At 39.6% G+C, this 57,671-nt stretch carries 47 protein-coding genes, 4 tRNA genes and 1 pseudogene (2 of these 52 running past the window's edge); 35 read left to right on the forward strand and 17 right to left on the reverse strand.

Going from position 1 to position 57,671, the window contains the following annotated elements; translation table 11 throughout:
• Positions 1-3,111 carry the 3' portion of an efflux RND transporter permease subunit gene (locus tag MKL62_RS02685; RefSeq protein WP_002062176.1) on the forward strand. It extends 48 nt beyond the left edge of the window, so the window shows 3,111 of its 3,159 coding nt (coding positions 49-3,159); the start codon falls outside the window, past its left edge; the stop codon is at positions 3,109-3,111.
• Between the two features lie 132 nt (positions 3,112-3,243).
• Positions 3,244-4,200: a cation diffusion facilitator family transporter gene (locus MKL62_RS02690; RefSeq protein WP_000508762.1), complete on the forward strand. Its 957-nt coding sequence runs from the start codon at positions 3,244-3,246 to the stop codon at positions 4,198-4,200.
• Positions 4,201-4,218: 18 nt separating this feature from the next.
• On the opposite strand, the gene MKL62_RS02695 is transcribed toward MKL62_RS02690, so the two are convergent.
• Positions 4,219-4,557 carry a hypothetical protein gene (locus MKL62_RS02695; protein ID WP_001200011.1) on the reverse strand — a complete coding sequence of 113 codons (339 nt, stop codon included), beginning with the start codon at positions 4,555-4,557 and terminating at the stop codon, positions 4,219-4,221.
• Positions 4,558-4,830: 273 nt separating this feature from the next.
• On the opposite strand from MKL62_RS02695, the gene MKL62_RS02700 reads away from it, so the two are divergent.
• Entirely contained in the window at positions 4,831-5,778 is a 948-nt protein-coding gene (locus tag MKL62_RS02700; protein ID WP_000529525.1) for a hypothetical protein, read from the forward strand.
• Between the two features lie 92 nt (positions 5,779-5,870).
• On the opposite strand, the gene MKL62_RS02705 is transcribed toward MKL62_RS02700, so the two are convergent.
• The 8 genes from MKL62_RS02705 to MKL62_RS02740 form a co-directional block, all read right to left on the reverse strand.
• Positions 5,871-5,946 (reverse strand) — tRNA-Glu (locus tag MKL62_RS02705).
• A gap of 28 nt (positions 5,947-5,974) precedes the next feature.
• Positions 5,975-6,050: transfer RNA gene (locus MKL62_RS02710), tRNA-Glu, on the reverse strand.
• A gap of 134 nt (positions 6,051-6,184) precedes the next feature.
• Positions 6,185-7,069, reverse strand: coding sequence for a lipase family protein (locus MKL62_RS02715; protein WP_001986587.1), 885 nt, complete (start codon positions 7,067-7,069; stop codon positions 6,185-6,187).
• 118 nt (positions 7,070-7,187) lie between these two features.
• Positions 7,188-8,606 (reverse strand): amino acid permease, encoded by a 1,419-nt coding sequence (locus MKL62_RS02720; RefSeq protein WP_001183126.1) that lies wholly within the window; start codon positions 8,604-8,606, stop codon positions 7,188-7,190.
• A 131-nt stretch (positions 8,607-8,737) separates the two neighbouring features.
• Positions 8,738-8,813: transfer RNA gene (locus tag MKL62_RS02725), tRNA-Glu, on the reverse strand.
• Positions 8,814-8,838: 25 nt separating this feature from the next.
• A tRNA-Ala gene (locus MKL62_RS02730) sits at positions 8,839-8,914 on the reverse strand.
• A gap of 57 nt (positions 8,915-8,971) precedes the next feature.
• A complete protein-coding gene (gene gltX / locus MKL62_RS02735) occupies positions 8,972-10,480 on the reverse strand; it encodes a glutamate--tRNA ligase (protein WP_000868420.1) in 1,509 nt (502 codons plus the stop codon).
• Between the two features lie 116 nt (positions 10,481-10,596).
• A complete protein-coding gene (locus tag MKL62_RS02740) occupies positions 10,597-10,896 on the reverse strand; it encodes a hypothetical protein (protein WP_000690905.1) in 300 nt (99 codons plus the stop codon).
• Between the two features lie 396 nt (positions 10,897-11,292).
• On the opposite strand from MKL62_RS02740, the gene MKL62_RS02745 reads away from it, so the two are divergent.
• The 9 genes from MKL62_RS02745 to MKL62_RS02785 all read left to right on the forward strand — a co-directional run bounded on the left by MKL62_RS02745 (position 11,293) and on the right by MKL62_RS02785 (position 20,867).
• Positions 11,293-12,294 carry a sulfate ABC transporter substrate-binding protein gene (locus MKL62_RS02745; protein ID WP_004833657.1) on the forward strand — a complete coding sequence of 334 codons (1,002 nt, stop codon included), beginning with the start codon at positions 11,293-11,295 and terminating at the stop codon, positions 12,292-12,294.
• Between the two features lie 222 nt (positions 12,295-12,516).
• The gene (rsmH, locus tag MKL62_RS02750) at positions 12,517-13,440 is read left to right on the forward strand and encodes a 16S rRNA (cytosine(1402)-N(4))-methyltransferase RsmH (protein ID WP_000018346.1); all 924 of its coding nucleotides are present in this window, start codon (positions 12,517-12,519) and stop codon (positions 13,438-13,440) included.
• Complete coding sequence (ftsL, locus tag MKL62_RS02755; protein ID WP_000842465.1) at positions 13,440-13,772, forward strand: cell division protein FtsL; 333 nt, start codon at positions 13,440-13,442, stop codon at positions 13,770-13,772. The genes rsmH and ftsL overlap by 1 nt, the downstream gene beginning before the upstream one ends.
• 11 nt (positions 13,773-13,783) lie before the next feature.
• Complete coding sequence (gene ftsI, locus MKL62_RS02760) at positions 13,784-15,616, forward strand: penicillin-binding protein PBP3 (RefSeq protein ID WP_000227936.1); 1,833 nt, start codon at positions 13,784-13,786, stop codon at positions 15,614-15,616.
• Positions 15,617-15,619: 3 nt separating this feature from the next.
• The gene (locus MKL62_RS02765; protein ID WP_000218540.1) at positions 15,620-17,119 is read left to right on the forward strand and encodes a UDP-N-acetylmuramoyl-L-alanyl-D-glutamate--2,6-diaminopimelate ligase; all 1,500 of its coding nucleotides are present in this window, start codon (positions 15,620-15,622) and stop codon (positions 17,117-17,119) included.
• 8 nt (positions 17,120-17,127) lie between these two features.
• Positions 17,128-18,528 (forward strand): UDP-N-acetylmuramoyl-tripeptide--D-alanyl-D-alanine ligase, encoded by a 1,401-nt coding sequence (locus MKL62_RS02770; RefSeq protein ID WP_000557504.1) that lies wholly within the window; start codon positions 17,128-17,130, stop codon positions 18,526-18,528.
• Positions 18,529-19,647: a phospho-N-acetylmuramoyl-pentapeptide-transferase gene (gene mraY, locus MKL62_RS02775; protein ID WP_002062162.1), complete on the forward strand. Its 1,119-nt coding sequence runs from the start codon at positions 18,529-18,531 to the stop codon at positions 19,645-19,647.
• A gap of 60 nt (positions 19,648-19,707) precedes the next feature.
• Positions 19,708-20,040: a DUF7709 family protein gene (locus MKL62_RS02780; RefSeq protein ID WP_000169599.1), complete on the forward strand. Its 333-nt coding sequence runs from the start codon at positions 19,708-19,710 to the stop codon at positions 20,038-20,040.
• 2 nt (positions 20,041-20,042) lie between these two features.
• The gene (locus tag MKL62_RS02785) at positions 20,043-20,867 is read left to right on the forward strand and encodes a putative RNA methyltransferase (RefSeq protein ID WP_002125608.1); all 825 of its coding nucleotides are present in this window, start codon (positions 20,043-20,045) and stop codon (positions 20,865-20,867) included.
• A 17-nt stretch (positions 20,868-20,884) separates the two neighbouring features.
• Here the strand turns inward: MKL62_RS02785 and ponA are convergent, their stop codons facing one another.
• Positions 20,885-23,440: a penicillin-binding protein PBP1a gene (gene ponA / locus MKL62_RS02790; protein WP_000736677.1), complete on the reverse strand. Its 2,556-nt coding sequence runs from the start codon at positions 23,438-23,440 to the stop codon at positions 20,885-20,887.
• Between the two features lie 163 nt (positions 23,441-23,603).
• On the opposite strand from ponA, the gene MKL62_RS02795 reads away from it, so the two are divergent.
• From MKL62_RS02795 to MKL62_RS02875, 17 genes are all read left to right on the forward strand, one after another.
• The gene (locus MKL62_RS02795; RefSeq protein WP_002014066.1) at positions 23,604-24,662 is read left to right on the forward strand and encodes a pilus assembly protein PilM; all 1,059 of its coding nucleotides are present in this window, start codon (positions 23,604-23,606) and stop codon (positions 24,660-24,662) included.
• Positions 24,662-25,303, forward strand: coding sequence for a PilN domain-containing protein (locus tag MKL62_RS02800; RefSeq protein WP_000201224.1), 642 nt, complete (start codon positions 24,662-24,664; stop codon positions 25,301-25,303). Before MKL62_RS02795 ends, MKL62_RS02800 begins: the two co-directional genes overlap by 1 nt.
• Positions 25,300-26,040 carry a type IV pilus inner membrane component PilO gene (locus tag MKL62_RS02805; protein WP_000081156.1) on the forward strand — a complete coding sequence of 247 codons (741 nt, stop codon included), beginning with the start codon at positions 25,300-25,302 and terminating at the stop codon, positions 26,038-26,040. The genes MKL62_RS02800 and MKL62_RS02805 overlap by 4 nt, the downstream gene beginning before the upstream one ends.
• Positions 26,041-26,050: 10 nt before the next feature.
• Positions 26,051-26,578, forward strand: a complete 528-nt coding sequence (locus MKL62_RS02810; protein ID WP_000695065.1) for a pilus assembly protein PilP — start codon at positions 26,051-26,053, stop codon at positions 26,576-26,578.
• 62 nt (positions 26,579-26,640) lie between these two features.
• The gene (gene pilQ, locus MKL62_RS02815; protein ID WP_002062175.1) at positions 26,641-28,806 is read left to right on the forward strand and encodes a type IV pilus secretin PilQ; all 2,166 of its coding nucleotides are present in this window, start codon (positions 26,641-26,643) and stop codon (positions 28,804-28,806) included.
• An 11-nt stretch (positions 28,807-28,817) separates the two neighbouring features.
• The gene (aroK, locus tag MKL62_RS02820; RefSeq protein WP_000643712.1) at positions 28,818-29,387 is read left to right on the forward strand and encodes a shikimate kinase AroK; all 570 of its coding nucleotides are present in this window, start codon (positions 28,818-28,820) and stop codon (positions 29,385-29,387) included.
• A 28-nt stretch (positions 29,388-29,415) separates the two neighbouring features.
• Entirely contained in the window at positions 29,416-30,498 is a 1,083-nt protein-coding gene (aroB, locus tag MKL62_RS02825) for a 3-dehydroquinate synthase (RefSeq protein ID WP_001193997.1), read from the forward strand.
• Between the two features lie 15 nt (positions 30,499-30,513).
• On the forward strand, positions 30,514-31,389 hold the full coding sequence (locus MKL62_RS02830; RefSeq protein WP_000218801.1) for a hypothetical protein: 876 nt from the start codon (positions 30,514-30,516) through the stop codon (positions 31,387-31,389).
• A 460-nt stretch (positions 31,390-31,849) separates the two neighbouring features.
• Entirely contained in the window at positions 31,850-36,325 is a 4,476-nt protein-coding gene (gene gltB / locus MKL62_RS02835; RefSeq protein WP_001139944.1) for a glutamate synthase large subunit, read from the forward strand.
• A gap of 70 nt (positions 36,326-36,395) precedes the next feature.
• A complete protein-coding gene (locus tag MKL62_RS02840; protein ID WP_000840834.1) occupies positions 36,396-37,817 on the forward strand; it encodes an FAD-dependent oxidoreductase in 1,422 nt (473 codons plus the stop codon).
• Positions 37,818-37,992: 175 nt separating this feature from the next.
• Positions 37,993-38,880 carry a metal-dependent hydrolase gene (locus tag MKL62_RS02845; protein ID WP_030423574.1) on the forward strand — a complete coding sequence of 296 codons (888 nt, stop codon included), beginning with the start codon at positions 37,993-37,995 and terminating at the stop codon, positions 38,878-38,880.
• A gap of 130 nt (positions 38,881-39,010) precedes the next feature.
• Positions 39,011-39,601: a LemA family protein gene (locus tag MKL62_RS02850; RefSeq protein ID WP_000846931.1), complete on the forward strand. Its 591-nt coding sequence runs from the start codon at positions 39,011-39,013 to the stop codon at positions 39,599-39,601.
• A gap of 21 nt (positions 39,602-39,622) precedes the next feature.
• The gene (locus MKL62_RS02855) at positions 39,623-40,705 is read left to right on the forward strand and encodes a TPM domain-containing protein (RefSeq protein ID WP_002062201.1); all 1,083 of its coding nucleotides are present in this window, start codon (positions 39,623-39,625) and stop codon (positions 40,703-40,705) included.
• A complete protein-coding gene (locus MKL62_RS02860) occupies positions 40,699-41,259 on the forward strand; it encodes a TPM domain-containing protein (RefSeq protein ID WP_000258951.1) in 561 nt (186 codons plus the stop codon). Before MKL62_RS02855 ends, MKL62_RS02860 begins: the two co-directional genes overlap by 7 nt.
• 344 nt (positions 41,260-41,603) lie before the next feature.
• The gene (locus MKL62_RS02865) at positions 41,604-42,065 is read left to right on the forward strand and encodes a pilin (protein WP_002062166.1); all 462 of its coding nucleotides are present in this window, start codon (positions 41,604-41,606) and stop codon (positions 42,063-42,065) included.
• Between the two features lie 56 nt (positions 42,066-42,121).
• A complete protein-coding gene (locus tag MKL62_RS02870) occupies positions 42,122-43,432 on the forward strand; it encodes an O-antigen ligase family protein (protein WP_002062173.1) in 1,311 nt (436 codons plus the stop codon).
• Positions 43,433-43,538: 106 nt separating this feature from the next.
• Complete coding sequence (locus MKL62_RS02875; protein WP_002062192.1) at positions 43,539-45,167, forward strand: PglL family O-oligosaccharyltransferase; 1,629 nt, start codon at positions 43,539-43,541, stop codon at positions 45,165-45,167.
• A gap of 40 nt (positions 45,168-45,207) precedes the next feature.
• Here the strand turns inward: MKL62_RS02875 and bfr are convergent, their stop codons facing one another.
• From bfr to gmk, 7 genes and pseudogenes are all read right to left on the reverse strand, one after another.
• Positions 45,208-45,672 (reverse strand): heteropolymeric bacterioferritin subunit Bfr, encoded by a 465-nt coding sequence (gene bfr / locus MKL62_RS02880; protein WP_000678123.1) that lies wholly within the window; start codon positions 45,670-45,672, stop codon positions 45,208-45,210.
• Positions 45,673-45,916: 244 nt separating this feature from the next.
• A complete protein-coding gene (locus tag MKL62_RS02885; RefSeq protein ID WP_000289091.1) occupies positions 45,917-46,111 on the reverse strand; it encodes a bacterioferritin-associated ferredoxin in 195 nt (64 codons plus the stop codon).
• A gap of 209 nt (positions 46,112-46,320) precedes the next feature.
• Positions 46,321-46,704: a RidA family protein gene (locus tag MKL62_RS02890; protein WP_000090000.1), complete on the reverse strand. Its 384-nt coding sequence runs from the start codon at positions 46,702-46,704 to the stop codon at positions 46,321-46,323.
• A 120-nt stretch (positions 46,705-46,824) separates the two neighbouring features.
• Complete coding sequence (locus tag MKL62_RS02895; RefSeq protein ID WP_001117590.1) at positions 46,825-48,930, reverse strand: RelA/SpoT family protein; 2,106 nt, start codon at positions 48,928-48,930, stop codon at positions 46,825-46,827.
• A gap of 39 nt (positions 48,931-48,969) precedes the next feature.
• A pseudogene (locus MKL62_RS02900) lies at positions 48,970-49,100 on the reverse strand (hypothetical protein).
• A 38-nt stretch (positions 49,101-49,138) separates the two neighbouring features.
• Positions 49,139-49,417 (reverse strand): DNA-directed RNA polymerase subunit omega, encoded by a 279-nt coding sequence (gene rpoZ / locus MKL62_RS02905; RefSeq protein ID WP_000135049.1) that lies wholly within the window; start codon positions 49,415-49,417, stop codon positions 49,139-49,141.
• 72 nt (positions 49,418-49,489) lie between these two features.
• A complete protein-coding gene (gene gmk / locus MKL62_RS02910; RefSeq protein WP_000015937.1) occupies positions 49,490-50,119 on the reverse strand; it encodes a guanylate kinase in 630 nt (209 codons plus the stop codon).
• A gap of 122 nt (positions 50,120-50,241) precedes the next feature.
• On the opposite strand from gmk, the gene ispH reads away from it, so the two are divergent.
• The 6 genes from ispH to MKL62_RS02940 all read left to right on the forward strand — a co-directional run.
• Positions 50,242-51,192, forward strand: a complete 951-nt coding sequence (gene ispH, locus MKL62_RS02915; protein WP_000407064.1) for a 4-hydroxy-3-methylbut-2-enyl diphosphate reductase — start codon at positions 50,242-50,244, stop codon at positions 51,190-51,192.
• 169 nt (positions 51,193-51,361) lie between these two features.
• Complete coding sequence (locus MKL62_RS02920; RefSeq protein ID WP_001214065.1) at positions 51,362-51,835, forward strand: pilus assembly FimT family protein; 474 nt, start codon at positions 51,362-51,364, stop codon at positions 51,833-51,835.
• Positions 51,829-52,389, forward strand: coding sequence for a type IV pilus modification protein PilV (gene pilV / locus MKL62_RS02925; protein ID WP_002194578.1), 561 nt, complete (start codon positions 51,829-51,831; stop codon positions 52,387-52,389). Before MKL62_RS02920 ends, pilV begins: the two co-directional genes overlap by 7 nt.
• Positions 52,390-53,391, forward strand: coding sequence for a PilW family protein (locus MKL62_RS02930; protein ID WP_000079197.1), 1,002 nt, complete (start codon positions 52,390-52,392; stop codon positions 53,389-53,391).
• The gene (locus MKL62_RS02935; RefSeq protein ID WP_000149376.1) at positions 53,388-54,206 is read left to right on the forward strand and encodes a PilX N-terminal domain-containing pilus assembly protein; all 819 of its coding nucleotides are present in this window, start codon (positions 53,388-53,390) and stop codon (positions 54,204-54,206) included. Before MKL62_RS02930 ends, MKL62_RS02935 begins: the two co-directional genes overlap by 4 nt.
• A gap of 11 nt (positions 54,207-54,217) precedes the next feature.
• On the forward strand, positions 54,218-57,671 hold the 5' portion of the coding sequence (locus tag MKL62_RS02940) for a PilC/PilY family type IV pilus protein (RefSeq protein WP_025469982.1). It continues 392 nt past the right edge of the window; 3,454 of the gene's 3,846 nt are visible here — the first part of the coding sequence; its start codon is at positions 54,218-54,220; the stop codon falls past the right edge of the window.

A 57,671-nucleotide genomic window follows, 5' to 3' on the forward strand; every position in this document is an offset into this window, starting at 1 on the left:
CGGATCATTCAGTTTTCAATTAATAACGCCATTTGGGTCATGATGTTTGTCATTGCTTGGATTGGTGTCGGAATTTATAGCTACCAAAAACTTTCAATTGATGCCGTGCCAGATATCACCAACGTACAGGTACAAATCAATAGTCAGGCTAATGGTTTTACAGCACCAGAAGTTGAGCAAAGGATTACTTATCCGATTGAAAATGCCATGTCCGGCATTCCAAATCTGGAGCAGACTCGTTCAATTTCCAGATATGGTCTTTCTCAGGTCACCATTATCTTTAAAGATGGTACTGACATTTACTGGGCAAGGCAGCTGATTAACCAGCGGTTACAAGAAGCTAAGAGTGCTTTACCCGATAGCATTGATCCACAAATGTCTCCAATTTCAACTGGACTCGGTGAGATTTATCAATGGGTGGTAAAAGCCGAGCCAAATGCCAAAAAAGCAGATGGTTCAGCCTATAGCGCGATGGACCTGCGTGAAATTCAGGACTGGATTATTCGGCCCCAGTTACAACGCGTACAAGGGGTAGCCGAGGTTAATAGCATTGGTGGATATAACAAAACCTATGTGGTTTCACCAGATCTGACACGGTTACAGCAGTTGCAGATTCCACTCACCGATTTACAAGATGCGCTTCAAAATAACAATGAAAACCGCGGTGCTGGATTTATTGAAGAGAATGGTCAGCAACTGACAGTTCGTGTTCCGGGTATGCTGACGTCTATACAAGACATTCAGAACGTTACGGTCGCCACGAAAAACGGTTTACCTATACGGGTTGCTGATGTGGCATCAGTATCGATTGGTCATGACTTGCGTACGGGTGGGGCTACCTATAATGGACAGGAAACTGTTTTAGGTATCGCCATGATGATGATGGGTGAAAACAGTAAAACCATTGCCAAAGCGATTGATCAGAAAGTTCAGGAAATTCAGAGATCACTCCCTCAGGGTATTGTGATTGAAACAGTCTATGATCGTAGCAACCTCGTAGATAAAGCAATTAAAACAGTAGCCAAAAATTTGATTGAAGGGGCGATTTTAGTCATCGTTATTCTTTTCATTTTTTTAGGAAACTTTCGTGCTGCTTTAATCACTGCTTGTATTATTCCATTGGCAATGCTTTTTACCTTAACAGGTATGGCAGAACAAAAAATCAGTGCCAACCTCATGAGTCTAGGAGCTTTGGACTTCGGGATCATTGTCGATGGGGCGGTTGTTATTGTTGAAAACTGTATTCGGCGTTTGGCTGAAGCACAGCATTTAAAAGGTCGCTTATTAACGCGTTCAGAACGCTTTACAGAGGTCTTTCTCGCCGCTAAACAGGCACGCCGACCATTAATATTTGGTCAGATCATCATTATGGTCGTGTACCTACCAATTTTTGCTTTAGCAGGCGTTGAAGCAAAAATGTTCCACCCTATGGCAATGACCGTTGTCCTAGCGTTATTGGGAGCAATTATTTTATCTGTGACCTTTGTTCCAGCAGCAGTAGCTTTGTTTGTTACGGGTGAAGTGAAGGAAAAAGAAAGCCGTTGGATGATGACCTTGAAAAAAGGTTATGCAGGCTTACTCGATAAAGCATATGCCTTCCGATATGTTGTTGTTACAGCAGCAGTCAGCATCTTAATTTTGACAAGTGCGATTGCAACAAGAGTGGGTAGTGAGTTCGCACCTCAGTTAAGTGAAGGTGATTTTGCGTTGCAACTCATGCGTGCTCCAAGCACAGGCATAGAAGAGTCGCTTAAAATTCAGGAGAACGTCGAAAAGCAGTTACTGAAAGCTTTCCCTGAAATTAAAGCCATTTTTGCAAGAACAGGAACAGCCGAGGTTGCTACAGATGTCATGCCTCCTAATATTTCCGATGGTATTGTTTTATTAAAACCACACGATCAATGGCCAAACCCTAAAGAAACGATAGATGAACTGCGTGCCAGAATGCTGCAGTTCGTGAACCAGATTCCTGGTAATAACAGTGAATTTTCACAACCGATTGAACTACGTTTTAATGAGCTTATTTCAGGTGTACGTAGTGATATTGGGGTGAAAATTTTTGGGGACGATATGCAGGTTCTCAATCAGGAAGCGGAAAAAATAGCTCAACAGCTACGTAGCATTCCGGGTGCCAGTGAAGTCAAAGTTGAACAGACTGACGGTTTGCCATTACTGAATGTAGATGTTGATCATGCATTGGCTGCCCAATACGGTCTATCAGTCAAATCTATTCAAGATATTGTGGCTGCCAGTATTGGAGGGCAGAGTGTAGGGCAAATTTTACAAGGTGATAGACGTTTCGATTTTGTGATTCGTTTGCAGGAAAACATGCGTACGCCTCAGCAGTTAGCTCAGTTACCGATTCGCTTACCAAATGGTGGTCTGATTCAGTTACAAGACGTCGCTAAGGTTGAGAATATTCTAGGCTTAGCTCAAGTAAGTCGTGAAAATGGTAAGCGCCGTGTCATTGTGACAGCAAATGTGCGTGATCGTGATCTTGGGTCTTTTGTACAAGAGATGCAAAGCAAACTGGCACAGCAAAAGCTACCTAGCGGCTACTGGTTAGGTTATGGAGGACAGTTTGAGAATCTTGCTTCTGCTACAGCAAGAATGCAAATCGTCGTGCCGATGGCGCTCATCATGATCTTTGTGTTGCTCATGGCCGTATTCAGTAATTTTAAAGACAGCTTACTGGTATTTAGTGGAGTTCCTTTCGCTTTATCTGGTGGATTAGTGGCTTTATGGCTGAGAGATATACCACTTTCGATGTCTGCTGGGGTCGGTTTTATCGCTTTATCGGGTGTTGCAGTATTAAATGGTTTGGTCATGCTCACGTTTATTAAAGAGCTGAGAACAACTTTAGATGTTCATGCGGCAACCTGGAAAGGAGCGGTATTACGATTACGTCCAGTATTAATGACAGCATTTGTTGCTTCACTTGGTTTTATTCCGATGGCTTTGGCTACGGGAACTGGTGCAGAAGTTCAGCGGCCTTTGGCAACAGTGGTTATTGGTGGCATTATTTCATCTACGATATTAACTTTGGTTTTATTACCGGTCATTTATCGATGGATGAATGAAGACAAGATGAAAAGTGTTGAGCATTCATAATGTCATCGATTTGAGATATCTTTTTTGATTACAAAATTTAAGTCGAAAAAGTGTTTGTAAGAGTTAAAGGTAAAGGTGTCTTCATCGTTACTTTTAACTCACCATAAAGATAAATAAAAAGGAGTCCGCAAAATGGGTGGACATCATGGTCATGATCATAGTCATGCTGTAGTGACTGAAGGTAATGCTAAAAAATTAACGATTGCCTTGGCGCTTACCACGACATTCTTAATTGTTGAGGTGATTGCAGGTTTAATCACACAAAGTTTGGCATTGCTCTCTGACGCTGCACATATGTTTACAGATGCAGCTGCTTTAGCCATTGCTTTGGTTGCCATACAGATTTCTAAACGTCCTGCCGATAATAAACGTACTTTCGGTTATCAGCGCTTTGAAATTCTGGCCGCTTTATTTAATGCGCTCATGCTTTTTGTGGTGGCAATTTATATTTTATATGAAGCCTATATCCGCTTTTCGCAGCCACCTGAAATTCAAAGTGTAGGTATGCTCATTGTGGCGACCATTGGCTTGGTAATAAACCTCATCTCAATGAAAATTCTTATGTCGAGTGCTAATAACAGCTTAAATGTGAAAGGTGCTTATCTAGAAGTATTGAGTGATGCACTAGGCTCAGTTGGCGTTATTATTGGTGCAATTATTATTTACTTCACTAATTGGTACTGGATTGACACGCTTATTGCAGTACTGATTGGATTTTGGGTGTTGCCAAGAACATGGGTTTTACTTAAACAAAGTATTAATATTTTGCTCGAAGGTGTACCCGAAGAAGTCGATATTGAAAAGCTACGTGCAGATTTACTTTCATTAAATGGTGTGGAGAGTATTCACCAACTCAAAGTATGGGCAATTACGTCTAAAAATATCCATTTAACCGTGCACTTATTTGCGCCTGAAGCTGACCGTAATAAGCTCTATCAAGATGCAGTTGAAATGCTTTCTCATGAGCATGGTATTGGTGAAGTGACATTGCAAATTGAAGATGATGCTGAGATCAACTGTCAGCATATTGCTCAACATGCTTCACACGAGCATAACGATAATGACAAGACACATTCACATCAGCATTAAGCTGATGTGAATATAGTTTTAAATTTCCCACTCATGATTGCAGTCACGACATTTCCAATGTTTTTGTGACTGCATAAATGCTTGCATAGACAATTTAAAATCAGGCAAATCGCGCCAGAACATAAAACCTGCCCCTACAGTAACCACAAATGCAACTACTGTTGCAATTTGAAGAGAGCTGCCTGCACCATTGCCAAAAATCCACATAAAAATACTAATCACAACCAAGAGTAAAAGTACAAAAATGGCAGGAACTAAAATCACTAAGCTTTTAGGCACAACAGGTTTAGCACTATTAACACCTTGGCTCACCGGCATAATTTTAACACTTTGACATTGAGGGCAACGATATTGCATGACAGCTCCACATTAAATTTGCATCTATTCTAACGGAAATGCAAAGAAAGAAAAAAATTTGTAGCTGATTAAAAAGTTGAGGCGAATATCCGATATAAAATACTTTTTTGAAACAAGGATATATAAAAAAACGATGATTTATGCGTACACATAAAAATTAAAATAATGCTGTAGAGCATGCTAATCTAGATAAAAACCAAGTGTGTCCAACACTGGAAATGAGCTGAAATGCTCATCAATAGGATGTGAAAGAAATATAAAAAGGAGAGGGACTTGGGTCAAGAAGATGACAATAAGTCGAAGCCTACAACGACATCAACAGTTTCAGGGAATCCTGACCCTATAAAACTGTCATTCTCACGCCGTTTGCTGCATAAAACATTACAGCATGCGCAAGACGCCGTCGGGTTTGCTAGTGATACTACACGTAATCTTGCTGAAGTTGCTGATGCAGCACTAGACGCTTTAGATCAAGTGACATCTCATACAAAGCGTGGAGTGGTGGGCATGACTAATTTGGCAGCAGGGACTGTCAGAGATATGGTGTCTGAAACAAGTGAAACTGCAAGACAGGTTGCCTTAATCATGGCACGTACTTTTCTAGGTAAAAGTACCTTGAATTTGTATTTGCCTGAAATGCTATTAAACAGTCAAATTCGTAAACGTATAGATCGTTCAGAAATTGATGATATTAAAGTTCAATGTGGCAATGATCGGTTTCAAGTTGAAATCGATGGACACTATCACCGTTTCCTTTATCGCCTAAGTTTAGATTTTCGAGTATTGGAATGTCGCATTGGACAAGAAAAGTTCTTACGCTTACGCCAAATGGATGAAAGTCTGGATGTGCAAATACGTCATGGTGGAACATTATCGAATTGGGCTGTTCGCCGTATTGGTCGAGTAGGTTTTGAAGTGATTAATATGTTGCCTATTCCATCGCTGATTAATCATTTGATTCGTGATATTCCGGGTATTCAGCGTGATGGTCATCGCATGTGGTTCATTGACCTTGAGCAAGCAGGTTTTATTGATTTCATTAATAACCGTTCATGGATGGTAGAAAAACTTTTAAATTTAACCGACTTTAGTATTCTACCGGGACTCAATATTTTAAGAGAAAGTCGTGAGCTTGTGCAGCAACTGGTAGATCAGTTCGAAATAAAAGGACTACGTGTTCAATCAGGCCGTCTGGAAGTTCAAGTTGGAATCGCAAATTAAATAAGTATGATGGGAAGCTGGTTTATGACCAGCTTTTTTATTGTCTAGATAAGAAAAAAGCCACTGTCATTATGCAGTGGCTTTTTAGAATTTGGCGTCCCTACGGGGATTCGAACCCCGGTTACCGCCGTGAAAGGGCGATGTCCTAGGCCTCTAGACGATAGGGACTTATATGAGGCATACATCTGAAAAATATTGGCGTCCCTACGGGGATTCGAACCCCGGTTACCGCCGTGAAAGGGCGATGTCCTAGGCCTCTAGACGATAGGGACGTTTCAGAGGTGGGCGTATATTAGGTCGATTTAATAAAAGTGTCAAATAGTTTTCTGAAGAAATATTAAAAAAATCAGTTAAGCGCTTAAAAATAACTCAAATTGTAGAAAATATATACGTTTATAGATGTTTTTTATTGGAAAGGCTCAATAATTGTTTTTACCACAGCATGATGCTGTAAGTAACCGACAATTTCATGAGGTTGGTTGGCAAAAGTAAAAATCTCTTGATTAATAATGGGGGGAGTAAAATTAAAAGGTGCTTCACTTAATGGAAAAGCGGTTAAAAAGTCATCTTTAGAATAAAAGTTATACCAGTCGCCCTTTAAGCATTTAGGACGTTCAATGGGAGTGGGGAGTTTGCTTTGTATGACGCGAAAAGAAAGAGGGGATGCCAAGGTAATAAAGCGCTGTACTGAAAACTGATAAGAAGGATCTGATAATAAATGATAGGCAATCACAGAACCCAAAGAGTGGGCGACTACAATACAATCTTCATCATCATGCATTTGTTTTAAAATTCTTTGATGAACCTCATACATAAAATCAGGATTAGATAAGTACATATAAGTTTCAATCAAGAATTGCTGAATTAAGCTTTCATGTAATTTTGGAAAATTATTTAAAAGAACCACCATTTCCTTAAGAACGCGATCTTTCACCAACTGTGAAGTTAAATATAAACGCTCTGATAAGCTTTGCGCTGGTTGATCGGGTGAAAGAGGGAGGTGGGGTATAAAAGGAGTATGTTCCTTAGGTGTTGATGGTTGATGATGTAAATGGATGGGTAAATGAAAATTAAAAGTTTTTGGAAGTAAAGTATTAAGGTCAAGTTGATTGGATAATTGATACTTCGTCATTAAATCGCCATAAAATGGCATATGTATATGTAGATCTCTTAAATTAACTCTACAGTGCAATTGTTTTAAGCCCAGTTTAAATACTTTTAGCCAGTGCTCTTTTAAACGATGTGCTGTGTAATTCTGCTGATTCATCCCATGGATAAATATAATTTTCATTGTATACAAGGAATTGTTTTTTAATATAAATTTAAATCTACAACGGTAGATTATATAAAGCCAGTCTCTAAGCAAAAAAAAGTGTAGCTTTTTGCTACACTTTTTAAATTACAAACACTTAAGCTTTATTTCGATAGAAAATAAAGTAGCTGAGATAGCACAAGGCAGTAAAAATTAAGCACCCTATAAAGCCAGCACGCATTTCAGGATCTGCTGCCATACTTAAACAGGTAATAAAGCAGAAAAGAAAACCTAAAATTGGAACGATAGGAAATAACGGTGCTGCATATTTTAAATCGCTAACCGTATGTCCAGAACGGTACCATTGTCGACGGAAATTGAACTGACTTAAACAAATGCTCATCCAGACAATAACCATAGTAAAAGCTGCAACACCTAGCAAGTTTTTAAAGATGGTTTCAGGAGCAAATTGCTCTGATAATAAGCCTGGAATTGCACCGAACATCGTTACAACTAAAGCAACAATAGGTGTCCCGCTTTTTGAAAGTGTTGCAAATACACCCGGAAGGAGTTTTTGCTCCGATAAAGACCACATCATACGTGAAGCTGCATATAGTCCCGAGTTTGCGGCTGAGAGTAGTGCAGTAATAATAACAAAACGGATGATGTCATCTGCATATGGAATACCGATGTAATTAAATACGGTAACGAAAGGACTATTACTTACGTTATCACCACCTAAACCAGCAAGTTGGAAAGGAAGTAATGCACTAATTACAATAATAGTGCCCACAAAGAAAATCAGAAGACGCCAGATTGCAGCATTAATCGCTTTAGGGACATTCTGAGCAGGATCTTTAGTTTCGCCAGCAGCTACACCAATTAACTCTGTTCCAGAGAAAGCAAAGTTAACAATGAGCATAGTGGTGAAAATAGGAAGAAAACCGTGTGGGAACCAACCTTGGGCAGTTAAATTACTAAACAATGGAGCAGTTTGAGCGCCGTGGAAAGGAATTAAGCCAAAAATTGCTAATAATCCAAGCACAATAAAAGCAATAACGGTAATGACCTTAACTAGCGCTAGCCAGAACTCTGACTCGGCAAATACTCGGGTTGAGCTGATATTTAACCCGAAAATAGTTACTGCAAAAATAAGTGTCCAGATCCACATTGAAATTTGTGGAAACCATTCCTGCATAAGTAGAGCAGCGGCGGTAAACTCGGTTCCTAGCGTTGCTGTCCATGTTAGCCAGTACATCCATGAAATCATGTAGCCTGTACTTGGACTAATGTACTTTCGAGCGTATGCACCGAAAGAACCCGAAACGGGCATATGTACAGCCAGCTCGCCTAAACAGAGCATGACCATGTAAGCAATTGCACCCCCAAGAATATAGGCAATAATTGCGCCAATAGGTCCAGTTTGTGAAATGACTTCCCCTGAACCCAAAAATAAACCAGTACCGATTGCTCCACCTAGCGATAACATGACAAGGTGGCGGGTACTCATGGCTCTTTTTAAAGGTGCAGTACTGTTCTGATGCTGAGCATCTAGTTGTTTGTCAGATGGCTGCATATTACACATTGAGAGAATTTGAGAAAGACGCTATTTTAGATAAAATAGACAAATGTGCAATCAAGAAGCAGTCAAAGAATAGACAGGAAGGTGACGATAGAGTCTTTAAAAGGAATTTTTAAAATAGAAAATGGCGTCCCTACGGGGATTCGAACCCCGGTTACCGCCGTGAAAGGGCGATGTCCTAGGCCTCTAGACGATAGGGACTTGATGAGGCAAACACAAAGGAGCTTGGTGGAGCCAAGCGGGATCGAACCGCTGACCTCTACAATGCCATTGTAGCGCTCTACCAACTGAGCTATGACCCCAGTTTGTGTGAGCGCAATATTAGGGTGAATGCGCTCACACGTCAATAAAAAAATGAATTAAGCTTCGCTAGTTGCTTCATTTTTCGGCAATTTTAAACTTTCATTAAGCTTTTCCCAGTTTTTTACCTCTTTTTTACTCGGTGCACCTACAATTTCTAGCGCATGTCGTAAGCGAGCAAAGGTTAAGTCAGGGCCAAGCGTAACCATTGACTGCATAACTGGTGTTGAACTTGTTGAGCCAGCAATTGCAATAAAGAACGTTGGCATGAAGTCACGTAATTTAATGCCCATCTGATTTGCCAAATCCATTAAAGTTTGACTAACTGTGTCGTTATTCCAAGTAAACTGACTTTCAAGACGCCAAATTGCGAATTGTAAACTTTGACGAACTTGCTCTTGAGACAATTTTTTACTTTCAAACATTTCAGCCGTAATTTGTGGCATATGGTTAAAGTAGAAACCAGCCCAATTTACAGCTTCGGAAAGTAAATTAATACGTGGTTGAATAGCGGCAGCAATGTCTTCTAAAGTGCTGCGATCACTTTTCCATGTCAATAAACGGTCTAATAGTTGTCCTGGGGTTAACCCTTTAATCCATTGACCATTTAACCAATTGAGTTTTTCAACGTCAAAAATTGGCCCACCTAGTGATACGCGTTGAATATCGAAGTTATCCATCATGTCTTGTAATGTGAAAACTTCTCTTTCATCCGGCATTGACCAACCCATACGGCCTAAATAGTTGAGTAAGGCTTCTGGTAAAACGCCGATATCACGGTAGTAGTTAATTGAGGTCGGGTTTTTACGTTTAGATAACTTCGATTTATCTGGATTACGAAGCAACGGCATATGGCAAAGCGTTGGCATTTCCCAACCAAAGTATTGGTAAAGCAATTGATGCTTCGGTGCAGACGGAAGCCATTCTTCACCACGTAATACATGCGTGATTTCCATTAAATGGTCATCAACAACGTTAGCTAAATGGTAGGTTGGTAAACCATCTGTTTTAAGAAGCACTTGCATATCGACTTGTGCCCAAGGAATTTCAACTTCCCCACGCAGTAAGTCGTTAAATTTACATACGCCTTCTTCAGGCACTTTCATACGGATAACATGAGGTTCACCCGCTTCAAGACGTCGAGCTACTTCTTCTTGAGACAGCTTTAAACCACGACCATCGTATTTTGGTGTTTCGCCACGAGCTTGCTGCTCGGCACGCATTTGGTCAAGTTCTTCTGCTGTAGCAAAACAATAAAAAGCATGACCTTTTTCAACAAGTTCTAACGCGTATTGCTTATAAATTCCCATGCGCTCTGATTGGCGGTAAGGAGCGTGAGGACCACCTACATCCGGACCTTCAGACCAATTTAAGCCTAACCAGCGTAGAGAGTCTAAAATCATTTTTTCAGATTCTGGCGTAGAGCGAAGCTGGTCTGTATCTTCGATTCTTAAAATGAATTCCCCGCCATGCTGTTTCGCAAAACACATATTGAATAGGGCGATGTAGGCAGTACCAACATGTGGGAAACCGGTAGGAGAAGGTGCAATACGAGTACGAACTTTCATAGTTAATGGGTCAAAATAAAAATTGGAACTATTATAACGAAAAAGCCCAGTATTCTGACGTTTTATTTAACGACAGTCTGGGCTGAAATTGAAACGATGAGGGGTCGTTTCAAATATTAAGAAGTGTGTGGCTGGAAGATTGCCTGAACAAAACGTGAAAAACGTTCATGCTGTGCTGCAAGAAAGTTTTGAGTTGGTGTAACACGGATAGTATTAAGTACTTTTAACTCATCATCTGTTGATGGAAGTACAATAGTGTTACGTTTTTGCTGATCTAAAGCTTTTTCAATAAGTGAAGACTGTTTATCTGAAAGACTTTTACTTGGTGTATCTTTCAGTACGGCTGCTGTAGACAGTTGCGATGCAAAACTAAGCACCAAACCCAAGCTTAAAGCTTTTCCATAATGAATTTTCATTTTCTATTCATCCCCTCAGTACATTTCGTCTATTTTTTGAGTTTAACCAAATGTAAAATTACGGTAACGCTACGATTCAAACATAAATTTTAATAAAAAAGTAGAACTATGTCACACTTTTTACAAAAAATACCTTTATTTTACGCTGGTACCTTTAAATGTAGCCTATGTGTATCCATTACGTCTCATTATTTAACAAATTAATATGTAGATAAAGTGAAGACTATAAATAAACTATAAGAATAATTACAAAACTTTTCAAAAAGGAGAAGGAAAAATTAGAGTTAACTATATCTTTTAAAGTGATTAGTAAAACATTTATTTATATAACTATTTGATTGAAAACTAAAAAAATAAAAATATAGTAGACGTTAAAAGTAAAAGTGGTTTTTATAAATGAAAAGAATAGCAATAATTGCAGTCGCTACGTATATGGGGTTGGCGGTAAGTGCTGTGCAGGCGGCGACTACATTTTTAAATGTCTCTTATGATCCAACTCGAGAGTTTTATCAGGAATATAATCAGGCATTTGGTAAGTTCTGGAAACAACGTACCGGGCAGGACGTGGATTTTAAACAATCCCATGGAGGCTCAGGTAAACAGGCTCGCGCTGTAGCAACTGGTCTTGAGGCAGATGTGGTGACCTTAGCCTTAGCCAATGATATTGATGAAATTGTAAAAGCAGGCTTTATCCAGCCAAACTGGCAAAAAGAATTCCCTAATAATTCTGCACCGTATACCTCTACAGTTGTGTTTTTAGTACGAAAAGGCAATCCAAAAAATATTCGTGATTGGAATGATTTAACTAAATCTGGTGTCGAAATTATTACGCCTAATCCAAAAACGGGTGGGGCACCGCGTTGGATTTATCTTTCTGCATGGGGATATGCTTTAAAGCAGCCGGGTGGAAATGATGCTAAAGCCAAAGAGCTGGTTAAAAAACTTTATCACAACGTTAAGGTGTTAGATTCGGGAGCGCGAGGCTCGCTTACTACATTTGCTGAGCGTGGAATTGGAGATGTTCTACTTTCTTGGGAGAACGAAGCACTATTGGCAACGAAAGGTCTCGATAAAGATAAATATGAAATTGTTTACCCATCAATTTCAATTTTGGCGGAACCATCTGTTGCCATTGTTGACAAAACAGTCGACAAAGACGGTAACCGTACTTTGGCAAAAGGTTATCTCAACTTTTTATACTCACCTTTAGGTCAAGAGTTGGCTGCTAAACACTATTTCCGTCCTCGCAACCCTCAAGTTGCTGCTAAATATGCAGCACAATTCCCAAAAATTAAATTATTTACGATCAATGATGTTTTTGGCGGTTGGGCAAAAGCTCAGAAAACCCATTTTGCCAATGGAGCTATCTTTGATCAGATTTATGATGGAAAGCAGTAGATAAAATTTTGGTAGAGTAGAAGTTTAAAAATTAGTTTACTTTTTTATAGTGAAGCAAGTGAGCCTGAAAAGGTGAGCTTGCTTTTTTGTTTTGCTTAAAAAATGAAAAGAAAACGGTTTTCTCTATGAAAAATTAATATTTTCCTACAAAAAGCCGTTTGGTGTTAGCCATAAACAAGGTGATAATGTGCAGTTACATTTTTACGCTATGATTTAACTCCTATGTCGCATATTTCTGTCTTACTTTTTGAGACCGTTGAAAGCTTATTGGCAGATCGCACAACTGGGGTGTATATCGATGCAACCTTTGGACGAGGTGGGCATACGCGCTTATTATTGTCGAAACTCGATGAAAACGCCCGAGTATATGCTTTTGATAAAGACCCTCAAGCTCTGGAAGTTGCGGCTGCTTTAGCACAAGAAGATCCAAGATTTACGATTATTCATGCAAGTTTTGCTGATATTAAGGAAAAAATGCAGGAAATTGGGGTGCAAAGTGTCGATGGAATTATGGCAGACTTAGGTGTGTCCTCTCCTCAACTCGACCAGGCTGAACGCGGCTTTAGCTTTATGCAAGATGGCCCGTTAGATATGCGTATGGATAACTCTAAGGGATTGACTGCTGCCGAATGGTTACTTGAGGTAGAAGAGGAAGATTTGGCAAATATCATTTATCAATATGGTGAAGAACGATATAGTCGCCGTATTGCTAGGGCAATTAAGCAGGCCGGAAAATTGGATACTACGGCGCAATTGGCTGAAATAGTAAAAACAGCCCATCCAAAATGGGAAAAGCATAAACATCCGGCGACCCGTACGTTTCAGGCAATCCGTATTGCTATTAACAAAGAACTAGATGATATTGAAGTATTTTTACCGCAAGCTGTAGACTTGCTTAAACCAAAAGGGCGTTTGTCTGTGATCAGCTTCCATTCGCTTGAAGATCGGTTGATCAAACAGTTTATTCAAAAAGAATCAACTCTAGCAGAAGATTCTGGTTGGGGGATGCCTCAACAGCAGGTTGATACGAGAAGATTAAAGAAAATTTCACGGGTTCGTGCGAGTGAAGAAGAAGTAAAAGCGAATCCACGTTCACGTAGTGCATGGCTTCGGGTTGCTGAACGCTTGGAACAAAAAGGCGCGTAATGAAAAGCAGTGATGAAATCGAAACCACAGAAAATAAAGTGGTCAAAAAAGTTGTGGTATATGCAGTCATGGTGGCATTGGTTTTTATCAGTGCCATGATGGTGGTATTTCAAGTGTTTGAATACCGTCATGATTATAGAGAGTTAAGCTCTTATATGCGTGAACGTGATGACCTCAATGCTGAATGGGGGCGTTTATTGATTGAGCAACAAACATTTGGTGCGACTGCTCAAATTGGTACACGTGCTGTGACACAATTACGAATGTTTTCGCCACCTGCTGCAGAAACGGTGGTAATTTCTTTACCGATGACCTCAGAGCAAAATAAGTAAGGCCTTGCTGTATGGTAGATAAGCGAACAAAGCAAACACGAAAAAAACAGCAGTCTATTTCGGAAAAACCAAGTCTTGCCTTTGATATGTGGCGGTTTTATCTGCTCTGGGCGGTAGTGCTACTGTGTTTTGTGGTATTAATTGCACGTGCATTTTATGTTCAAGTCATTAATAAAGACTTTTTGCAAAATAAGGCCAATGCCAATATTTTGCGTACTGAACGTATAGAGGCTATGCGTGGAGTGATTAGTGATCGCCACGGTGTACCTTTAGCGATTAGTAGTCCAATCATGAAAATTGTGATTGATCCGCGTGATTATTTTGAGACCAAGCATTTATATGATCAAATTACGGCTGAACTAAAACAAGATCCAAACAACCGTAAATTAAAACGCCAATTGCCAGATAAAAATTTAAATCTTGATGAACTTGCCGACGTGGTGGGTGTTGATCGTGCTGATCTTAAAAAACAAATGAATGCGCGTCCGCGTTCTCGCTATCTTGTTTTGAAAAAAGAAGTACCTCCTCAGCAAGCTGACCTCATTATGAAAGGTAATTTCCAAGGGGTGTATGCAGAAAAAACTTATAAACGTTATTACCCGCAACCTCAGCCAAATGCTCAAATTATTGGTTTAACCAATAGTGAAGGTCAAGGGATCGAAGGCTTGGAAATGCAGTTGAATAAGCAACTGTCAGGTGTAGACGGTGAGCAAAAAATTATTCGCGATAAGCGTGGCAACCGTTTAAAAGTTTCTGAGGTAATTCGTGAGGGTGAACCAGGTGAAAATATCACTTTAAGTATCGACTCACGTTTGCAGTACATTATGTACCGTGAATTAACGGCTGCAGGTGTGGCTAACAATGCGCGTTCAGCAACGGCGATTGCAGTTGATGTTAAAACGGGTGAAATTCTGGCAATGACCAGTTGGCCATCTTATAACCCGAATGATAAGAATGGCTTATCAAATAAAGATGCTATGCGTAACCGTGGTGCGATCGATATGTTCGAGCCAGGTTCAACCATGAAACCTTTTACTATTTCTGCAGCTTTAGAAACTGGTCAATATACGCCAAATACGATTGTAAATACCTCTCCTGGCTCAATGCGTTTAGGCTGGCATACTATTCGTGATACCCATAACTACGGGGCTTTGACCGTAAGTGGTGTCATTATTAAGTCTTCAAACGTGGGTTCTGCAAAAATTGCATTATCACTTCCGAAAGAAACCTTGCCGAGCTTCTTTAATCGTGTTGGTTTTGGTAAGCGTTCTGCAGTAAGGTTCCCCGGGGAAAGTTCAGGTCTGGTTTTACCTGTTAATAAATTAAATTCTTCTCAAATCGGGACCATGGCATATGGTTATGGCTTAAACGCGACAATCCTTCAATTGGCTCAAGGTTATGCCATGCTTGCAAATCATGGTGTCAAAATGCCATTAAGCTTGCATAAACTAGATCAGCCACCTAAAGGTGAGCAAGTTTTAAATCCGAAAATTGCCGATCAAGTTTTGTTAATGCTTGAGCAAGTGACTATGCCGGGTGGTACTGCAAAACAAGCCAATATTCCTGGTTATAGGGTAGGTGGTAAAACAGGTACTGCACATAAATTGCGTGCAGATGGTAAAGGATATTCAAATAATGAGTATCGTGCCTTATTTGCGGGTGTCGCACCAATTAGTGATCCACGTTTAGCCGTTATTGTAGTGGTGGAAAACCCACAAGGTCGCTATTACGGTGGTTTGGTTGCCGCTCCAGTTTTTGCTCGTATTATGCAAGAGTCGTTGCGCTTAATGAATGTGCCGCTTGATAAGCCACTTAATACTCCAGAAAATCCTATTCGCAGGTAAGCTATGACTGTTTCTTTTCAAGAAATTCATCCGATCGAAATTGATGCTCAATGGCCTCAACAGCCATTTCACGGCTTTAGTTTAGATAGTCGTAAAGTTGAAACGGGCCAAATTTTTATTGCTTTGACAAGTTATAGCCAGCCTGAAAAAACGCGTACATTTGCTGAAGCGGCTTTAGCAAATGGAGCGTTGGCTGTCATTAGCGAAACCGAATTAGGTGTAGCAAATGAATGGGTATGCCCTGATGTGCGTCAGCGCATGGGAGAGTGGCAAAAACGTTATTTGCAACAAGCTGATGTAGTAAAACCTCTACGGGTTATTGCTGTAACAGGCACAAATGGTAAAACAACAATTTCTCGTTTAATTGCTGAGTTAATTAGTTCACAACAGCAGCGCTGTGCAGTGATGGGGACAACAGGGAATGGTATTTTACCGCACTTAACGCCTTCTACGCATACTACCCTCGACGCTCTACAGTTACAAAATGCGCTACATGATTATGCTAAACAGGGAGCAACCTTTGCTTCTTTAGAAGCAAGTTCACATGGTCTTGAACAGGGGCGATTAAATGGTTGCGATATTGAAATTGCTGTTTATAGCAACTTAAGTCGTGACCATCTGGATTATCACGGCACTTTAGAAGCTTATGCAGAAGCGAAGGCGCGTTTATTTCAGTTTAATTCGTTAAAAGTCGCTGTTATTAATTTAGATGATGCGCATGCTGACTTGATGATTAAGTCTGCCCAAAATAATCCAGCACAACCTAAAATTTTGACTTACTCACTAACTCAAGATACAGCTGATTATTACATTGCCGATTTAAGCTATAGCTTGGCGGGTGCAACTTTTAATTTAGTAAGTCAGCAAGGTTCATTTGCGGTAGAAAGCCCATTATTAGGTCATTTCAATGTTGAAAATTTAATTGCCGCACTCATCGCTGCTGAGCAAGCTGGTTTCGATTTACAGGCATTGGTTAATTTTGTTCCTAAACTAATTGGTGCGCCAGGCCGAATGCAAGTTATTCGTGATGATGAGCGATTATTTGTAGTGGATTATGCGCATACACCAGATGCATTGATTCAAGTGCTTAAAACATTAAAGCGTCATGTTTCGAATCAGCTTTGGGCGGTGTTTGGATGTGGTGGTGACCGTGACCGTGGTAAGCGTCCACTCATGACTCAAGCAGCCTTAGATGGCGCAAACCCTGTTATTCTGACTTCAGATAATCCAAGAACAGAAGACCCTGAACAAATTTTTGCTGATATGAAGCAAGGAATCGATTTTTCAGGGCATCGTATGCATGAAATTCATGACCGCCGTGAAGCAATTAAATTTGTTGCAGAGCAAGCTCAAGCTGGTGACATTGTAGTGATTGCCGGCAAAGGACATGAAAATTATCAAGAAATTAATGGTGTGCGTCACTGGTTTGATGATGTGGTTGAAGTGCGTTCCGCGATTGATGCCCAACATCATACGGTAGATGCTGCTTACCCTGCACAATAGGAAAAATTATGCATACTTCAACCACCAGTACCGTGCCTTTGGAACCGTGGACAGCTCAACAATTACAACAGGCAACACAGGGTTACTGGCATAAAGACCAGATCCCTCAAACTGAAATTAAACGTATTTTGACTGACTCGCGTCATGCAGAAAGTGGGGATGCCTTTTTAGCACTAAAAGGTGAACGTTTCGACGCGCATAATTTTGTCGCGCAAGTGGCTGCAAATGGTTGCCAAGTCGCTATTGTCGAGCGGCCTATAGATGCAGAAATTGCTCAGCTTGTAGTTGCCGATACTCGTTTGGCTTTGGGGCAGCTTGGTGCGTATCGTCGTGAACAAAATGCTCAATTGAAAGTAATTGCTTTAACGGGCAGTAGTGGTAAAACCACCACCAAAGAAATGCTAGGAAGTATTTTGTCTCGTTTAGCACCTACATTGATTACCCGAGGCAATTTAAATAATGACCTTGGTGTGCCGATGATGTTACTTGAGCTTCGAAAGGAGCATCAGTATGCGGTGATGGAACTTGGTGCAAATCATCAAGGTGAAATTGATTACACATCAAAAATTGTTCAACCGCATGTTGCTGGCATTTTAAATATTGGAACTGCTCATTTGGGTGAGTTCGGCGGGCGTGATGGCATTTGCCGTGCTAAATCAGAAATCTATCGTCATATTTTACCTCAGGGCGTTGCTATTGTTCCACAACAAGATGACTTTACCGCTGAGATTCGTGAAGCAGCCAAAAGCCATCAAATCATGAGCTTTGGTGCTGGTGGTGATGTCTTTGCTACAGAGATTGAATTGTTGCCACAATCTGCCAATTTCCAGTTACATACGCCTCAAGGTTCAAGTTTTGTAAGACTGCCATTTGCGGGTGAGCACAATGTGCAAAACGCAACTGCAGCAGTAGCATTTGCTTTGGCGTTAGGTGTTAGCTTGGAAGATATCGTAAAAGGTCTAGAGCAAGCACAAGGTGCAAAAGGTCGTTTGAATTTTATTCAAAAAGCGCCTCATTTATTTATTGATGATACTTATAACGCCAATCCAACATCTATGCGTGCTGCGGCACAAGTATTACTTCAGCAAAATGGCATTAAAGTCATGGTGATGGGGGATATTGGGGAGTTAGGTGATAGCAGTTGGCAAGAACATCACGATTTAGGTCGCGATCTTGCTGAGCTTCCTTTAGACCATATTGTTGCAGTTGGGCAGTTTGCCTCAGCAGCTCTCGAAGGCGCAGGTCTTCATTCTACTAAATTGAAAGCATTTCAGACTCAAGCTGAGGCGCTTCCATTTTTAATCAATCTAATCCAAACACATCAACCCCAGTCCATGAGTTTCCTGTTTAAAGGTTCTCGCTTTACTCATATGGAAACGTTGATGGCTGATTTGATGGAGAAACTTTAAATGCTGTTATGGTTGTTTGAACAACTTGCGGGCTATCACAGTTCGTTTCAGGTTGTTCGTTATTTAACATTACGTTCTTTACTCAGTGTATTAACGTCACTGACCATTGGTTTGGTTCTCGGACCAATCATGATTCGTAAATTACAAGCGTTAAAATACGGTCAGGCAGTAAGTTCGTTTGCTCCTGAAAATCATGCTAAGAAGATGGGCACACCGACGATGGGTGGGATTTTAATTCTGCTCTCAATTGGTATTAGTACTTTATTGTGGGCTGATTTATCTAACCCTTATGTTTGGATTGTACTTGGTGTAATGGTTGTGTTCGGTGCGGTTGGCTGGGCAGATGACTGGATTAAAATTCGCTATAAAGATAATGCAGGTCTATCTGCCCGTAAGAAGTTTTTCTGGACTTCTGTCGCATCGCTCGGTGCTGGTATTGCGTTATATTTAATTGCTACACAACAATCTAATGCAGAATACACAGCAAATATGCTGGATTTATTGATTCCTTTCTTTAAGAATCTTTCAATTCCGCTTTCTATTGTTCCTTTAGGTTTAGCATTTATTGTATTTACCTATTTAGTAATTAATGGTGCATCTAATGCGGTTAACCTAACTGATGGTTTAGATGGTTTAGCCATTATGCCAGTGGTTATGGTAGCGACGGGCTTAGGCGTATTTGCTTATTTATCTGGTGATATTCGTTTTGCCAACTATTTGCATATTCCATATGTTAAATACACTTCAGAACTTGTGGTGATCTGTTCTGCCATGATTGGTGCGGGTTTGGCATTTCTTTGGTATAACGCACATCCGGCGCAAGTCTTTATGGGGGATGTGGGCGCTTTAGCTCTAGGTGCAATGCTTGGAACCATTGCCGTTATGGTTCGCCAAGAAATCGTATTCGCAATTATGGGCGGTGTTTTCGTTATGGAGGCGGTATCGGTATTCCTGCAAATCGGCTCATTACGAATGCGGAATAAACGCGTATTTTTGATGGCACCTTTGCACCATCACTATGAAAAACAAGGCTGGAAAGAAACCCAAGTAGTCATCCGTTTCTGGATTATTACGATTATGCTGGTTGTTTTAGGCCTAATGACCTTAAAATTGCGCTAGAACTTATTTTGGTGTCAATATAAAGCCAGTTTCTACTGGCTTTTTTTATTGGAGAGGTAAATGACAAAAGTTGCTGGTCTAGACCAATTATCTGTAATTAATCAAAAAGTAGTTGGAGAGGGCGAAGTCTTACCTCAAGTTGTACTTAAAGATGGAAGTCAGGTGCAAACAGGAACTGTCGCGACGATGCTGCATAATATTGAACTCTATAATGCGGGGCAAAGAGGGCAAATTGAAGAAGAGTTGAAGATCGCAATTCCAACTTTAATTAAAGTGGGCTTATTTGATTTGTTTGAAGTAGAGGAATGGATTAAGGGAACAAATGCAGGCCGTACATTTGTTGGAATGCACGCTAAGGCTTATTTACAACAAAAAGAACAAGAGAATAATTAAACGTGACTACGCAAAATTTAATGTGCCCTGTATGTCGTCAACGACTTGAGCTGGTAAGCAAAACATGGCGGTGTGAACAGGGCCATAGCTATGACATTGCAAAGCAAGGTTATGTGAACTTACATGTTGTACAACACAAACATAGTAAAAATCCGGGAGATACTCCTGAGTCTGTAGATGCGCGCCGTGCTTTTTTACAAGGTGGCTATTATCAACCTTTACAGCAAGCAGTAGTTCATTTGCTGAAGCAGCTTAAAGCTAAAACGGTACTTGATATTGGCTGTGGTGAGGGCTATTACACCAGTGCAATGCAACAGGTCGTTGAACAGTGTATAGGTGTAGATATTGCAAAAAATGCAGTACAACGCGCAGCAAAGTTAAATGACAAAGTGACATGGGTGGTTGGTACAGGAGCAACTTTACCGGTCATCGATCAAAGCATGGATGTGTGTACGAGTCTTTTTAGCCCGATTCCCCAAACGGAAATTCTGCGTGTTTTAAAAGATGATGGTTATTTAATTGTTGTGACCCCGGCAACCAATCATTTGTATGCGATGCGTGAGGCGTTGTTTGAACAGGTTAATCCTCACACACCACAGAAATTTGTTGAACAATTGCAAGATTTATTTGAGTTGAAAGAACAGCAAGTTATTGATGCTCCTTTAGTACTTGACCAGCAGGCTTTAAAAAATCTTATTGCTATGACTCCCTATGCTTATAAGGCATCTCCAGAACGTCGTATGCAATTAGAACAGAAAGCACACTTACAAGTGACCGCATCTTTTCAAATTTATCTTTTTCAAAAGCGTAATAAAAAAGCCATCTAACGATGGCTTTTTTATTTTTATTCAATTTGATTAATCAAGTTTTCTAATTCATCTTTTTCACGCTTCGGCGCTGCCCCTTGCGAAGGTTTCATCGCTGGAGGTGTTGTCTTGGAAGGAATCACAATTTCCTCACCCGGTAAGTCATCGAAGTCATTATTGGTGGTTTTAGGTTGTGGTGGTGCAGGACGATAGAGTGGGCGTGCTAATGGAGGGGCAGCACGATAGGTTTTCTTATCGCCTACTTCAGTTGTGACTTCTTGCTTATCGCGAGAAATAGGTGCCTGAGCATCTTTTTCTAAACGAACCCAAGCAGCTGGTGTACCTTGCAATGCTTGACCCATAAAGTTAATCCAGATTGGTAGTGCAGCAATACCACCATACTCACGGCGACCAAGTGTAGTCGGCTGGTCAAAACCAACCCATGTTACAGTTACTAACTTGCCATTAAAACCTGCAAACCATGCATCTTTTGCATCGTTAGTCGTTCCTGTTTTACCTCCTAAATCACTACGGCCGATCTTGAGTGCAGCACGACCTGTACCATGCTCAATTACGTCACGTAAGATATTTGCCATGTCATAAGCAGAGCTTGATTTTAAAATGCGCTGAGCTTGACGATATTGACTGTTATTTTTGTCCGTCTGTTTAAGATTGAGTTGTTTGGTTGTCTTTTCTTTCTGCTCTAGCTCTTTATTTGTGACTTCAACAACTTGATCGTCTGGAGTAGTTACCTGTGCATCGTCAGTTGTCTCAGGAGCATTAATACATGGAATACATGCATATTCTGGCTTGGCTTCGTAAATGACTTTACCGTATGCATCTTCAATACGCTGAATAAAATGCGGTTGAACGCGGTAACCACCGTTTGCAAATGTTGCATAACCAGTTGCCATTTGAATTGGTAATACTTGAGGCGTACCTAAAGCAATGGTGTAGTTACGTGGAATTTGATCCTCTTGTAAACCAAAATCCATGAATAATTGGCGAGTACGTTCAATTCCTACAGTTTGTAAGAGTCTTACTGAAACCGTATTACGAGACAAATACAAAGCACGACGTAATGGGATCATGCCTAGGTAGCGACCATCAGAGTTTTTCGGTGTCCACTTGCCAATCGTAATAGGGCTATCATTCACCATGCTATAAGGTGTCATGCCACGTTCTAATGCTAAAGCATAGAGGAATGGTTTGATGGTAGAACCTGGCTGACGCCAGCCTTGTAAAGCACGGTTAAATTTTGATTGATAGAAATTATAACCACCTACAATTGCTTCAATTGAGCCATCGTTTGGGTTAATTGCAATGAGCTGACCTTGAACTTTTGGTACTTGAACTAGTGACCACGCAGTTTTAGCTTCATTTGGGCGTAAACGAACAATATCTTTAACTTTAACAATTTGAGATGCACGAGAAGGTGCTGCACCTACGCTATTTGCATTGCGATAGGGACGGGCCCATGACATGCCGGACCATTGCACGGTTACTGTTGAGCCATCTTGCATTAATGCTTCAAAAGAGCTGCTATTTACCTTGGTGACTTGCGCCGGATAAGTGTTGGCATATGCTCTAAATTCGCTTAATGGCTTATCATGTGCTTCTGCACCACGCCAGCCATGACGACGGTCATAAGCTTCAAGACCGTCCTGCACAGCTTTTTCCGCAATCGCTTGGCGTTTCGCATTAATTGTTGTGTAGACTTTATAACCAGAATCAATTGCTTGTTCACCAAAATGTTTTACAAGCTCTGAGCGGACCATTTCACCTGCGTAAGGGTGAATATTATTTAGGTCACGGTTGGGCATATTCAAATTGATTGGCTCTGCAACGGCCTTTTGATATTCCGCTTGAGAGATATAACCAAGTTGAAGCATTCGGCCTAAAATCCAGTTGCGACGTTCAAGTGCACGCTCAGGGTTAACAACTGGATTATATTTAGATGGTGCTTTAGGCAAGCCGGCAATCATGGCCATTTGGGCAATGCTGAGCTCATTAATGCTTTTGTTGTAGTAAATCTTTGCAGCCGCTGCGATACCGTAAGCATTTTTACCTAAGAAAATCTTATTTACATAGAGGCTTAAGATGTCTTCTTTAGATAAGTTTTGCTCAATTTTTCGAGCCAAAAAGATTTCTGTTAGTTTGCGTTTTAATGTTCTTTCTGGACTTAAATAATAGTTCTTTGCGACTTGCATCGTGATGGTTGAACCACCAGTTTGTACATCAGAACCCGTAACACTTTCACTCAAAGCACGGCCTAAACCTTTAAAACTAATGCCGCTATGTTCAAAGAAAGAAGAATCTTCTGCTGCTAGAAATGCATGAATAAAATTAGGAGGAATTTGTTTGTATTCAACCGGAATAGAAAGTTTGCCACCGTATTCAGCAATGAGTTGATTGTCGGCTGTATAGACTTGCAATGGTTTTAAAAGCGGTGCTTTTTTTAGTGAACTCATTTCCGGAAGCGTTGGGGCAATATAGAGATACATGCCATAGAATCCCATCGGAAGTGAGACTAAGATAATAATAATGATCAAAAAAATTGGACGCACGAAGCCCAAACTGGATAGCTTTTTCATGATAAGTAAGCTTTAATAAGATCGAATACAAACTAATTGTGGTCAGTATAGCCTTTAGACATGCGGATTGTTAGATGAGATATTGTATCCGTGTAAAAATAAAGACCGAGATTATTGGTTTGTAATTTTTTTTTTGGGGATAAAAAAATAATAGGACAATAGTGTGCTCAGGTTATATCGTAAACCTAATAAGGGGTTAATGGGTGTCGATATTAGTTCGACTTCTGTTAAGTTGTTAGAGCTCTCTGTCAAGAACGGTAAATATTGGGTAGAAAGCTATGCTTTGATGCCTTTACCCGAAAACAGTGTAGTTGAAAAAAATATCTTAAATCCAGAAGCAGTTGCAGAGGCTTTGGAACGGGCGATGAATTTAGCAAATCCCCAAACCACTCATGCTGCAATTGCTGTTCCGACATCGACGGTTATTCATAAAACTATCGAAATGGATGCAGATATGAGCGATGACGAACGCGAAGTTCAGATTCGTGTAGATGCGGAGCAGTATATACCGTTCCCTTTAGATGAGGTGAGCCTTGATTTTGAGGTTTTGCCGGATCGTCTTGCGAATCCAAATCGTGTAAATGTGCTCTTGGTCGCCACAAGAACAGAAAACGTTGAAACACGCGTTGAAGTGCTTGAATTGGCAGATTTAAATCCTAAATTGGCTGATGTCGAAAGTTACGCGGTTGAGCGCGCTTTTAGCGTGTTTGCTGATAGCTTACCGATGGGTGCAAATACCATAGGGATTTTAGATATCGGTCATACCATGACGACATTATCTGTCATGCAAAATGGCAAGATTATTTATACACGAGAGCAGGTTTTCGGCGGAAAACAACTTACGCTTGAAATTCAAAGTCGTTATGGTTTGTCTTTAGAAGAAGCAAGCCGAGCAAAAAAAGATCGCTCTTTACCAGATGATTATGAAATTGAAGTGCTAGACCCATTTCTAGATGCGGTAGTTCAGCAGGCGGCCCGTTCACTACAATTTTTCTTTTCTTCATCCCAATTTAACGAAATAGACCATATTTTGCTCGCTGGTGGAAATGCGAATATTCCAGGCCTTGCTAAGCTTTTGCAGCAAAAATTGGGCTACCGTGTCACGATTGCCAACCCGTTTTTACAAATGGGCTTTTCTCCTCAAGTCGATGTTCAAAAAATTGAAAATGATGCTTCATCTTTAATGGTGGCATGTGGCTTGGCTTTAAGGAGTTTTGATTAATGGCAACAATTAATTTACTGCCTTGGCGCGAAGAGCTGAGGGAGCAACGAAAAAAACAATTCATAACGTTATGTTTTGGGGTGGTTGTTTTGGGGATTACAACCGTATTTGGGGGATGGTTTTATTTTGACCATAAATTAGATGATCAAGAGCAAGCGAATCAGCTCATTATGAGCACAAATCAGAACCTTGATCAGCAATTAAAAACATTAAACGGCTTACAGGAACAGCGTGATGCCATTATTGAACGCATGAAGTTGATCCAAGGTTTGCAGAGTCAACGTCCAGTAGTGGTAAGACTTGTTGATGAGTTAGTTCGAGTCACACCACCAGCTATGTATTTAACGAAATTTAGCCGAACCGGAGATAAGTTTACGATTGAAGGTAAAGCTGAGAGTCCAAATACAGTAGCCGAACTACTCCGTAATCTTGAAGCATCTCCTTGGTATCGTAATGCTTTTATGAACTCTTTCTTGGCTAATGAAGAGAAAAAAGATAAGGCTGCAAGTTCTCTTCTTCCTAGGGTGGAAGACCACTATGGTAGTTTTGTTGTGACTGTCGATTTGGGGGAAATGGGCGTGACCACAACGGATGATTCTGCTAAGCCATCTACAGGTGAAAGTGTGGGGGCTGCTAAATGAGTCAAAACGAACTTCAAGAATTGTCATTAGAACAATTATCTGCAAAGAAAAAGAAATTTAATCTCGATAAATTCCTTCAGCAATTTAATACGCTGGATATGAACAACTACGGTAGTTGGCCAATATCTGTAAAAATTACGTGTTGGATTTTTATTTTCTTTGCTGTGTTAGCTTTGGGGTATTTCATTGTTATTCAACCGAAATTACAAGCTATTGATAATGCTCAAGCTCAGGAAAGCAATTTATTAAACGAATTTCGTGAAAAAGACTCGAAATTACGTAACCTGCAACAGTATCAGGTGCAACTTCAAGAGATGCAGGCAAATTTCAACCAGCAACTAGAGCAGTTACCAAAAGAAACTGAGATTCCGAGTTTAGTTGAAGATATCAACTTAACAGGAGTGAACTCTGGATTGAAATTTAAAAATATTCGCTTGGAAGATGAAGTAAAGCAGGAAATTTTTATTGAGCAACCAATTGCCATAGAAGCGACCGGGGACTATCACGCATTTGGAGCTTTTGTAAGTAGTATCGCTGCTTTGCCTCGTATTGTAACCATGCACGATTTTACTGTTGATGTATCGCCAGCTAAAGATAACAAGTCTGATATTCCTGTGCTGAACTATTCCATTAAAGCAAAAACATACCGATACGTAGGGGCAACAGATACATCGGAGCAAACAGGCAAAGCTCCAGCAGCATCTGCTTCAACGAACACTACTGTTCAGCCGAAATAGGAGAGTTATGATGAAAATTAAGCAAATTACTCTTTATGTTTTGGCGTGTGCTGTGCTTGTCGGTTGTGATTCAAGAATTGATGCAGTAAATCAGGAAATGGCCAATATTCGTAATCAGCCGCCACTCCCTATTGAACCAGCACCGATTTTTACTCCTGTACCACAATTTAATTACGCTGCTCATCAATTAAAAAGCCCATTTATGCCAAGTTCTCTAGCTGCCGAGCTCAAGATTATGGCGGGGAAACGGGTTTATCCGAATTTCTCACGTGCGCCGCAACCACTAGAAAGTTATGCACTTGAAGCTTTAAATATGAAAGGGAGCATGCGTAATAATCGAGGGCAGATATTGGCCCTAATCCAAACACCGGATCAGCAGATTGAACGGGTACAAGTGGGTAACTATATGGGTATGAATCAGGGCCGTATTACCCATATTAGTCCAACCCAGATTGATCTGGTTGAAATCGTACCTGATGGTCGAGAAGGCTATGTCGAAAGACCAAGAACCTTGGTCTTGATTGGGCCTGCACCCTAAAATTTAGGGAATAACAACGAAAAAATATTTTTAAAGATTATTTAATTGGGGATGGTCAGACAATGAATCACGTATTCCGTCAGTTTTCTATGGGGGCTGTAGCTATTGCGATTATGCAGGCTGCATCTGCACAGGTCAGCATGACCAATATTGTACCAATGCAAATTGCAGGTCAGGGCACAGAAATTAGAGTCATGTTTAATGGCTTGCCACCACAACCACAAGCTTACCAACTTGAAAATCCTTCACGTTTAATCCTTGATTTTGATAAGGCACAGCAAGGTTTAAAACAGTCTAAAATTAGTGTTGCAACTAATGAGGCAAGTTCTGTAGATGTTACTTCAGATGACCAGCGTTCACGTTTAACTGTAAACCTAAAAGATGCTGGAGCATTTACAACACGAGTAGAAGGTAATACCTTTATTTTAAAAATTAATTCTGCAAAAACAAGTAATAAGCCGCTACCTGTGGTCTCAGTACAACCACAAGGTGTTTCAAATATTGGCTTTCAACGTGGTAGTCAGGGAGAAGGCCTGGTTGTTGTAGATCTTTTAGGAAGTAATACGCCTGTAGATGTTCAGCAGCAGGGCAGTAAAGTCGTTATAAGAACAATAGGTACAAAAATCCCGACACATTTAGCACGTCGCTTAAATGTAAATGATTTTGCAACCCCCGTTTCAAGTATTGATGCTTATAATGATAAAGGGGTTGGTGTAATAACTATCCAGTCTTCTGGTAGCTATGAATATATGGCCTATCAGGCAGAGAATAAGCTCACGATCAGTTTGAAACGTCCCCAAGATAAAAATGTTACCTCTTTATATAAAACGCCAAATTATTCAGGAAATAAACTTTCATTAGACTTCCAAGATATTGAAGTACGCCGTGTGTTGCAATTACTTGCTGATTTTACAGGCATCAATATGGTAGCTGCCGATAGTGTACAAGGTAATATCACACTACGTTTAAAAGATGTACCTTGGGATCAGGCGCTTGATATTATTTTAAAAACTAAAAATCTTGATAAACGCCGTAATGGCAATGTGATTTGGATTGCTCCAGTTGCAGAATTGATTAAAGCGGAAGAAGAAGAAGCGAAAGCTGTTGCACAAAGTGTCAAACTTGCACCCTTACAGACTGAGTATATTCAACTGAAGTATGCTAAAGCTGGCGATATTATGGGTCTCATTACACAAGGCTCAAATAATAGTAATGGCTTACAACATACTTCTGGTGGAGGGACTTCAACTTCAACCAATTTAAATACTGGAGTTGATAGTCTAGGCAATAATGTGGGTAGTTTGCTTAGCCCGCGTGGCACTATTACTCAAGATGACCGAACCAATACTCTTATTATTAATGATACTGCTCAGTCAATTGATCAAATTCGGAAAATGATTGACCTACTTGATGTGCAAGTTAAACAGGTTATGGTTGAAGCACGTATTGTGAGAGCCTCTACGTCATTTACCAAAGAACTTGGTGTGAAGTGGGGCATTCTGTCGCAAGGTATTACCAATAACAACAATTTGCTGGTTGGCGGTAGTGAAACAACTTTATGGAATTTACGTGAACCTAAAAAAGATGAAACTACAGGTGGGTATAAATATACGATTGAGCGCCCAGATAACTTAAACGTGGATTTAGGAGTTTCTAATCCTGCAGGAAGTATTGCTTTTGGCTTGATTAGTATGTCTGACTTTATGTTAGATCTTGAATTGTCTGCTTTACAAGCGGATGGTTATGGTGAGGTTATTTCTACCCCTAAAGTCATGACTGCCGATAAACAAACAGCGAAAGTTGCAACTGGTCAACAAGTTCCATATCAATCTACAACTAACTCTGCAGCAGGTTCAACTGCTACAACATCTTTTAAAGATGCTTTGCTGAGTTTAAATGTGACACCAAGTATTACACCTGATGGTAAGATTCAAATGAAGTTGGATATTTCTAAGGATTCTGTAGCGGGTGCGGCCCCAAATGGAGAGTTGATTTTAAATAAAAATAATATCAACACCAATGTATTGGTAGATAATGGCGAAACTGTCATTTTGGGTGGTGTTTTTGAGCAAACAACTATGAATTCACAAACCAAAGTTCCTTTCTTTGGTGATATTCCTGTTGTTGGGCGTTTATTTAGAAAAGATGTAAAGTCTGATGATAAACAAGAGTTGCTGATTTTCGTTACACCACGAATTGTTAATGACACTTTAGCGAGAAATCATTAATATATTTTTTAATGAAAGCAATTGAAATAGGTGGCGCCTTGCCAAGCAAAGCGTTTGAAACCCTACCAAATATTTATTTGGTAGGGCCCATGGGGGCAGGAAAAACAACCGTTGGACGTCATTTAGCAGAACTATTAGGGCGTGAATTTTTAGATAGTGATCATGAAATTGAGCGCAAGACAGGGGCCACTATTCCCTGGATTTTTGAAAAAGAAGGAGAAGTCGGCTTCCGTACGCGTGAAACTGTCGTTTTAAATGAGCTTACTTCACGTAAGGCATTAGTGCTTGCCACAGGTGGCGGTGCTATTACTCAGGCGCCTAATCGGGAGTTTTTAAAGCAACGTGGAATCGTTGTTTATCTCTATACTCCTGTCGAATTACAACTACAAAGAACCTATCGCGATAAAAATAGACCTTTATTACAAGTTGAAAATCCTGAACAAAAATTGCGGGATTTATTAAAGATCAGAGATCCTCTGTATCGTGAAGTTGCACACTATACGATTGAAACGAATCAAGGTGCTGCACGTGATCTTGCCCAAAAGATTTTGCAACTTATTCTATCGAACAAGTTAAAATAGACGAACTGACTAGTGGTTTTATAAATTCATGCAAACTTTACATGTTGAATTAGGCGAACGCCGTTATCCTATTTTCATTGGTAGCCAACTTGACCCGAAACAATTACTAGAGCCTTATATTCATGGTCAACAGGTCATGATTGTGAGTAATGTTACGGTTGCGCCTTTATATTTAAGCCACTATCAGGAAGCTTTGGAAAGTCTAGGTAAAACGGTTGCGACCTGTATTTTACCTGATGGCGAAAAGTATAAAGATATTCAGCACTTAAACTTAATTTTTGATGCATTGCTTGAAGCTGGTTTTAACCGCGATTGTACGGTTTTAGCTTTAGGTGGTGGCGTCATTGGTGATATGGCTGGTTTTGCTTCTGCTTGTTTCCAACGTGGCGTTTACTTTGTACAGGTTCCTACGACCTTACTTTCACAAGTAGATTCAAGTGTTGGAGGAAAAACAGGAATTAATCATCCGCTTGGCAAAAATATGTTAGGTGCTTTTCAGCAACCACAAGTCGTTTTAGCTGACATGGCACAATTGAATACATTGCCAGAACGTGAGCTTTCTGCTGGTTTAGCCGAAGTAATTAAATATGCACTTTTGGGTGATGAAGATTTCCTGGTTTGGCTTGAAGAAAATATGGATGGCCTAGTTGCAAGAGATGCTGACCTTTTAGCAGAGGCTGTTTATCGGTCATGTGCTCACAAAGCCCGTATTGTTGCCAACGATGAGAAAGAGCAAGGGGAACGTGCTTTACTTAACTTAGGCCATACTTTTGGCCATGCGATTGAGTCGTATCTAGGTTATGGGACTTGGTTGCATGGTGAAGCTGTCGCAACTGGAATGGTGATGGCGGCAGATTTATCACAACGTTTGGGCTGGATCTCAAATGAAGATGTGGCACGTACAAAAAAAATCATTCAACGTGCGAATTTGCCGATATCATGTCCACAAATTCCATTGGATGATTTCCTTGGATATATGGCTCATGACAAAAAAGTTCTTAATGGGCAATTACGTTTGGTGTTGTTAAAACAACTCGGACAAGCTGTAATTACTAAGGACTTTGATGTTGAACTTATGAAACAAGCTATTTTGGCGAATCAACACGGATAACAAATAAGGTAAAGCATGACTGTATCACGTACACTTTGGCAGAATGTTCAACAATATATCTGGTTGGTTGGTGGTATTGTCTGCTTATTCCTTGCTTTTATTTTTTGGGTCATAACTGATAATAAAAAACTGGTTGAGGTTGAAAAGTCAGCTGATTCCGATGCTCCCGTACAAATTCAGCCAGAGAAAGTTGCAACCACTCCTAACTTAGGTGCTTTAGCTGACGAGGTTCGTCCACTGGATTTAACAACGCGAACTGTGGCGTCAGGTGAACATGAGCCTGAGTTTCGTGGCACAAAATTTATTAATGAAAATAAAAAACAATGGACGCTTGAGTTATTCAGAGCTTCTGATGAAGACATCATTAAAAACTTTTTAAAAAGTCGTACTGATCGTAATAAGTTTATTTATTTCCGCTTAAGCGGAGAACAACAAGCAGAACAATATGTGTTGGCTTACGGAACATTCAAACGTTCAGAAGATGCGGTTCAGCAATTAACACAGATTAATTTGCAGTTACCTGATTCGGTTAAACCTCAGCCACAGCAGTTCTCAAGTTATGCCCCACTGGTAAATGATTTGGGGGCAGATGAGATGAAAGGTGGCAATAATCAGTTATATGAAGTTAGATTGCGTCCAGCAGCTTTGCCTAGAATTGATGAATCTTTATTAATGTCAGCTCCAGCGAGTGGTACCCTAAACACTCAGCCAAAACCTGCTAGTACTAACTCGGCTACAAAAACTACTATTGTGCGTCGTGATGCGGCAGGAAATGTGGTTGATGTACAACAATCGAATTCTAATATTGATCAGCCAAATAAACCTGCACAGACACGGGTTAATGAGAATCAACCCAAAAATGCTACAAATGAGGGCACAAGAGGGAACTAAATCACCTTAAGTTGTGCTCCAAAATAGGGCAAATATAGGGTGTATTAATATTTTTTGACCAGATGTGGTGCATATTTAGTCATTTTTTAACATGATAACGTGAATAAAATAATTATATTTATAATAAATATAAAGATTTAGGTCTATTTTTCTATTTTGGCACACTTTTTGCTTTATTGTTGTGCTTATTAATGTGCTGCAAACTATTTTAGCCTCTAAGAAGTGAATTCTATGCAGAGTCGTGGGGTCGAACTGCTTTAAAAGAGTGCGAAATAAGTCAAAACATTTTTCTAGCAAAAACCAGTGTACGTAAAAATGGAACAGCGTATATTGGCTTATCCGCCCAAAAATTTTTTTTGCGAAACATTGAGCTAACCATCATCCATAGGCACTATCGCAAAAAGAAGTTGTTTGTTTGACGCTCGAAAGAGCCTTATTGAAAGAAGGGTACGCTATGCACATGCCATCGCCTAATACTGTAGCTCCCGCTCAAGGTTTATATCAGCCTGATGAGTTTAAGGATAACTGTGGTTTTGGACTGATTGCCCATATGAAGGGTGAATCAAGTCATCATCTAGTAGAAACCGCGATTCACAGTTTAAGTTGCATGACGCACCGTGGTGGTATTGCCGCAGATGGCAAGACGGGAGATGGTTGCGGCTTATTATTGGCGATGCCAAAGCAATTTTTCCGTGATGAAGCAAAAAAACTGAGTGATATTACACTGAGTGAAATTTTTGCTGTGGGTACGGTATTTTTAAATATTGATCCAGCATTAGCACAGCACTCTAAAAATATTTTAACGAAAGAAATTGAGTCAGAAGGTTTACGTGTACTTGCTTGGCGTATCGTTCCAACAAACAACGATGCATTGGGTGAAATCGCGCTTCAATCTTTACCTGCTTTTGAGCAAGTCATTGTGAACTGTCCAATGGGCGTAACTGAGGTTGAATTTAACCGTAAGTTATTCTTGGCGCGTCGCCGTGCGGAACAACAACTCCAAAATGATCCGTTATTTTACGTGACTACGCTTTGCTCGACAGTCATTAGCTATAAAGGCTTAATGATGCCTGCGGCGATTGCCGAGTTTTATACAGATTTGGCAGATGAGCGTTTAAAATCACATATTGTGGTATTCCACCAACGTTTCTCTACAAATACATTACCGCGTTGGCCATTAGCTCAGCCATTCCGTTATCTTGCACATAATGGTGAAATCAACACAATTACAGCAAACCGTAACTGGGCATTAGCGCGTACTCCTAAATTTGAAAACCCATTATTACCAGGTTTGACTGAGCTTAACCCGATTGTAAACCGTACAGGTTCGGACTCTTCAAGTTTAGATAATATGCTTGAGATTCTGGTGGGCGGTGGTATGGATTTATTCCGTGCTTTACGTATGCTCGTGCCACCAGCTTGGCAGAACGTTGAAACTTTAGATGCAGACTTGCGTGCATTCTATGAGTTCAACTCTAAACATATGGAAGCTTGGGATGGTCCGGCAGGCCTCGTTATTCAAGATGGTCGTCATGCGATTTGTATGCTTGACCGTAATGGTTTACGTCCAGCGCGTTGGGTTATTACCAAAAATGATTACATTACCTTGGCATCTGAAATTGGTGTTTGGGGCTATGAGCCAGAAGATGTGGTATCAAAAGGTCGTGTAGGTCCTGGTCAAATCTTGGTTGTAGACACCCTTACAGGTAAAGTGCTTGATACTAAAGATGTTAGCAATCACTTGAAAAACATGCGTCCGTACCGTGAGTGGTTACGTGACCATGCAATTCGCTTAAATGCAAACCCGGAACTTGAAGAACAACTTGTTGATAAAGGTTTAACTGGCGATGCATTAAAAGCGGCTCAAAAAATGTTTATGGTGACATTTGAAGAGCGCGATCAGTTGTTACGTCCAATCGCTGAGAGCGGCCAGGAAGCTGTGGGTTCTATGGGTGACGATACACCAATGGCTGTATTGTCTCGTCAAGTACGTCATGTGACCGATTACTTCCGTCAACAGTTTGCACAGGTGACAAACCCACCAATTGACCCATTACGCGAGTCAATTGTTATGTCACTTGAAACCTGTTTGGGTCGTGAGCAGAACGTATTCGAACAAGGTCCTGAGCATGCTGATCGTATCATCATCTCTAGCCCGGTTTTATCAAATTCAAAAATGCAGCAAATTCGTAGCATTGAACGTGCGGGTTATGAGGCGGTTGATATTGATCTGAACTATGCTGAAACCGAAGGTTTACAAGCTGCGATTACTCGTATTTGTGAAGAATCTGCACAAGCTGTTCGTGATGGTAAGACCTTAATTGTTTTAACTGATAAAAACATTCGTCAAGGTTATTTACCTGCAAATGCTGCGCTTGCAACAGGTGCGGTACACCATCACCTCATAAAAACTGGTTTGCGTACTGATGCAAACATTATGGTTGAAACCGGTTTTGCACGTGATCCACATCAATTTGCGGTGTTACTCGGTTTTGGTGCTACTGCCATTTACCCATACCTTGCATATGATGTAATCAATGATTTGATTGCTAAAGGTGAGCTTTTAGGTGATCCAATCCATGCACAGGCAAACTTCCGTAAAGGTATCGAGAAAGGCTTATTAAAAGTTCTTTCAAAGATGGGTATCTCGACAGTAGCTTCTTACCGTGGTGGTCAGTTATTTGAAGCAGTTGGTTTATCTTCTGAAGTTGTAGATCAATGTTTCTTAGGTGTTCCTAGTCGTATCCAAGGTGCAACATTTGTTGATCTTGAAAATGACCAGAAAAAATTAGCGGCTACAGCTTGGTCTAACCGTAAACCAATTGATCAAGGTGGTTTGCTGAAATTCGTATTTGGTAAAGAATACCACGCGTTTAACCCAGACGTGATTAACTCGCTACATAAGGCAGTTCGTTCTGGCAAATACGAAGACTTTAAAGAATATGCCGAGTTAGTGAATAACCGTCCGATCGCGACTATTCGTGACTTATTTAAGTTAAAAACAACCAATCCAATTCCAGTTGAGCAAGTTGAATCGGTTGAAGCTATCTTACCTCGTTTCGACTCGGCAGGTATGTCATTAGGCGCGCTTTCTCCAGAAGCCCATGAAGCAATTGCAATTGCAATGAATACCATTGGTGGTCGTTCAAACTCTGGTGAGGGTGGTGAAGATCCTGCGCGTTACGGCACAATTCGTAACTCCAAAATCAAGCAAATTGCATCTGGTCGTTTTGGTGTAACACCTGCATATTTAACTTCTGCTGAAGTCTTGCAAATTAAAGTTGCTCAAGGTGCAAAACCGGGTGAAGGTGGCCAGTTGCCAGGTGGTAAAGTGAATGGCTTGATTGCACGTTTACGTTACTCTGTTCCGGGTGTGACACTTATTTCACCTCCACCGCATCATGACATTTACTCAATTGAAGATTTGTCGCAACTGATTTTTGACTTGAAACAAGTTAACCCGAAAGCCATGGTATCTGTGAAGTTAGTATCTGAGCCGGGTGTAGGTACGATTGCTGCAGGTGTTGCTAAAGCATATGCAGACTTTATTACCATTTCAGGTTATGACGGTGGTACTGCTGCGTCTCCGCTTTCATCAATTCACCATGCAGGTTCGCCATGGGAGCTTGGCTTGAGTGAAGCGCATCAGGCACTTCGTGTAAATGACTTGCGTGGCAAAGTACGTGTACAAACTGACGGTGGTTTAAAGACTGGTCTTGATGTTATTAAGGCAGCTATTTTAGGTGCTGAAAGTTTCGGTTTTGGTTCTACACCAATGATCGCATTAGGTTGTAAATACCTACGTATTTGCCACTTAAACAACTGTGCGACTGGTGTTGCAACTCAACAAGATCATTTACGTCAAGAGCACTATATTGGCGAACCACAAATGCTCATTAATTTCTTCCACTTTATTGCAGAAGAAACTCGTGAATGGTTGGCGGCTCTTGGTGTAGCTTCACTTAAAGACTTGATTGGTCGTGTAGATTTACTTGAAGTCTTACCGGGTGAAACAGAGAAACATGCTCATCTTGATTTAAGTGCATTGTTAACTTCTCATCCTGCTGCTGAAGGTAAAGCGCAGTATTGTGAAGTAGAAGGTAATGCACCGTTTGACAAGGGCGTATTGGCTGAAAGAATGGTTGAAGAAATGCTTCCTGCAATTGAGTCAAGCGCTGGTGGTCAATTCAACTTTAATGTCGTGAACTGTGACCGTTCAATTGGTGCACGTGTATCGGGTGAGATTGCTCGTCGCTATGGCAACTTGGGTATGGAAGCACATCCGGTTGTAATGAACCTAACAGGTACTGCTGGTCAGTCACTTGGTGTTTGGAATGCTGGTGGTTTGCACATCCGTCTTGAAGGTGATGCAAATGACTATGTAGGTAAAGGTATGGCTGGTGGTCGTATTTCGATCTTCCCACCAAAAGGTTCACCTTTCCAGACACAAAATACAGCAATTATTGGTAATACTTGTTTGTATGGCGCAACTGGCGGTAAGTTATTTGCTGCAGGTACAGCAGGTGAGCGTTTCGCGGTTCGTAACTCTGGTGCGTTTGCTGTTATTGAAGGTGCAGGTGATCACTGCTGTGAATATATGACTGGTGGTGTTGTGACTGTGCTTGGAAAAGTGGGTCATAACTTCGGTGCAGGTATGACAGGCGGTTTTGCTTACGTGCTTGACCTCGATAATGACTTTGTAGATTACTACAACCACGAGTTAATTGACTTAACCCGTATTTCAACAGAATCTATGGAAGATCATAAAGAATTCTTATTGCGTATTATTGACGAGCACATCAAGGAAACAGGTAGTGCTTGGGCTTACAAAATCCGCAACGAGTTTGACTTCTACAGCCGTAAATTCTGGCTTGTAAAACCAAAAGCTGCTAACTTGCAATCGCTTTTGAAAACTACACAAGCTGACCCACAATAATTCCACGACTGCAAAGACATAGGCAGGTGCGGGTAAACAAGGAAATCCGCGCCTACCCACGGAGAGAGACATGGCAGAACGCCTAAATAATGACTTTCAATTTCTGGATGTACCACGTCAAGATCCAGAGAAAAAAGATATTACTGTCCGCAAAGCAGAGTTTGTGGAAATTTATAAACCTTTTACTTCGGAAACTGTAACCAATCAGACGCACCGTTGTTTAGGTTGTGGTAACCCATATTGCGAATGGAAATGTCCTGTACATAACTACATTCCAAACTGGCTAAAACTCATTGCTGAAGGCCAAATTTTCCAGGCTGCTGAGCTTTGCCATCAAACAAATACTTTACCTGAGGTATGTGGTCGTGTATGTCCGCAGGACCGTTTGTGTGAAGGTGCTTGTACCTTAAATGATGGCTTTGGTGCAGTAACTATTGGTAATGCTGAAAAATATATCAATGATACGGCTTTTGCTTTGGGGTGGCGCCCAGATATGTCACATGTGAAGTGGACAGGTAAAAAAGTTGCAATCATTGGTGCGGGCCCAGCAGGCCTAGGCTGTGCCGACATCTTAGCTCGTGGCGGTGTTAAACCGGTGGTATTTGACAAGCGTCCTGAGATTGGTGGCTTGCTAACATTTGGTATTCCAGAATTCAAGATGGAAAAAGATGTGATGAAGCGCCGCCGTGAAATTTTCACTGGCATGGGCATTGAATTCCGCTTAAATACTGAAATTGGTAAAGATGTCACGATTGATGAATTACTTGCTGAATATGATGCAGTATTCATGGGGATGGGAACTTATACCTACATGAAAGGTGGTTTCCCTGGTGAAGATCTTGACGGTGTCTATGATGCGCTTGATTTCTTAATCTCTAACGTGAACCGTTGTCAGGGATGGGAAAAGGACCCAAGTGAATACATTAGCATGGATGGTAAGAAAGTTATTGTTCTTGGTGGTGGTGATACCGCAATGGACTGTAACCGTACTTCATTACGTCAAGGTGCCCACGACGTAACATGTGCATACCGCCGTGATGAAAGTAATATGCCGGGTTCTGCACGTGAAGTAAAAAATGCGTATGAAGAAGGCGTAAAGTTCTTGTTTAACCGTCAACCAATCGAGATTGTTGGCGAAAATGGCAAGGTAACAGGCGTAAAAGTAGTAACGACACAAATGGGTGAACCAGATAGTCGTGGTCGCCGTAGCCCTGAGCCAATTCCGGGTTCTGAAGAAGTTTTACCTGCTGATGCAGTTTTGCTAGCGTTCGGTTTCCGTCCAAGCCCTGCTGACTGGTTTGGTAGTGTGAATATTAATCTTGATGGTTCTGGTCGTGTTGTTGCACCTGAACAGCAGGAATTTAAATTCCAGACTTCAAACCCAAAAATCTTTGCTGGTGGTGATATGGTACGTGGTTCAGACCTTGTAGTTACAGCAATCTGGGAAGGTCGCCAAGCTGCTGAAGGTATTTTAGATTACCTTGGTGTTTAATCTAAAAAATCATTATTAAAGTTTTTGATAAAGCCTGCGATATGCAGGCTTTATTTTTTTTACCATTAGTCAGTTTGATGCTTTTGGCAAATACAATAAGCTTTTTTGCCCTGTTTAGCCCCTTAGTCGCAAGAGATACTCAAAGCTTCCTTCTTCAATACAATAGGTGTTGAATATGAATATCGCAGGCATGACGGCAGAAAAATCATATTTAAATCGTCGGAAAGCGTTGGGTATTACTGTGCGTCGCCTTGAGTTTAATCCTCAAGCTATCAAACGCTATTATTTTGCAAATTCGCCTTTAATGTCCCATTTTTTAACTGCACTCTCTTCAACATTTCCCGTAGGAGAACAGTTTTTTGTAAATAGCGTGCGTAATGTACGTGACAAAGTTTCCGACCCTCAACTACAGGCTCAGATTGCGGCATTTATTGGGCAAGAAGCAATGCATTCGAAAGCACATGGAGAGTTCAATGAGGCTTGGCGTCGTGATGACTATAATCTGGATCGCTTTCAAAACTGGTTGAATGAGCGTGACAAGTATTTAAGAACAATTTCTCCTAAGCTGCAGCTAGCACTGACATGTGCATTTGAGCATTTTACGGCTTTGCTGGGGGGATATATTTTACAGCATCCAGAACTTCTAAAAACTTTGGATCAAGATGCGCTAAAGCTTTGGGTTTGGCATGCTATAGAAGAAATTGAGCACCGTTCAGTTGCATTCGATGTCTATCAACAGGTATATGGTGATGACCGTATTCGTCGTTTACTCATGCGGAGTGTCACTACAGGGTTTGCAAGTCTTGCTTTTTATGGCACTACACGGCTATTTTGGCAAGATAAATGGAAGAGCTTACCTAAAATCGGAGGTAACTTATTTGGGCTATATTTGCTTGCTAAAATGCTTATACAGCTAACTCCTGAATATTTTGCTTATTACAAAAAGGACTTCCACCCGAGTCAAAAAGATTATGGCCATATGGTCGATTATTGGAAAAGTTATTTGGCTGATGAATATCAAATGGCAAGTTTCCAAGAGGAAAAAAATCCAAGACCAAGCTAATAAAAAAACGGATTTAAAAATCCGGTTTTTTTAAATCTATAAAATAAAAGCAACACAATAATGCCAAAATCGTCATACAATCGGGAAAAGTGGTTAAAAATATAAAGAAAAACTTGAGGATAATGTGACGATGAAAACGTTTAAACAACTTGCTATCGCGACAACACTTGCCAGTACCCTATTATTTTCAGGCTGTGGCTATAATACTTTACAGGTTAAAGATGAAGCTGTAACAGCGGCTTGGTCTGAAGTACAAAACCAATATCAACGTCGTGCCGATCTAGTTCCAAATTTGGTAAATGTTGTAAAAGGTTATGCTAAACATGAAGAACAGGTTTTAACAGAGGTCACTCAAGCACGTGCCAATGTTGCAGGCTTGAAGGTTGATAAAGAAGTATTAGAAGATCCAGCATTACTTGAAAAATATCAACAGGCACAAAGCCAGTTAACTGGGGCATTATCTCGACTTATTGCTGTTTCAGAAAACTACCCGGATTTAAAAGCCAATACCCAATTCCAAGAATTGCAAGTTCAGCTTGAGGGAACAGAAAACCGAATTGCTGTTGCCCGTAATCGTTATATTACAACTGTTCAGGACTATAACGCTTATGTTCGTCAGTTCCCACAAGCAGTAACAGCAAAAGTGATTGGCATGCATCCTAAAGCCAATTTCTCTGCAGAAGCATCTGCTCAGCAGGCTCCAAAAGTTTCTTTTGATTAATTTAAATCAAAGGAGTGCCGCATGAGAAATACTATATTGCTTCAGCCTAAGCAAATTAGGGTATTCGTTATTACCTTAATTGTTCTCTGCTGTGGTGTTCTGTTTCAGAATGCGGCTTGGAGTGAGAATAATATTGCCACTGCTACCGATGAAACGGATACGGTAGTGGCAGGCAAAATTATTCAACAGCAGCAAGCTCAAGCATCTAAGCCTCAAATAAATTCTCAGGCAGCTTCGAGTGTCACACCTCAAACGCAAGTTGCAAATGATATGGCTGATGGTGAATCAATTCGCGGTTTACCAACATTAAATCAACCTGTCATTGATCAAGCTAAAGTTTTGAGTGAAACCGAAAAACAACAGCTTAGCCAGAAAATCTTAAATCTTTACCAACAAGGTAAAGCACAAATAGGTATTGTGATTGTACCGACTACAGGTCAAGAAGATATTTTTGATTATGCTTTGCGAGTAGGTGAAAAATGGCAACTCGGTTCGAGTAAACGAGATAATGGCTTACTTATTGCAGTTGCAATTAATGACCATAGAATACAGATTCTAACTGGATACGGTTTAGAAGGAGTATTACCTGATATTGTTGCAAGTCGAATTATTCGAAATCAAATTACCCCTTATTTTAAACAAGCCCAATATGCTCAAGGACTAAATGCAGGACTTGATGAAATTGGAAGAATTTTAAATTTAGATCCGGAAGTTGCTCAGCAAGCTGCTCAAGATTTAAAAGAACGCCAACATCAAGCTGCCGAAGAACAACAAGCCAAACAAACAACGCTTACAATGGCTTTATTTATTCTTGTTGCTGGGGTTGTGGGATCATTTATTGTTGGTCGACCACTTAGCGCGTCAACAGCTGGCGTTGCGGCAGCGGTAGCTGGTTTTGTAAATGGTGCTGGCGTAATAATGAGTTTACTACTGGGTTTTGGTATTTTCTTTTTACTCATAACTTCAATTGCCCAACTGATTTTACAGGCTATTCTGAGTGGAGCTGGTGGCGGCGGACGCGGAGGAGGCTTTGGCGGTGGTGGCGGAGGCTACGGTGGCGGCGGTGGACGTTTTGGCGGTGGAGGTGCTTCAGGCTCATGGTAACAACATCAGAAACAACCCAAATTATTACTCAGCCAAAAATTGAGGAATCTGTAGAGCCAAGTTTAAAACGTTGGTTTAAGCATTTTTGTTATTTACCAGCAAGTAGCCGATATTTCTCCAAACAAGATAAACAAGTTATTGCTGAGGCTGTACAGCAAGCAGAGCATGGACACGTTGGCGAAATACAGGTTGTCATAGAAGGCCATATCCCATGTTCACAAGCGTATAGACAAAATACACGTTTAAGAGCCCAGCAATTATTTGCAGAACTGGGTGTTTGGGATACAGAGCTCAATAGTGGTGTATTGCTCTATTTAAATCTGTGTGAACGCACAGTAGAAATCATCTTTGATCGTGGGATTAGGAGTGCAACTACTGAACAAATATGGCAGCAGATTTGTAAGTCGATTGTAGAGCAGCTTCAACAAAAGCAATATCAGAAAGCGGTAGTTACAGGAGTTCAGCAAATTGGAGAAGTGATGGCACGCTTTTACGATGAAAATATGCCAGATCAATTAAATGAATTAGGTAATGCACCTATCATTATCAATTAAATGATTGACTCAAAAATTTAGTTGTTTTTTTTAAAATTTTTGCTCAATAAGGTGGCTGACAAAAAATGTCACCTATTTGATTATTTTTATAGAGATTTTTATCACATTCGTTATTAAAAAAATGAAATAGACAATAAATTAATTTTTATCGGTGATCCAGTCCTACTAAATTCCTAGTGACAATTTTTGTCAGTTAATTACAGCTTAAGCTACTAAAATAAGACACAATAAATTGTAAGTTTATGTTTTTTAACAATAATAAAAGTTGGCATGGTTGCTGCAATATATTTGATAGCTGAAAAAGCTTATATAAAAACATACATACAATCTTTGGGGAAAAGGCTATGAATGCACAAAAAGGTTTTACATTAATCGAACTTATGATCGTGGTTGCCATTATCGGTATTTTGGCGGCAATTGCGATTCCTGCGTATCAAGACTATATCGCTCGTTCTCAAGTTAGTGAAGCTATGGAGTTAGCTAGTGGATTGAAGGGAGCTGTTGCAGAGACTTTTAGTCAAGATGCTACTTGCCCAACAAATGGTACTAATGGAATTGCTACTGCTACTGATATTAATGGTAAATATGTTGCTTCTGTAACCACGGCAGGTAACGCTACTGCCTCAGGTGGATGTACAATTACTGCAAAAATGCGGGCAACTGGAGTTTCAAAAGGTATTCAAAATGGAGAGCTTATTCTAACTCTTAGTAATGCAGATAAAGGTTCAAATGTGTGGAGTTGTACTTCAACTGGTCCAAACAAAATTGAACAAAAGTACTTACCTAAATCATGTACTTCTTCATAATATTACTGTCCTAAAAAGAGAGGTTTGCCCTCTCTTTTTTATTAAAGAAAATAAATATGTTAGTAAAAAATATTACTTCTTTTGGAGTGGTAATTTATCTTATTACAGCACTATTGGGATATCGAATTGGCTGGTCTGTCTTTCAATATGATGAACTACGTCTATTACAATTTCCTTTAGCACTATGCGCTTTATTAATTTTACTTCTTACAAAAGAAATAAAATTTTCAATTTTCACCCAAATTACTTTTTTTATTATTGGTGTATTCATATTAATTCAACACATAAATTGGGGAATTTTTGAGTTTCAAGAGCTTTGGTCTGCGATAGCATTACTATTTATATTTTCTGCTTTAACATATGAGTTAAGGAATATAAAAAATATAGAACATGGTGTTGCACTAATTGTAGTTTCAGCGATTATTCCATGTTTATTTATTTTGATTTCTATTTTTAATTTTATTATCCATCAACAATGGTTTGATTGGCAGTTTAACTCTGGCACGATTCGGATTTATGATAGTGTTATTGTTCCCTTATTTTTCTTCTTGATCTATCTAAAAAATAAAAAATATCTTTATATCTCTTATTTTTACCCTATAGCAATTTTCTTTTTTGCTTTAGCATGGTTTTTTGATGGAGCTAGGTCCGCTTTACTTGCGGTAATGACAGGATTACTAGTTCTCTTTATATACTCTAAAGAAAATCGAAAGCTTATTTTGCAAAGCTGTATTTATATTTTTTTAGCTTTTTTTGTTTATAAAATTACTATTTTTTTAGCTGAAAAAAGTACAATGACTGTAATACGAGCGGGGACATCGCTGCGCGCAGAAATGTGGAAGTTTGTATTTGAACAATGGAAACAGCACCCATTTACTGGGGTTGGTGGTGGATACTTGTCTAAAATACAGTATGCGTATGGACATCATATACATAATCTATATTTAAGACTTATTTTTGAATGGGGCATTATAGGTCTCATATTCTGTATATGGATGTTGACCCAATTAATTGGTTTATTTAAAGATAAAACTGTTTCACTAATTTTGAAAGTTGGTGTGATCGCCGTTTTAGTTGATGCAATGTTCTCAGGTAGTATGGTGTACCCAGCGTCACAAATTGCCTGTGTATTATTTATAGCTTTTACTTTTTCTCATAGAGAGTTAACTTCTAGTTCCCAATATTCTTCTAGGTCGACAAAAATACTGATTGCTTTATGGGGAGTTTTATTCTTATACATCACAATAATGTATTTAGGGCAAGATTTAACTTGTTGGAGTTGCGGAAGCTATGGAGGACGAATGGCTCCAAACTTTTGGTTTTATGGTGGTGCGGAGCACTTAGTACCAGCTTCAAAAATTCCTTAACTTTTGAAGTAAAATTTATCAAAGCCATTTCATATAGACTCATACATTTTTCTTTAGGGTTCCATGTATAATTTCACCCATTTCTAATAGTCTCAAACCTGTCACTATGCAAGTATTCTTTCTGTCCCTCGCAGCAATTTTGTTGGGTTTTGCGTGGTTATCACCATTCCACTATAACCCTTGGGTAATGTTTTCTAGTGAAATGGGTACTTTTGCGGCAGGTTTAAGTGTCTTAGCTGCACTTTTTTATCAAAATATAAAAATTCCGCGGGCACAATTATTACTATTGCCATTTATTTTAGTTCCAGTGGTGCAGTGGGCTTTTGGTCTAGTTTTTGATTTTAGTACAGCTTTGTTAAGTTCACTTTACTTATTAGGCTTCTGGTTTATGGTTGTGGCGGGTTATAACTTGTCACTAGATCAACAAAAGCGAGATCAAATTTTTACAGGCTTTAGCCTATTACTGATTATTGTATCAATTGCGACCAGTTTTATTGCGATATGCCAATGGTTAAATATTGAGTCTCATTTTGTGCATATGTTGCATTTAATTGGTAACCGTCCTTACGGCAACTTTGGTCAACCTAACAATATGGCAACCTTTCTGATTATGGGGCTATTAGGTTGTCTATTTTTATATGAAAAGAATAAAGCAACAGTTTGGTTACTTTTCCCTTCAGCACTCATTATTTTGTTTACAATCGCTTTAAGCCAATCAAGAACGTCTTGGGTCGTTTTTCCATTTTTACTTATCTATTGGATAGTTAAACTATTTGGAAAACAAAAAAGATTTGGTTTTATTCAAGGGTTCTTGTGGTGCGCTGGTTTTTTTGTAATAGCTGGCGTGATTCTGCCATTTGCTACTAGTTTAATTGAAGCATGGTCAAGCACTGATGTAACCCAAGCAAGTAGTTTAGTTGAAAGAGCAAGCTCTGGATATTTACGTTTTAATATCTGGACCCAAATGCTACTTGCTGTACAGCAGCATCCTTGGTTAGGGTATGGTTGGAACCAAACCAGTGTGGCGCAAATGTCAGCCTATGCTCTTTTTCCAACAACTGAGTGGACGACCAGTGCCCATAATATTTTATTAGATCTCATCATCTGGAACGGTATTCCAATAGGTATAATCATTATTGCTTACTTTGCATGTTGGTTCCTTTGGCTAAACCAGCAGGCTAAAGAAACTATCTCAATTATTGCAATTATGATGGTGTGTACCGTACTCATTCATGCCATGTTAGAGTTTCCTCAACGCTACGCTTATTTCTTACTTACTTGTGGTTTCTTATTAGGCATAATTCAGGCACAGACACCTGTACTCAAAGGTATTGTACTCAACAAGCAGGTTCTTCGATTAATTTGGGGAATAAGTGTAATACTTCTGGTAGCAATTTGGCGTGACTATAATGTCTATGTCACAAATAGTAATTTGCTGTTTAAGAATAAACAGCCAAATGCTGAGATTTTAGGAAGTAATCAGATTTTTATTTTAACGCAGTTTGAGCAGCGTCTAAAATGGATTGAGATGAAGCCTGAAACTACTTTATCTGATGCTGATTTAGCAGTGTGGGGTAATTTTGTGAAGAATAAAGCGACGCCTTATAACTTGCGTAAATATGCCCAGCTACTTGCCTATAATGGAAAAGTAGAGCAAGCTGAGCAACAAATATTTATTTTGCAGCATCTTTATCGACAGCAAATAACTTTGGCAGAGTTGTTAAAAGATAAATAAAAAAATCCCCTTGAGTACAAGGGGATTTTTTTATGAGGAATTACATTTGGCTTTGGATATAATTTTCGATACCAACACTGCCAATAAGATCAATTTGAGTATCTAACCAATCCCAATATTCTTCCTCTTTTTCTAAGATTTCTTGTACCAAATCACGCGTTACATAGTCTTGTTCGGTTTCGGCTAAAGCGACCGCTTTCTGAATTGCTTCAATATTTTCTTTTACTTTACGGATGTCACATTGCAGAACTTCTTCTGTGTGTTGACCGATATACAATTTACCTAAGTGTTGAAGATTAGGGAGACCTTCTAAAAATAAGATACGCTCAATAATTTTATCAGCATGCTTCATTTGGCGAATTGATTCTTTATATTCGGCAGAACCGAGTTGTTCAATTCCCCAATCATTAAACATACGAGAGTGTAAAAAGTATTGATTAATTGCAGTTAAATGATGATACAGCACTTGGTTGAGCTGATTAATGACATCACGATTGCCTTTCATTGTAGCTACTCCAAAACAATTTCTGCCTTAATTCAATTAAGGCAATCTATAAATTCATTTTAGTGAACAATCATGGATATGGCGAGTAATTTATGGAACAGCAAATGAAAATCGCAATCAAAAACAACACAATATTGGTAAATGTGAATTTCCTTCCAAAAAAAACCGCTTCAATGAGGAACATTTAACGTTCCGCAAAAAGCGGTGGAGGAGTCAATAAATTTTTGTTAAATATTAATTTTTATTATGCAGCTACAGAAATGCGAGCAGCAATTTCTGCTAATTCTTCACTAATAATAGCACGTGCTTCTGGTGCACAGCGTCCACAGCAAGTACCAAGATCAAGCAAATCGCGAATTTCACGATAGCTTTCAGCGCCATTTTCAATAGCGTCTTTAATATCCTGATCGGTAATGCCACGACACAAGCAAACGTACATGGGAGTGATCCCCAAATATAAATGCGATAATTGATATTATTGATAATTATTATCGTTTGTCAATGAAATTCATTTAAAATCTCATTTATCATTATTGGGATTTTGGATAAAAAAATACCACCTAAGCGGAAATCTGAGAGTTACTCAGCTTTTTAAGCTGGGGTGGTATCTAATTTTAGAGCTAAATAATTTCTAGTTAATATTTTATCTTACTGATTAATAATAACAATTCCATCCATTTCAACTAAAGCCCCTTTAGGCAGGCTTGCTACACCAAGTGCAGCACGAGCTGGGTATGGTTGAGCAAAATATTCGCCCATAATTTGGTTAACGAGTTGGAAATTAGATAAATCAGTAAGAAAAATATTGAGCTTTGCAATATCTGCAAGTGTGCCGCCTGCAGCTTCACATACTGCTTTAAGGTTATCAAAAACACGGCGGATTTGAGCTTCAATACCGTCTACAAGTTCCATACTGTAAGGATCTAAACCAATTTGCCCTGATAAATATAGTGTGTTACCTACTAAAATGGCTTGAGAATATGTGCCGATGGCAGCAGGGGCATTTTCAGTATGAATGACTTGACGGGACATTTGGTTCTCCTTGATTAAATCTTTTTTCATCATAATCGATGATACGTTTTGACAAAAGTATCATCGATTTAATTGATTAAGTACTTCTAGAAGTTAGATTTTAGTAAAGCAGAACAAATTTTAGCTGACTTTGGAAATTTCCATTTGTGGAGCAGGGGCGTCTAGACGCTCAATACGTGGGAAGCCATAGTGCATTCGTAAATCACGAATGACTTTTGCAATATGTTTACGGTTGTTTACTACGATATTGACGAAAGTACGCTGTTCGTTGGAATGTACCATTTCTACCCCAGCATTATTTTTACGACATTGGTAGATGAGGTCTGATACCTGTTCATCATTCATTGCCATATAAATCGCAAGGTAAGCAGTAAAACGTACATCATCTACGTCATCTGCTTTCCATTGAAGCGGCATAATGTTTTCTGGGTGTAAATGTTGTTCATGAAGCAAATTATGACAACGAATACGATGCACAATTAAACCACGTCGTGTTAAATGGCCTTGAATTGGGTCGCCTAAAATAGGATTACAACAGTGGGCATATTTAACATCAATGCCTTCAGTTCCTTGAATTAGTCGATCTGAATTTTCTGCTCGAGGATGCTTGTCATTTGCAAACAAATGGTTAGCTACAAGTTGAGGAAGTAAATCTCCAACAGCAATTTGCTCAAATAATGCATCTTTATTATCAATATGACGCCATTGTAAGAGATCTAACCAATCTGCATCTGAAAGGTCGTTAATAGAACGATTAAAGAGTTTCAAAGCTCTTGAAAGTGCTTGGGCACCAACTAAACGTTGTTCTTCAATATCTTGGTCTTTGAGTACGTGCTGTAAAGCACGACGGGCTTTTTGAGTGTTAATGAAGCTCAGCCAATCTGGATTTGGCGTTGCTAAAACGTCAGTAATAATCTCAATAACCTGCCCACTAACTAATGGTGTAGAAAGTGGCTTAATTTCACCATCAACTTTCGCACCTACCGCATGGTTGCCTAAGAAGAGACTAGCTGAATAGGCAAAATCAACTACTGTGGCACCTTGTGGTAACTCATGTAACTGGCCGTGTGGTGTGTAAACCCAAATTTTTTCTTGATGCAAATAATCAAGTAAGTCATTAAAAGTCGTTTTAGCGCACTCACCATCAATGAGTGTATTTAGGTTCTGCATGGAAGCTTGAATGGCAGAGCGGCAAGTTTGTGGAGCATTTTCGCCGAGTACTACACCGAAACGTGCAGCTTTACGCATCAACTCAGTTTGAATAGTGAGCGATAAGGTAGTTTTTTCACCCTTAAGCTTGATCATTAATGACTGATTACCACCTGGTAATGGTCGGCGAATATGATCTTGATATTGGATGACTTGAAAATTTTCTTTTAATGCTGCTACTAAACGGTCACAGTCTGCAATGGATTGCAAAACGATTTCAAAGGCATGGCTATGAGTAAGTTCTTGTAAATCCATTTCATTTTTTACGAAATGGCGTAAGAGCTCAATATTATTATTTTTCTTTTTAATTCGACCTTGAATATGATAATTGTGGAGAAGCTCCGCAAGATTTTGTTCCCAGATACTTTGGTATTTACATCGTTCTGGTTTGGTTTGAAGCAACGCATTTTGAACGTTATCAAACATATCTAAATCAAGATTTTGATAACATAAATTTTCAAGGTTATCGGCCATTTCATTCATGCCGACTAATCTTGCCATCGGTACGAAAATATCAAAGGTTTCTTGAGCAATACGAGCACGCTTATCAGGACGTAAGGCGCCCAATGTGGTCATATTGTGGTAGCGATCAGCTAGTTTAATAATAATGACGCGTGGATCTTGCAAAGTAGCTTGTAGAATTTTTCTAAAAGAAGCAGCTTTATTATATTCTTTATCGCTCGACTGGCTTAGTTTGGTTACGCCATCAACAAGCTCTGCAACTGTTTGTCCAAATCGCTCAATAATATCGTCTTTTGTATATTGAGTATCTTCAATGACGTCATGTAAAAGTGCAGCCATTAATGTTTCAGGATCCAGACGCATATTCGCTAAAATACAGCTAACCGCGATAGGATGCAGTATATAAGGTTCTCCGCTTTTACGGGTAATACCAGTGTGTGCCAGATCTCCAAAATCGCAGGCAGCAAGCACTTTTTCGACTTCACTTACCGATAAGTAAGGGTCGATAATTAATTTGAGCTGTTGCTTGGCTTGGCTGACCTCTTCGCCTGGCATAGACCACCCTTTTTCTGTTGCTTAAAAAACTAAATCTATCTACTTCTTAATGAAAAGCATATTGCGGAACTTGTCAATTTTTTCGATTGAAAAAGTGTATTTTTTTTTCAATGAAAATAATTGCTTTTACCAATATGTTTTAAATATGCATAAGCCAAATAAAAAACCATCGCAAAAAAACGATGGTTTTTTATAGAAACAGGAGTAATTAGAAAGAAAAACCTTCTAAATTTAAGCTGTTTGTAGAAAGGGCAAGATCAAGACTAGAAGTTTGGTAATCTTGCTCACGTTGTTTAAGAATTTCTTTCGTTACGTGACCTACAGCGATTTCACGTAAAGCAACAACTGTTGGTTTGTCGTTATCCCATTCTACAGTTGGCTCCATGCCTTGACGTGCCAATTGACGAGCACGTTTACTTGCAACGAGCACAAGCTCAAAACGGTTGTCTACATGATCTAAACAATCTTCAACGGTGACGCGTGCCATAAAAGTTCTCGTTTTGGAATGGTAAATTTGAACAGACTAAATAGTATAAAAGGCTTTCGTTCCAGACTCAAGTTATTCCTGTTTTGGTTGTGGAGTAATCAAGTCTTGAATTAGATTTTGATGTCTTTTTGCCTGTTGAGATAAGACTAAACGATTTGCTGTAATGACGGCTTCAAGCTCATGTAAGGCTTTATTAAAGTCATCATTAATGATGATATAGTCGAAATTTACATAATGCTGCATGTCTTCAACAGCACAGCTTAAGCGGTGTTCAATAACTTCAACAGAGTCTGTACCACGGTTAGATAAACGTTGACGTAAATCGAATTGAGTAGGTGGTAAAATAAAGATCTGTTTAGACTCAGGAAACAGCTTGCGTACTTGCTCTGCACCTTGCCAGTCAATTTCAAGCAAGACATCATGTCCTTGAGCTAACTGTTGTTTTACGGTTGCTTGTGAAGTGCCGTAGTAATTACCAAATACTTCAGCATATTCGATAAATCCACCTTGGTTCACTTGGTCTAAAAATTCATCTTTTGTTGTGAAGTGATAGTGAACACCATCTAACTCACCTGGTCGTTGACCTCGGGTAGTATGCGAAACTGAAACATGTAAATTGCTCACACGGTCAAGTAGGGCTTTCACCAAAGATGTTTTGCCCGTTCCTGATGCAGCAGAAACGACAAACAATAGACCCGACATGATATTTTTCCTGATATGATAAAATATCTTCGCTATTGTAGTGTACCGTGCGTTTAAACTGAATAGTTTTAACTGCAAATATTTACGAGAAGTTCCCCTGTTTTATTAATTTTGAGGCTGTTATGGAAATTGTGTTAGCTAATCCGCGTGGTTTTTGTGCCGGTGTTGATCGAGCCATAGCAATCGTCAATCGGGCTTTGGAATGTTTTAATCCTCCTATTTATGTACGTCATGAAGTTGTACACAATAAATTTGTGGTAGATGACTTACGCCAAAGAGGGGCTGTTTTCGTTGATGAGCTGGACCAAGTGCCAGATGATTCTATTGTAATTTTCAGTGCGCACGGTGTTTCAAAGGCAGTTCAGCAAGAAGCAGAGCGTCGAGGCTTAAAAGTTTTTGATGCGACTTGTCCATTGGTGACTAAAGTACATATTGAAGTAACTAAATATGCTCGCGAAGGGACAGAAGCTATTTTAATTGGTCATGAAGGGCACCCAGAAGTTGAAGGTACAATGGGACAATATGACAAATTAAAAGGTGGCGATATTTATCTGGTTGAAGATGAGGCTGATGTGGCAGCACTCGAGGTTAGACATCCGGAAAAATTAGCATTTGTTACGCAAACGACCTTATCTATTGATGATACAGCAAAAGTGATTGATGCTTTGCGTGCGAAATTCCCGAATATTCAAGGTCCGCGTAAAGATGACATCTGTTATGCAACTCAAAATAGACAAGATGCAGTACGTGACTTAGCTGAAAAATGTGATGTTGTGCTGGTTGTTGGCTCACCTAACTCGTCAAATTCGAATCGTTTACGTGAGCTTGCTGAGCGTATGGGGAAAGCTGCTTATCTAGTAGATAATGCAGATCAACTTGAACAATCATGGTTCAATGATACTTGTAAAATTGGTGTTACAGCGGGAGCTTCAGCTCCAGAAATTTTAATTAAGCAAGTGATTCAACGTTTACAAGATTGGGGAGCTCAGGCGCCTAAAGAATTAGAAGGACGTGAGGAAAATATTACTTTTAGTCTTCCTAAAGAATTACGTATTCATGTGACCCAAGCATAAAATGTGACTTATTTAACATACTGATTTTAAATAGTTAAACAGATAATTGTTAACATGACAGTTATCTGTTTTTTTATACCCTTTGTCTGTTTTGTATTTGTTTTGTAATTTGTAAAAGTAAAATTTAAATAAGAAATAAAAAATTTTAGTTTTATTTGGGGTTCTGGGGATGAGGGGAATTATTCCGCAAGAAGGGTTCACCTTGGTCGAGCTAATGGTGACGATTGCGGTCATGGCTATTATTGCACTGATGGCTGCGCCATCAATGTCAAATTTATTAGAAAGTAAACGTTTAGATGCTAATCAAAGAGACTTAATCAACACTTTATCAGAAGCGAAAAGTCAGGCAATTTTAGGCCGTCAGAATGTTTCTGTTAACTTGAACTCAACAGCTTCAAATACACCCACTTCATTAAATTGGCAGACAGCTTCTAATAATACTCTTGAGCTAAAAAATATAGCCGCTGATGGTACGCAAAGTTCTTTAACGACTACCACTTTAGCTTTTAATGCAAATGGAGTAGTGGCAAATATAACTCAAGATACGCTTTTATCTATTTGTAATTCTAGAATAAATAAAAAGAAAGTCATTATTTTGACCAAGCTTGGCACTTTAGTTTTTAAGGCCGAGGAGACTTGTTAATGCATCACTATAAGCAAAAAGCCCAAGCTGGGGTGGGCTTACTCGAAGTTTTGGTTGCCTTAATTTTACTTGCTATTGGAGTTTTAGGTTATGTTGCCTTGCAGCTAAGAGCTATGGATGCCTCTTCAGAAGCATTAAGTAAATCTCAAGCCATTCTAGTGATGAGGGGATTAGCAGAAAATATCCGTACAAATAGTACTCAAGCTAGCCAGTATCCTACATTTGTGCGTAGTTATAGCAACTATACATCTGATACTCCTGCACCCACGTCATGTTTTAACTCTCTATGTACTGCCTCCCAACTTGCTCAATTTGATGCCTATCAAGCAGCTAGAAATGCTAATCAACTGGGTATGAGAATTACGATGTCAAATTGCCCTGGCGTTACAAATACAATGGTGCAACAACGCCAGTGCCTATTTGTCTTTTGGGGTAAAACTGCGCCAGTGATTACTACAAATGGAACAAATACTAGTGTGGATGTTTCAAGTTGTATGAGTAATAACGGTGTTTACGTGAATAATTCAACTTGCTTAATGATGGAGGCATATTAAATGGCTCAATCATTTATTTCTAATAAAGAACAAGGTTTTACCTTGATTGAACTTATAGTCGCCTTAGCTTTAGGCCTAATATTAGTGGCTGCTGCAACACAGCTATTTATTGGAGGGCTTTTATCGAGCCGATTGCAAAAGGCCAATGCTGAAATCCAGGACAGCGGTATTTTTGGTTTGGAATATATGGCACGTGATATACGGCTTCTAAATTATGGAAATGTTGTAAATCCACAATTAACAGATACAACGCCTTGGGGAGGTATTGTATTAACAGGTTCAACAGCAACAAATGCCAACAATATTAATTTTATTCCAAAAGTTGATACAAATACTTATATTCCGGAAGCGTTATTAAGCCGTGGTGCAGGTGATACGGTAAGTACAGTGAATAACCACTGGAAAGGTCTTTCAAATATACAGAATAGTTCAAATGCTGAAGTACAAAGCGATCAACTGACTATTCAATTCATTGCCCCGACCAATATGACTAATTGTGAAGGTGTGAATGTGTTAGCGGGGGACCTAATAGTTCAACGGTATTTTTTACGTGTTGATAATAATGGTAGCTCTCAACAGGATTATGCACTTGCATGTGATGCGAATACCCCTGCGGTTAGTGCTACAGCGCAACCTGATATCGTTAATGGATTAGGAGATGCAGGGCAAATTATACTGCCTCGTATTGACCATTTTCATGTCTTATTAGGTGCGAAAAACGCAGCTGGTAATTTTGCTTATTACACAATTCCTCAGTATCGGGTGGCTGCACAAGCTGCTCGAGATGCGAGTCCAGCTGTGGCTGCTCCAAGAATTCTGTCAATACAAATATCGGTATTAGCCCGTTCTACAAATAATGCTCAAAATAAGGCAATAGACCCTAATCAGTCTTTTCTTATGCTAGATCAGAATGTGCATGCTGCCGATAACAGAACTCGCTTTTTGCGACGCGTATATAGCGTGACAATTGCTTTACGCAATGCAATGGGGGAAACAATATGACCCATTTAAATTATAAAAATATTAAAGGTCGATCTAAGGAAACGGGTGCCACACTTATTGTTGTACTTATTATTTTATTGATTGTTATTTCTGTCGGGGTTTTGGCAATAAGAGTAGCGATTGTTTCTCTAAAAGTTGCAACTAATAGCCAAGTTGGCCAATTAAACTTTCAATCTTCAGATACTCCGTTAGAGCTTATTGTACAGATGAACCCAACCACATTGACAAATATTACCAATGTGATTGGAGCAGCACTGAAAGCACATGAAAGTAACCCTGGTGCGGAATATAACTTTTGCTATAAACCAACTTCTACATCTGTAAGTTTTGCTCAAACTCGGGGGGCAAGTTTGCTTCGAGCTGGCAGCGCTAATAATGCTGTGGTTGAAGATGGTGGAGTAGCAGGTTTCTGCGATTTAACAAGTGACTATGGGAGTAATCGTCAAGCGGTAGTTACTCAAGTTGCTGTCAGTATCCCAACCGATGCCATGGCTGATATTCCGGGTTCAAATCTACCTCGGGACATAAATCTTTCCGAAGGAACCCAACTTCCTAAAAGCATGCTATCTACGCAACGTATTCGGGTTATTACAACAGCGTTTTTACCTGCTTATGCCTCGACTTCTTTAGAAACTCTGCAATCTGATTGCTTAAGTACGAGTTCCGCAAAAATTAGTGACAACTTTGATAGTGCATTAACGGATAAGCAAACCCTAGCTGATTGTTTGGCAAACTATAACGTACCTTTTAGTACTCAAGTTCAAGAATTTAACTATACCAATAAGCTGACTGAAATCACGGCACCAGGTTCATAATGGGGAATATCATGAAACTAAAATTGAAGAATTTTAAGCCAAATAATTTATGGTATGCCGTCTGTTCAAGCTCAATGATATTCACATGGCTGATGACAAGCTCTGTGGTGCAGGCAAGTGATTTACAAATTTATGCCTCACCTACAGCAGGTAAAAAAACAATTGTGATGATGTTGGATACATCAGGAAGTATGACCAACAATAGTTATGGTGAAAACCGCTTAGCCATGCTTAAAAATGGTATGAATGCTTTTTTGGCTAGCAATAACCCTGTCTTAAATGATACGCGAGTAGGTTTAGGAAATTTCTCGGCAAATGGTGACAGCCGAAGTGGACAAATTTTAGTGGCTGCTGCTCCTTTAGGTGATGCAAGTACTTTAAATACGGTAGGCTCACAACGTTATAAATTAAAACAAGCTGTTGCTAATTTAAAATCAGGGGGCACGACACCTTCAGCCCATGCTTATGCTGAAGCAGCTGCTTACTTAATGGGAACAACCACATATTCAGAAACGAATTATGCTATTCGTAAAGAGAGTTATATTAAACGTGTAAGAAGATTTGATAATAAAACTGAATACTCTTCTTGCACTAATTCTTCACAAATTGATATTAATACCTTAAGTCAATCATGTCGTTCTAATGGCTGGAGTAGCTGGACCACGTTCAATCCAGGAGTAAATACATTAACAGATTATGAGACTTCATCTGACTGGACTTATTACTATACTTATTACTACACCACTTTTAATTATGCTGTAGCAAATGCAGATAGCGGTATTCCAAAATCTAAATCAAACGATACAGCTAGCAATCCGAATATTGTTGTAGACCGAAATGCTACTAACTCCAATGCAGTGTATCAGTCACCTTTACCTGCAGTAGCGAATCGTCAGAGTTGTGATGGACAAGGTATTTACTTCTTATCGGATGGCGAACCGAACAATACAACAAATACACGTTCGGCAAGTGTTATGTCGACTGCTTTAGGTAGTACTTTTGGAGCTGATTTTAATTGTTCTGGAGGTTTATCTAACACTACGGCAGACTCTGGTTGGGCTTGTATGGGGGAGTTTGCAAAAAGATTATTTGATAAAACAAAGAATCCTGCCGGAGTCTCTATTCAAACAGCATTTGTCGGTTTTGGTAGTGACTTTTCTAGTTTGAGTTCTTCTGATGTAAAAAATGCCTGCCGTTTAAGTTCGAGAACCCAGTCTGACCGAAAAGGAGATGATGCGTGTTCACCGAATCAATCTACAAATGCGGTAGCTGCACCAGGTTATGGAAATGGTGGTTTTTTCCCTACTCAGAGTTCACAAGGTGTAACAGACAGCGTTATCGCATTTATTAATAATTTAGATAAAGTTCCTTTAGAACCCTTAACCACAGGTGCTATCTCAGTTCCATATGATGCATTGAATCCCAAAAATTTACAGGAATATGGTTATTTACGAGCTTTTGAGCCAAATCCAGCTAACACGTACTTAACATGGCGTGGAAATTTAAAGAAATATCATGTTGTTTTATCTGGAGCGAATGCAGGTGCTTTTGAGGCCAATTCTGGCGGATTAGTCTACAATGCAAGTGGGGCTTTTAGGACTGGAACAAAGGATTATTGGAATAGCTCTACTTATACTGACGGAGGCAAAGTCTTTTTAGGTGGTTCATATGCGAATGTGCCTTTACCCATTGCTGGGCAACCTGAAACACGTGATGCAGAAGGAAATATCACAAAATATTATTACGCAGTACAAAGTAAAATCCGCAACTTATTTACTGATGTTTCCGCCGTTGCAGCAGATGGTAGCTTAACGAAAATTTCAACTTCTGGAACTAATTTGCTAAAAATTCCAGCTGTTCCACCAGAAGGAACTAATCCTTTTGATACGGTGGCTAATACAGCAAGTTATGTTTTAGGTAAATTTGATCCATCAACTGGACAAAATATTTTAAAAGCTTTTCCTATAAGCTTGAAATTAAAAATATTAAATTATTTAGGTTATTCAACAGATATTAATGCAACAACTCTGCCTTCATCTTTGGTTACATCGAATGAACCTTATTTATCGATGGGGGGAAGTATTCACTCTTTACCGGTTCAACTAACCTACAATGGAACACTAGATGATAATGGGAATTTAACATCTGCCCGAGAACAATCCATCCTCTATGGAACCATGGAAGGCGGGTTACATATTGTGGATGCTTCATCTGGTATTGAGCAAATGGTCTTTGTTCCTGCAGATATTTTAAATGATTCAGTTGCTTCCAAAGCTTTAGTTGTTGGTCAAAGTGATGCTTCAGCTCCCGCTCATGGTATGGACGGAGCTTGGGTATCTGATCCAGCCTATAATATTACTACAGTGGGAAGTGGTAGCTCGGCAGTATCAAAAGTAACTGCAAAGCAAATGAATATTTATGGCGGCATGCGCATGGGGGGAAGTAGCTACTACGGACTAGATGTATTAAGCCCTACTTCACCGAAACTGCTTTTTAGAATAGGGGCAGACCAGACTGACTATAGCCGTATGGGTCAAAGCTGGTCTAAACCCGTACTCGCGAACATCCGTTATAACGGTTCTATTAGACGCGTCCTGATTGTTGGCGGTGGTTATGATCAGTGTTATGAAAAACCAAATATTACGTTGACTGACGCTTGCTTTACCAATGGAAAAGCAAAAGGAAATGCTGTCTATATTATTGACGCAAAAACTGGTCAGCGTTTGTGGTGGACAAGTGATACAGGTTCTAATACTGATAACGCCAATATGAAGCATAGTATTGTTAGCCGTATTAGTACTTTAGACCGTGATGCTGATGGCTTAGTCGACCATCTATATTTTGGAGATTTAGGCGGACAAATTTTTCGCGTGGACCTTAATAATAATCAGACAAAAACCAATTCGACCTATAGCAGTTTTGGTGTCAGAGTTGTGCGTTTAGCGAATTTAGCAACAAATGATTCAACTTATGATGGCACAAATGATTATACAGGTGGGAATGCTCCTCGTTTTTATGAGCCTCCAACAGTAACGATCCACGATTATGGAATTCACACTTTTATTACAGTAGGTATTGCATCAGGAGACCGTAGTACACCTTTAGACGTTTACCCACTCACAGGCCGTGAAGGTATGACGCCTGCAAGTGCATTAAGTGGACGTCCTGTAAATAATGTATATGGAATTATTGATAGAGACTTTGTTAAAAAGAACTTAATGTCTTTAACTGATAATCAGCTTGAAACAAAAGATATTACACGGACAGGCTTAAGAAAAAATCCACAAATTCTAAGAACAGGTGAAACAAGAGTAGCTCAAATTTTCTTCCCCACTACAGGAGTAGGTAAAGGTGGTTGGTATCGCTCGCTTTCTAGTACGAGCGATGGTACAGAAAAAGCTAATAATAGTTTTCGTATTAAAGGAGGACTCAAAGCTTTTGAGGAACCAATGGCAATTACGGGTA

It is taken from the genome of Acinetobacter sp. AOR01_HL, assembly GCF_027855455.1.
GTDB lineage: Bacteria > Pseudomonadota > Gammaproteobacteria > Pseudomonadales > Moraxellaceae > Acinetobacter > Acinetobacter baumannii.

Excerpts from the sequence above, each read along its gene's own strand:
- rsmH (WP_000018346.1), top strand. The coding sequence starts at position 12,517 with ATGTCGCATATTTCTGTCTTACTTTTTGAGACCGTTGAAAGCTTATTG.
- MKL62_RS02895 (WP_001117590.1), bottom strand. The coding sequence starts at position 48,930 with ATGCCAGGCGAAGAGGTCAGCCAAGCCAAGCAACAGCTCAAATTAATT.
- MKL62_RS02850 (WP_000846931.1), top strand. The coding sequence starts at position 39,011 with ATGAAAACGTTTAAACAACTTGCTATCGCGACAACACTTGCCAGTACC.
- MKL62_RS02745 (WP_004833657.1), top strand. The coding sequence starts at position 11,293 with ATGAAAAGAATAGCAATAATTGCAGTCGCTACGTATATGGGGTTGGCG.
- MKL62_RS02935 (WP_000149376.1), top strand. The coding sequence starts at position 53,388 with ATGACCCATTTAAATTATAAAAATATTAAAGGTCGATCTAAGGAAACG.
- aroB (WP_001193997.1), top strand. The coding sequence starts at position 29,416 with ATGCAAACTTTACATGTTGAATTAGGCGAACGCCGTTATCCTATTTTC.
- MKL62_RS02770 (WP_000557504.1), top strand. The coding sequence starts at position 17,128 with ATGCATACTTCAACCACCAGTACCGTGCCTTTGGAACCGTGGACAGCT.
- MKL62_RS02690 (WP_000508762.1), top strand. The coding sequence starts at position 3,244 with ATGGGTGGACATCATGGTCATGATCATAGTCATGCTGTAGTGACTGAA.
- MKL62_RS02805 (WP_000081156.1), top strand. The coding sequence starts at position 25,300 with ATGAGTCAAAACGAACTTCAAGAATTGTCATTAGAACAATTATCTGCA.
- MKL62_RS02890 (WP_000090000.1), bottom strand. The coding sequence starts at position 46,704 with ATGTCCCGTCAAGTCATTCATACTGAAAATGCCCCTGCTGCCATCGGC.
- MKL62_RS02780 (WP_000169599.1), top strand. The coding sequence starts at position 19,708 with ATGACAAAAGTTGCTGGTCTAGACCAATTATCTGTAATTAATCAAAAA.
- MKL62_RS02865 (WP_002062166.1), top strand. The coding sequence starts at position 41,604 with ATGAATGCACAAAAAGGTTTTACATTAATCGAACTTATGATCGTGGTT.
- ftsL (WP_000842465.1), top strand. The coding sequence starts at position 13,440 with ATGAAAAGCAGTGATGAAATCGAAACCACAGAAAATAAAGTGGTCAAA.
- MKL62_RS02830 (WP_000218801.1), top strand. The coding sequence starts at position 30,514 with ATGACTGTATCACGTACACTTTGGCAGAATGTTCAACAATATATCTGG.
- MKL62_RS02740 (WP_000690905.1), bottom strand. The coding sequence starts at position 10,896 with ATGAAAATTCATTATGGAAAAGCTTTAAGCTTGGGTTTGGTGCTTAGT.
- MKL62_RS02930 (WP_000079197.1), top strand. The coding sequence starts at position 52,390 with ATGGCTCAATCATTTATTTCTAATAAAGAACAAGGTTTTACCTTGATT.
- MKL62_RS02840 (WP_000840834.1), top strand. The coding sequence starts at position 36,396 with ATGGCAGAACGCCTAAATAATGACTTTCAATTTCTGGATGTACCACGT.
- gltB (WP_001139944.1), top strand. The coding sequence starts at position 31,850 with ATGCCATCGCCTAATACTGTAGCTCCCGCTCAAGGTTTATATCAGCCT.
- MKL62_RS02855 (WP_002062201.1), top strand. The coding sequence starts at position 39,623 with ATGAGAAATACTATATTGCTTCAGCCTAAGCAAATTAGGGTATTCGTT.
- mraY (WP_002062162.1), top strand. The coding sequence starts at position 18,529 with ATGCTGTTATGGTTGTTTGAACAACTTGCGGGCTATCACAGTTCGTTT.
- ftsI (WP_000227936.1), top strand. The coding sequence starts at position 13,784 with ATGGTAGATAAGCGAACAAAGCAAACACGAAAAAAACAGCAGTCTATT.
- MKL62_RS02870 (WP_002062173.1), top strand. The coding sequence starts at position 42,122 with ATGTTAGTAAAAAATATTACTTCTTTTGGAGTGGTAATTTATCTTATT.
- rpoZ (WP_000135049.1), bottom strand. The coding sequence starts at position 49,417 with ATGGCACGCGTCACCGTTGAAGATTGTTTAGATCATGTAGACAACCGT.
- MKL62_RS02715 (WP_001986587.1), bottom strand. The coding sequence starts at position 7,069 with ATGAAAATTATATTTATCCATGGGATGAATCAGCAGAATTACACAGCA.
- MKL62_RS02695 (WP_001200011.1), bottom strand. The coding sequence starts at position 4,557 with ATGCAATATCGTTGCCCTCAATGTCAAAGTGTTAAAATTATGCCGGTG.
- MKL62_RS02920 (WP_001214065.1), top strand. The coding sequence starts at position 51,362 with ATGAGGGGAATTATTCCGCAAGAAGGGTTCACCTTGGTCGAGCTAATG.
- gmk (WP_000015937.1), bottom strand. The coding sequence starts at position 50,119 with ATGTCGGGTCTATTGTTTGTCGTTTCTGCTGCATCAGGAACGGGCAAA.
- MKL62_RS02765 (WP_000218540.1), top strand. The coding sequence starts at position 15,620 with ATGACTGTTTCTTTTCAAGAAATTCATCCGATCGAAATTGATGCTCAA.
- MKL62_RS02720 (WP_001183126.1), bottom strand. The coding sequence starts at position 8,606 with ATGCAGCCATCTGACAAACAACTAGATGCTCAGCATCAGAACAGTACT.
- MKL62_RS02885 (WP_000289091.1), bottom strand. The coding sequence starts at position 46,111 with ATGTACGTTTGCTTGTGTCGTGGCATTACCGATCAGGATATTAAAGAC.
- ispH (WP_000407064.1), top strand. The coding sequence starts at position 50,242 with ATGGAAATTGTGTTAGCTAATCCGCGTGGTTTTTGTGCCGGTGTTGAT.
- MKL62_RS02875 (WP_002062192.1), top strand. The coding sequence starts at position 43,539 with ATGCAAGTATTCTTTCTGTCCCTCGCAGCAATTTTGTTGGGTTTTGCG.
- MKL62_RS02845 (WP_030423574.1), top strand. The coding sequence starts at position 37,993 with ATGAATATCGCAGGCATGACGGCAGAAAAATCATATTTAAATCGTCGG.
- bfr (WP_000678123.1), bottom strand. The coding sequence starts at position 45,672 with ATGAAAGGCAATCGTGATGTCATTAATCAGCTCAACCAAGTGCTGTAT.
- pilQ (WP_002062175.1), top strand. The coding sequence starts at position 26,641 with ATGAATCACGTATTCCGTCAGTTTTCTATGGGGGCTGTAGCTATTGCG.
- MKL62_RS02860 (WP_000258951.1), top strand. The coding sequence starts at position 40,699 with ATGGTAACAACATCAGAAACAACCCAAATTATTACTCAGCCAAAAATT.
- MKL62_RS02810 (WP_000695065.1), top strand. The coding sequence starts at position 26,051 with ATGAAAATTAAGCAAATTACTCTTTATGTTTTGGCGTGTGCTGTGCTT.
- aroK (WP_000643712.1), top strand. The coding sequence starts at position 28,818 with ATGAAAGCAATTGAAATAGGTGGCGCCTTGCCAAGCAAAGCGTTTGAA.
- MKL62_RS02800 (WP_000201224.1), top strand. The coding sequence starts at position 24,662 with ATGGCAACAATTAATTTACTGCCTTGGCGCGAAGAGCTGAGGGAGCAA.
- ponA (WP_000736677.1), bottom strand. The coding sequence starts at position 23,440 with ATGAAAAAGCTATCCAGTTTGGGCTTCGTGCGTCCAATTTTTTTGATC.
- gltX (WP_000868420.1), bottom strand. The coding sequence starts at position 10,480 with ATGAAAGTTCGTACTCGTATTGCACCTTCTCCTACCGGTTTCCCACAT.